At 65.6% G+C, this 56077-nt stretch carries 50 protein-coding genes and 1 pseudogene (1 of these 51 cut by a window edge); 16 read left to right on the forward strand and 35 right to left on the reverse strand.

Features of this window, described 5'->3' with window-relative positions:
- Positions 1-186 precede the first annotated feature (186 nt).
- The gene (plsB, locus tag ACF8C6_RS03935) at positions 187-2673 is read left to right on the forward strand and encodes a glycerol-3-phosphate 1-O-acyltransferase PlsB (protein WP_392498082.1); all 2487 of its coding nucleotides are present in this window, start codon (positions 187-189) and stop codon (positions 2671-2673) included.
- Between the two features lies 1 nt (position 2674).
- Here the strand turns inward: plsB and ACF8C6_RS03940 are convergent, their stop codons facing one another.
- From ACF8C6_RS03940 to ACF8C6_RS03980, 9 genes are all read right to left on the reverse strand, one after another.
- Entirely contained in the window at positions 2675-2824 is a 150-nt protein-coding gene (locus ACF8C6_RS03940; RefSeq protein WP_277688588.1) for a DUF2256 domain-containing protein, read from the reverse strand.
- Positions 2821-4359 carry a cryptochrome/photolyase family protein gene (locus ACF8C6_RS03945; RefSeq protein WP_392498083.1) on the reverse strand — a complete coding sequence of 513 codons (1539 nt, stop codon included), beginning with the start codon at positions 4357-4359 and terminating at the stop codon, positions 2821-2823. The genes ACF8C6_RS03940 and ACF8C6_RS03945 overlap by 4 nt, the downstream gene beginning before the upstream one ends.
- On the reverse strand, positions 4359-4664 hold the full coding sequence (locus ACF8C6_RS03950; RefSeq protein ID WP_392498084.1) for a DUF6482 family protein: 306 nt from the start codon (positions 4662-4664) through the stop codon (positions 4359-4361). Before ACF8C6_RS03950 ends, ACF8C6_RS03945 begins: the two co-directional genes overlap by 1 nt.
- A 10-nt stretch (positions 4665-4674) precedes the next feature.
- The gene (locus ACF8C6_RS03955) at positions 4675-5367 is read right to left on the reverse strand and encodes an SDR family NAD(P)-dependent oxidoreductase (protein ID WP_392498085.1); all 693 of its coding nucleotides are present in this window, start codon (positions 5365-5367) and stop codon (positions 4675-4677) included.
- A complete protein-coding gene (locus ACF8C6_RS03960; RefSeq protein WP_392498086.1) occupies positions 5367-5912 on the reverse strand; it encodes a DUF3833 domain-containing protein in 546 nt (181 codons plus the stop codon). Before ACF8C6_RS03960 ends, ACF8C6_RS03955 begins: the two co-directional genes overlap by 1 nt.
- Complete coding sequence (locus ACF8C6_RS03965; RefSeq protein WP_392498087.1) at positions 5909-6463, reverse strand: chalcone isomerase family protein; 555 nt, start codon at positions 6461-6463, stop codon at positions 5909-5911. The genes ACF8C6_RS03960 and ACF8C6_RS03965 overlap by 4 nt, the downstream gene beginning before the upstream one ends.
- Positions 6464-6594: 131 nt before the next feature.
- The gene (locus ACF8C6_RS03970) at positions 6595-8373 is read right to left on the reverse strand and encodes an acyl-CoA dehydrogenase C-terminal domain-containing protein (RefSeq protein WP_392498088.1); all 1779 of its coding nucleotides are present in this window, start codon (positions 8371-8373) and stop codon (positions 6595-6597) included.
- Positions 8374-8591: 218 nt separating this feature from the next.
- Positions 8592-10322, reverse strand: coding sequence for a single-stranded-DNA-specific exonuclease RecJ (recJ, locus tag ACF8C6_RS03975; protein ID WP_392498089.1), 1731 nt, complete (start codon positions 10320-10322; stop codon positions 8592-8594).
- A 152-nt stretch (positions 10323-10474) separates the two neighbouring features.
- Positions 10475-11014 (reverse strand): YaeQ family protein, encoded by a 540-nt coding sequence (locus tag ACF8C6_RS03980; RefSeq protein WP_392498090.1) that lies wholly within the window; start codon positions 11012-11014, stop codon positions 10475-10477.
- Between the two features lie 189 nt (positions 11015-11203).
- Between ACF8C6_RS03980 and ACF8C6_RS03985 the strand changes: the two genes are divergently transcribed.
- Entirely contained in the window at positions 11204-12919 is a 1716-nt protein-coding gene (locus ACF8C6_RS03985; protein WP_392498091.1) for a hypothetical protein, read from the forward strand.
- A 36-nt stretch (positions 12920-12955) separates the two neighbouring features.
- On the opposite strand, the gene gtfA is transcribed toward ACF8C6_RS03985, so the two are convergent.
- The 10 genes from gtfA to ACF8C6_RS04035 all read right to left on the reverse strand — a co-directional run bounded on the left by gtfA (position 12956) and on the right by ACF8C6_RS04035 (position 28237).
- Positions 12956-14398: a sucrose phosphorylase gene (gene gtfA, locus ACF8C6_RS03990; RefSeq protein WP_392498092.1), complete on the reverse strand. Its 1443-nt coding sequence runs from the start codon at positions 14396-14398 to the stop codon at positions 12956-12958.
- An 83-nt stretch (positions 14399-14481) separates the two neighbouring features.
- The gene (locus ACF8C6_RS03995; RefSeq protein ID WP_392498093.1) at positions 14482-17193 is read right to left on the reverse strand and encodes a DEAD/DEAH box helicase; all 2712 of its coding nucleotides are present in this window, start codon (positions 17191-17193) and stop codon (positions 14482-14484) included.
- A complete protein-coding gene (locus ACF8C6_RS04000; protein ID WP_392498094.1) occupies positions 17194-17883 on the reverse strand; it encodes a phospholipase D-like domain-containing protein in 690 nt (229 codons plus the stop codon).
- Positions 17884-18381 (reverse strand): rhomboid family intramembrane serine protease, encoded by a 498-nt coding sequence (locus ACF8C6_RS04005; RefSeq protein ID WP_392498177.1) that lies wholly within the window; start codon positions 18379-18381, stop codon positions 17884-17886.
- A gap of 50 nt (positions 18382-18431) precedes the next feature.
- Positions 18432-23678 carry a DNA repair ATPase gene (locus tag ACF8C6_RS04010; RefSeq protein WP_392498095.1) on the reverse strand — a complete coding sequence of 1749 codons (5247 nt, stop codon included), beginning with the start codon at positions 23676-23678 and terminating at the stop codon, positions 18432-18434.
- Between the two features lie 132 nt (positions 23679-23810).
- Positions 23811-24050, reverse strand: coding sequence for a hypothetical protein (locus ACF8C6_RS04015; RefSeq protein WP_392498096.1), 240 nt, complete (start codon positions 24048-24050; stop codon positions 23811-23813).
- 70 nt (positions 24051-24120) lie between these two features.
- A complete protein-coding gene (locus ACF8C6_RS04020; RefSeq protein WP_392498097.1) occupies positions 24121-26181 on the reverse strand; it encodes a hypothetical protein in 2061 nt (686 codons plus the stop codon).
- Positions 26182-26221: 40 nt separating this feature from the next.
- On the reverse strand, positions 26222-26860 hold the full coding sequence (locus ACF8C6_RS04025; RefSeq protein ID WP_392498098.1) for a hypothetical protein: 639 nt from the start codon (positions 26858-26860) through the stop codon (positions 26222-26224).
- Between the two features lie 56 nt (positions 26861-26916).
- Positions 26917-27612, reverse strand: a complete 696-nt coding sequence (locus ACF8C6_RS04030) for a PspA/IM30 family protein (RefSeq protein ID WP_392498099.1) — start codon at positions 27610-27612, stop codon at positions 26917-26919.
- 10 nt (positions 27613-27622) lie between these two features.
- Positions 27623-28237, reverse strand: coding sequence for a YjfI family protein (locus ACF8C6_RS04035; RefSeq protein WP_392498100.1), 615 nt, complete (start codon positions 28235-28237; stop codon positions 27623-27625).
- A 266-nt stretch (positions 28238-28503) separates the two neighbouring features.
- Here ACF8C6_RS04035 and ACF8C6_RS04040 point away from each other — a divergent pair, with 266 nt between their 5' ends.
- Together ACF8C6_RS04040 and ACF8C6_RS04045 are read left to right on the forward strand one after the other, a co-directional pair.
- Positions 28504-29700, forward strand: coding sequence for a CaiB/BaiF CoA transferase family protein (locus ACF8C6_RS04040; protein WP_392498102.1), 1197 nt, complete (start codon positions 28504-28506; stop codon positions 29698-29700).
- A 1-nt stretch (position 29701) separates the two neighbouring features.
- A complete protein-coding gene (locus ACF8C6_RS04045; RefSeq protein ID WP_392498103.1) occupies positions 29702-30127 on the forward strand; it encodes a hypothetical protein in 426 nt (141 codons plus the stop codon).
- On the opposite strand, the gene ACF8C6_RS04050 is transcribed toward ACF8C6_RS04045, so the two are convergent.
- On the reverse strand, positions 30124-31638 hold the full coding sequence (locus ACF8C6_RS04050; RefSeq protein ID WP_392498104.1) for a flavin-containing monooxygenase: 1515 nt from the start codon (positions 31636-31638) through the stop codon (positions 30124-30126). The genes ACF8C6_RS04045 and ACF8C6_RS04050 overlap by 4 nt on opposite strands.
- A gap of 206 nt (positions 31639-31844) precedes the next feature.
- Here ACF8C6_RS04050 and ACF8C6_RS04055 point away from each other — a divergent pair, with 206 nt between their 5' ends.
- Complete coding sequence (locus tag ACF8C6_RS04055; protein ID WP_392498106.1) at positions 31845-32018, forward strand: hypothetical protein; 174 nt, start codon at positions 31845-31847, stop codon at positions 32016-32018.
- A gap of 13 nt (positions 32019-32031) precedes the next feature.
- Here ACF8C6_RS04055 and moaE read toward each other — a convergent pair whose 3' ends face one another.
- The 4 genes from moaE to ACF8C6_RS04075 all read right to left on the reverse strand — a co-directional run bounded on the left by moaE (position 32032) and on the right by ACF8C6_RS04075 (position 34705).
- On the reverse strand, positions 32032-32484 hold the full coding sequence (gene moaE, locus ACF8C6_RS04060) for a molybdopterin synthase catalytic subunit MoaE (RefSeq protein WP_392498108.1): 453 nt from the start codon (positions 32482-32484) through the stop codon (positions 32032-32034).
- Position 32485: 1 nt separating this feature from the next.
- Positions 32486-32731, reverse strand: coding sequence for a MoaD/ThiS family protein (locus ACF8C6_RS04065; protein WP_277688564.1), 246 nt, complete (start codon positions 32729-32731; stop codon positions 32486-32488).
- Complete coding sequence (moaC, locus tag ACF8C6_RS04070; protein WP_392498109.1) at positions 32728-33204, reverse strand: cyclic pyranopterin monophosphate synthase MoaC; 477 nt, start codon at positions 33202-33204, stop codon at positions 32728-32730. The genes ACF8C6_RS04065 and moaC overlap by 4 nt, the downstream gene beginning before the upstream one ends.
- Before the next feature lie 109 nt (positions 33205-33313).
- Positions 33314-34705, reverse strand: coding sequence for a PhoH family protein (locus ACF8C6_RS04075; RefSeq protein WP_277688562.1), 1392 nt, complete (start codon positions 34703-34705; stop codon positions 33314-33316).
- A 475-nt stretch (positions 34706-35180) separates the two neighbouring features.
- On the opposite strand from ACF8C6_RS04075, the gene yaaA reads away from it, so the two are divergent.
- The 3 genes from yaaA to ACF8C6_RS04090 all read left to right on the forward strand — a co-directional run bounded on the left by yaaA (position 35181) and on the right by ACF8C6_RS04090 (position 37231).
- Entirely contained in the window at positions 35181-35960 is a 780-nt protein-coding gene (gene yaaA / locus ACF8C6_RS04080; protein WP_392498110.1) for a peroxide stress protein YaaA, read from the forward strand.
- A gap of 69 nt (positions 35961-36029) precedes the next feature.
- Positions 36030-36863 (forward strand): SDR family oxidoreductase, encoded by an 834-nt coding sequence (locus tag ACF8C6_RS04085; protein WP_392498112.1) that lies wholly within the window; start codon positions 36030-36032, stop codon positions 36861-36863.
- A gap of 5 nt (positions 36864-36868) precedes the next feature.
- On the forward strand, positions 36869-37231 hold the full coding sequence (locus tag ACF8C6_RS04090; protein WP_392498113.1) for a hypothetical protein: 363 nt from the start codon (positions 36869-36871) through the stop codon (positions 37229-37231).
- A gap of 1 nt (position 37232) precedes the next feature.
- Here the strand turns inward: ACF8C6_RS04090 and ACF8C6_RS04095 are convergent, their stop codons facing one another.
- Together ACF8C6_RS04095 and ACF8C6_RS04100 are read right to left on the reverse strand one after the other, a co-directional pair.
- Positions 37233-38186 (reverse strand): PA2778 family cysteine peptidase, encoded by a 954-nt coding sequence (locus ACF8C6_RS04095; RefSeq protein WP_392498178.1) that lies wholly within the window; start codon positions 38184-38186, stop codon positions 37233-37235.
- A complete protein-coding gene (locus tag ACF8C6_RS04100; RefSeq protein WP_392498114.1) occupies positions 38186-38584 on the reverse strand; it encodes a PA2779 family protein in 399 nt (132 codons plus the stop codon). Before ACF8C6_RS04100 ends, ACF8C6_RS04095 begins: the two co-directional genes overlap by 1 nt.
- Before the next feature lie 62 nt (positions 38585-38646).
- Here ACF8C6_RS04100 and ACF8C6_RS04105 point away from each other — a divergent pair, with 62 nt between their 5' ends.
- Positions 38647-39285 (forward strand): 2'-5' RNA ligase family protein, encoded by a 639-nt coding sequence (locus ACF8C6_RS04105; RefSeq protein WP_392498115.1) that lies wholly within the window; start codon positions 38647-38649, stop codon positions 39283-39285.
- Positions 39286-39311: 26 nt separating this feature from the next.
- Here the strand turns inward: ACF8C6_RS04105 and ACF8C6_RS04110 are convergent, their stop codons facing one another.
- Entirely contained in the window at positions 39312-39779 is a 468-nt protein-coding gene (locus ACF8C6_RS04110; RefSeq protein WP_392498116.1) for a phosphate-starvation-inducible protein PsiE, read from the reverse strand.
- A gap of 149 nt (positions 39780-39928) precedes the next feature.
- Between ACF8C6_RS04110 and ACF8C6_RS04115 the strand changes: the two genes are divergently transcribed.
- Entirely contained in the window at positions 39929-40192 is a 264-nt protein-coding gene (locus ACF8C6_RS04115) for a YebG family protein (protein WP_392498117.1), read from the forward strand.
- Positions 40193-40340: 148 nt separating this feature from the next.
- On the opposite strand, the gene ACF8C6_RS04120 is transcribed toward ACF8C6_RS04115, so the two are convergent.
- The 5 genes from ACF8C6_RS04120 to ACF8C6_RS04140 form a co-directional block, all read right to left on the reverse strand.
- The gene (locus tag ACF8C6_RS04120) at positions 40341-41444 is read right to left on the reverse strand and encodes a dihydrolipoamide acetyltransferase family protein (protein WP_392498118.1); all 1104 of its coding nucleotides are present in this window, start codon (positions 41442-41444) and stop codon (positions 40341-40343) included.
- A 25-nt stretch (positions 41445-41469) separates the two neighbouring features.
- Entirely contained in the window at positions 41470-42459 is a 990-nt protein-coding gene (locus ACF8C6_RS04125) for an alpha-ketoacid dehydrogenase subunit beta (RefSeq protein ID WP_392498119.1), read from the reverse strand.
- Positions 42452-43549 carry a pyruvate dehydrogenase (acetyl-transferring) E1 component subunit alpha gene (pdhA, locus tag ACF8C6_RS04130; RefSeq protein WP_392498120.1) on the reverse strand — a complete coding sequence of 366 codons (1098 nt, stop codon included), beginning with the start codon at positions 43547-43549 and terminating at the stop codon, positions 42452-42454. Before pdhA ends, ACF8C6_RS04125 begins: the two co-directional genes overlap by 8 nt.
- A gap of 94 nt (positions 43550-43643) precedes the next feature.
- Positions 43644-44666 (reverse strand): Leu/Phe/Val dehydrogenase, encoded by a 1023-nt coding sequence (locus tag ACF8C6_RS04135; RefSeq protein WP_392498121.1) that lies wholly within the window; start codon positions 44664-44666, stop codon positions 43644-43646.
- A 307-nt stretch (positions 44667-44973) separates the two neighbouring features.
- Positions 44974-45969 carry an NAD-dependent epimerase/dehydratase family protein gene (locus ACF8C6_RS04140; protein ID WP_392498122.1) on the reverse strand — a complete coding sequence of 332 codons (996 nt, stop codon included), beginning with the start codon at positions 45967-45969 and terminating at the stop codon, positions 44974-44976.
- A 1651-nt stretch (positions 45970-47620) separates the two neighbouring features.
- On the opposite strand from ACF8C6_RS04140, the pseudogene ACF8C6_RS04145 reads away from it, so the two are divergent.
- Positions 47621-48133 (forward strand): annotated as a pseudogene (locus tag ACF8C6_RS04145) (methyl-accepting chemotaxis protein); the annotation flags it as partial.
- A gap of 214 nt (positions 48134-48347) precedes the next feature.
- Here the strand turns inward: ACF8C6_RS04145 and ACF8C6_RS04150 are convergent.
- Complete coding sequence (locus ACF8C6_RS04150; protein ID WP_392498123.1) at positions 48348-49232, reverse strand: LysR family transcriptional regulator ArgP; 885 nt, start codon at positions 49230-49232, stop codon at positions 48348-48350.
- Positions 49233-49331: 99 nt separating this feature from the next.
- On the opposite strand from ACF8C6_RS04150, the gene ACF8C6_RS04155 reads away from it, so the two are divergent.
- The 4 genes from ACF8C6_RS04155 to sodB all read left to right on the forward strand — a co-directional run bounded on the left by ACF8C6_RS04155 (position 49332) and on the right by sodB (position 52052).
- Complete coding sequence (locus tag ACF8C6_RS04155) at positions 49332-49733, forward strand: ACT domain-containing protein (protein ID WP_392498124.1); 402 nt, start codon at positions 49332-49334, stop codon at positions 49731-49733.
- A 1-nt stretch (position 49734) separates the two neighbouring features.
- Positions 49735-50343: a LysE/ArgO family amino acid transporter gene (locus tag ACF8C6_RS04160; RefSeq protein ID WP_392498125.1), complete on the forward strand. Its 609-nt coding sequence runs from the start codon at positions 49735-49737 to the stop codon at positions 50341-50343.
- Between the two features lie 57 nt (positions 50344-50400).
- A complete protein-coding gene (locus tag ACF8C6_RS04165) occupies positions 50401-51243 on the forward strand; it encodes an EamA family transporter (RefSeq protein ID WP_392498126.1) in 843 nt (280 codons plus the stop codon).
- 227 nt (positions 51244-51470) lie between these two features.
- A complete protein-coding gene (gene sodB, locus ACF8C6_RS04170; protein ID WP_277688544.1) occupies positions 51471-52052 on the forward strand; it encodes a superoxide dismutase [Fe] in 582 nt (193 codons plus the stop codon).
- 76 nt (positions 52053-52128) lie between these two features.
- On the opposite strand, the gene ACF8C6_RS04175 is transcribed toward sodB, so the two are convergent.
- Together ACF8C6_RS04175 and ACF8C6_RS04180 are read right to left on the reverse strand one after the other, a co-directional pair.
- Positions 52129-52773: a hypothetical protein gene (locus ACF8C6_RS04175; RefSeq protein WP_392498127.1), complete on the reverse strand. Its 645-nt coding sequence runs from the start codon at positions 52771-52773 to the stop codon at positions 52129-52131.
- Between the two features lies 1 nt (position 52774).
- Positions 52775-54079: an ammonium transporter gene (locus tag ACF8C6_RS04180; protein WP_392498128.1), complete on the reverse strand. Its 1305-nt coding sequence runs from the start codon at positions 54077-54079 to the stop codon at positions 52775-52777.
- A gap of 307 nt (positions 54080-54386) precedes the next feature.
- On the opposite strand from ACF8C6_RS04180, the gene ACF8C6_RS04185 reads away from it, so the two are divergent.
- Positions 54387-56077, forward strand: partial view of a putative bifunctional diguanylate cyclase/phosphodiesterase gene (locus tag ACF8C6_RS04185; protein ID WP_392498179.1) — the 5' portion only. It continues 319 nt past the right edge of the window; the window shows 1691 of its 2010 coding nt (coding positions 1-1691); it begins with the start codon at positions 54387-54389; its stop codon lies off the right edge, out of view.

The following is a 56077-nucleotide window of genomic DNA, read 5'->3' on the forward strand; positions in this document are numbered from 1 at the left end:
ACCACTGCGGGCCCGACAAATGCCGGCCGGACTATAAGGAGTGGGTCGGCGGCTATGCAAGACCGCATGGGCAAGGGAAAGTTTCCATATGTCTCGTCCATCGTTTGGCTTTTGCCGCAGACCCGCGCTTGCGGCACACTAGCGCCCCCGAGCAAGTGCTCGCTTGAAATGCCGTCAAGAGCCCGTATGACCCGCTCCCCGTTCCGCCGCCTTGCGTTTGGCGCCCTGCGCCGCCTGTTGTTTCTCTGGGTGCGCTCGGAAACCATCAATCAGTCTTCCTTCAACCTGCGCCTGGATCGCTCCAAGCCGGTGTTCTATGTGCTGCAGCAGCCCTCGGCCGCCGACCTGGCCGTGGTCGACCGCGAATGCAGCAAGGCCGGCCTGCCGCGTCCGGTACTGCCGGTGGCCATCGGCGAGCAGCTGGAACCGGCCGGCTTCTTCTACCTGACCCGCGAACCCAGCTGGTTCGGCGGGCATGACAAGCGCGGCGCCCCGCCCGCCCTGCAGCGCATCCTCAGCAGCCTCGACAGCCAGGCAGTGGACGATGCGCAGATCATCCCGGTCAGCGTGTTCTGGGGCCAGTCGCCGGACCGCGAAACCAGCCCGTGGAAACTGCTGTTCGCCGATACCTGGGCCGTTACCGGGCGCCTGCGCAAGCTGGTCAGCATCCTGATCCTCGGACGCAAGACCCGCGTGCAATTCGCCGCGCCCATCCACCTGCGCGAACTGCTCGACCAGGGCAAGGGCCGCGAACGTACCCTGCGCATGGTGCAGCGCATCCTGCGGGTGCACTTCCGCAACCAGAAGGCCGCGGTGATCGGCCCGGACGTGTCGCACCGGCGCAACCTGGTCAAGGGCCTGGTCCACGACCCGCTGGTGCGCCAGGCCATCGCCGAAGACGCCGAGCGTGAAGGCATCAGCCTGCAGAAGTCCGAAGCCAAGGCGCTGCACTACGGCAACGAGATTGCCTCGGACTACACCTACACCGCCATCCGCTTCCTCGAAGTAGTGCTCAGCTGGTTCTGGAACAAGCTGTACGAAGGTATCCAGGTCAACCATCTGGAAGCCGTGCGCGACCTGGCCCACGACCACGAGATCATCTACGTGCCGTGCCACCGCAGCCACATCGACTACCTGCTGCTGTCCTACCTGCTGTTCCGCAACGGCCTGACCCCGCCGCACATCGCCGCCGGCATTAACCTCAACATGCCGGTGGTCGGCGGCCTGCTGCGCCGTGGCGGCGCCTTCTTCATGCGCCGCACCTTCAAGGGCAACCCGCTGTACACTGCGGTGTTCAACGAATACCTGCACACCCTGTTCAGCAAGGGCTTCCCGGTCGAGTACTTCGTCGAAGGCGGACGCTCGCGCACCGGCCGTACCCTGCAGCCGAAGACCGGCATGCTGGCCATCACCCTGCGCAGCTTCCTGCGTTCCAACCGCCTGCCGATTGCCTTCGTACCGGTGTACATCGGCTACGAGCGGGTACTGGAAGGCCGCACCTACCTGGGCGAGCTGCGCGGCGCGGCGAAGAAGAAGGAGTCGATCTTCGACATCTTCAAGGTCATCGGCGCCATCCGTAAGCAACGCTTCGGCAGCGTGCACGTCAATTTCGGCGAGGCGATCAAGCTGGCCGACTTCCTCGACCATGAGCAGCCCGGCTGGCGCACCCAGGACCACGGCGAGCAGTTCCGCCCGGCCTGGCTCAACACCACCACCAACCGCCTCGGCGAGAAGGTGGCCCAGCACCTGAACGAGGCAGCAGCCATCAACCCAGTCAATCTGGTGGCCCTGGCCCTGCTCTCCACCGCCAAGCTGGCGCTGGACGAAAAGGCCCTGGCCCGTGTGCTCGACCTGTACCTGGCATTGCTGCGCCAGGTGCCCTACTCGCCGCACGCCACCCTGCCCGAAGGCAACGGCCAGGACCTGATCCGCTACGTGCAGAGCATGGACCTGCTGGCCGAGCAGAAGGACGCGCTGGGCAAGATCCTCTACCTGGACGAGCAGAATGCCGTCCTGATGACCTACTACCGCAACAACGTGCTGCACGTGTTCGCACTGCCGGCGTTGCTGGCCAGCTTCTTCCTCAGCAGCTCGCGCATGAGCCGCGAGCAGATCCTGCGCTACGTCAGCGCGCAGTATCCCTACCTGCAGTCCGAGCTGTTCATCCGCTACTCGGCCGAGGAGCTGGAAGGTGCCGTCGACCAGTGGCTGAACGCCTTCGTCGAGCAGGGTCTGCTGCGCCGCGAGGACGACATGTTCATCCGCCCGGCACCCAGCTCGCGCCAGTACGTGCTGCTCAGCCTGCTGGCCCGCGCCATCGTGCAGACCCTGCAGCGCTTCTACATGGCCACCGCGCTGCTGCTCAACGCCGGCCAGTACGCCCTGAGCGCCGAGGAGCTGGAAAACCTTTGCGTGACCATGGCCCAACGCCTGTCGATCCTGCACGGCCTCAACGCCCCGGAGTTCTTCGACAAGAGTCTGTTCCGCCACTTCATCCAGACCCTGCTCGACCAGGGCGTGCTGCGGCAGAACGGCGAAGGCAAGCTTAGCCACCACCCGCAACTGGCTGAACTGGTCGAGGGCGTGGCCAAGCGCGTATTGCCGGCGGAAATCCGTCTGTCGATTCGTCAGGTCGCGCTGGAGCGCAGCGAAGACCCCGAAGAGGCCGCCTGAACTAGTGCTCCGAACGTCTGCCGCGTGACGTCCGCCGGCAGCGCTCGGAGCAATAGCGCACCTCCTCCCAGCAGCGCGCCCAGCGCCGCCGCCAACTGAAGGGCAAACCGCAGTGCACGCAGAGTTTGCTCGGCAGGTCGGCCTTTTTCACAGTGCCTGCCCCGCATCCAGGCGCGCCAACAGATCCTCGCCACGCTGCCACAGCGCCTCACGCCGGTCTTCGTCCATGCGATCGAGGTTGCGGTAGACCATGGCCAGGCGCGGATTGGTGCCCAGGCGGTCGCGATGGCGGCGTAGAAAATGCCAGTACAGGGCATTGAACGGGCAGGCCTGCTCGCCCACGGCCTGATCGACCCGGTAGGCGCAGTCGCCACAGTAATCGGACATGCGCTGGATATAGCGACCGCTGGCGCAGTAGGGCTTGGAACCCAGGTAGCCGCCGTCGGCATGCATGACCATGCCCAGGGTGTTGGGCAGTTCCACCCAGTCGAAGGCGTCCAGGTAGATCGCCAGGTACCACTCGCAGATCGCCTTGGGCGCGATGCCGGCGAGCAGGGCGAAGTTGCCGGTCACCATCAGCCGCTGGATATGGTGGGCATAGCCCAGCTCGAGGCTCTGGCCGATGGCCTGGGCCATGCAGCGCATCGAGGTGTCGCCAGTCCAGTAGAACTCGGGCAACGCGCGACTGTTGCCGAAGGCATTCAGCTCGGCGTACTCGGGCATGCGCAGCCAGTAGATGCCGCGCACGTATTCGCGCCAGCCAATAAGCTGGCGAATGAAGCCCTCGGCCGCATTCAGCGGCGCCCTGCCCTCGCGGTAGGCCTGTTCGACATCCGCGCACAGCTGGCGCACATCGAGCAGGCCGATGTTCAACGCGGCGCTGATGCGGGCATGGAACAGATAGGGCTCGCCCTGAGCCATGGCGTCCTGGTAGTCGCCGAACGCGGCCAGGCCGAAATCGAGAAAATGCTGCCACAGCGCCTGGGCCTCGGCATGGGTCACCGGGTAGTCGAAGCCTTCGAGGCTGCCGTAGTGCCCGGCAAAGCGCTGCTCGACCAGTTGCAGCACCTCGCGGGTGAGGTCGTCGGCCGTGAAACTGGCCGCGAAGGGGCCGCGCAGGCCTTTGGGCAGCGCCTTGCGATTGTCCTGATCGAGGTTCCAGGTGCCGCCGACCGGGCTGCCGTCGAACTCCATCAGCAGGCCGGTGCGCTTGCGCATGTCGCGGTAGAAGTTCTCCATGCGCAGCTGTCGGCGCCCGCTCGCCCAGGCCGCGAAGCGCTGCCGCGAGCAGAAAAAGCGTCGGTCTTCGTGCCACACCAGCGGCCGACCGCACTGGTTCAACGCCTCCTGCAAGCGCCATTCGCCGCACTCGGTCAGGTGCACCTGCTCCACGCCCAGGCGCTCGGCCCAACGCAGCAGCTCGCCCGGCAGGCTGCCGCTGTTGTCGGCATCGTCCAGGCGCACGTAGATCACCCGCCAGCCGCGCTCTTCCAGGGCCTGGGCGAAGTGGCGCATGGCGCTGAAGATCAGCACGATCTTCTGCGGGTGATGGGCGACGTAGGTGGCCTCGTCCATCACCTCGGCCAGCAGCAGCGCATCCTGCGCCGGGTCGAGCGCGTCGAACAGGCTGAGGTCGAACGAGAGCTGGTCGCCCAGCAACACGCCGAGTCGGCGCGCGGGCGTCACTACCAGGGCTCGCTCAGGCCGACCGGCACGCGCAGCGGCTCCACCGGGCCATCGCGCATACCGCACATCTCGTCATGCACCACCTGCTGCACCATGGTGCACGCCACCGGCGGGGTGAAGCGCAGCAGCTCACGCAGGTGGGTGATCGAGCGCACCTGCACGGTATCGCCCGAGGCGTCGAGCAGCGGCTTGGTGCCCTCGTCGGTACGGGCGAGCAACACATAGAAACCACCTTCCAGCGAGCACAGCTCCAACTCGTTGATGGCCCCTTGGGCGGCCATCTGGTTGAGTTCTTCGAGGGTCATGGCGCATCTCCTACCAGGGTAAAGGCTCGCCGTCATAGGCGAAGAAACCGCCACTGTCGGCGGGGTCCAGTCGGTCGATCAGGTTGAGCAGCTGCGCGGCCGCCTCACGAGGCGGGCGGCCTGCGGCAGCGCCGCGAAAGGGTTGCGAGAGCGCTGACCGCACGGTGCCCGGGTGCAGGCTGAACAGCCGGGCCTGCGGCTTGCTTCGGGCCAGTTCGATGGCCGCGGTCTTGACCAGCATGTTCAGCGCCGCCTTGGAGGCACGGTAGGCGTACCAGCCGCCGAGGCGGTTGTCGCCAATGCTGCCGACCTTCGCCGACAGCACGGCCATGACTCCACGGGGCGCCAGCAGCGGCAGGAACTGCTGCAGCACCAGCGCCGGCCCCAGCGCGTTGATCTGGAATACCGCCTGCAACGCTTCGGCCTGCAGCGCCGCCAGGCTCTTTTCCGGACTCACCCCAGGACGGTGCAGCACCCCGGTCGCCAGCAGGATCAACTGCAGCGGCCCCTGTCGGCCGATCTCGGCAGCGGCGAGGGCGATGCTCTGTGGGTTTTCCAGATCCAGCGCCGGCGTGGTCGAACGCCCGAGGGTGAGCACCTCGGCGCAACGCGGGTCCTCGCGCAGCAGCTGGCAAAAGGCAGCGCCCAGGGCGCCACCGGCGCCGATCACCAGCGCCCGATAGCCATCACCCAGGGAGTCCATCAGGGCCTGCGTTCGGCGGGAACGCGACGGAAGAACAGGGTGACCTGGCCCAGTTCGACACCGAACTTGCGCATGCTCGAACGGTTGATCAGGGTGTCCTCGTCCATCAGGTACATCCAGTCGTCGAACTCCACCACATAGGTGGTGTCGTCGACCGGCAGGTTCAGCTGATAACGCCAGCGCAGTGCATTGCCGGCGATCTCGCCCTGGGCTTCACCCAGCACGTCATCGGCACGCCCGCGCCAGCGGCCCTCGCCGTCCGGCGTCAGGGTCCAGACCCGGCGCTGGCGCGTACCATCGCTGTAGAGGAAACGCTCGTCGAGAATCAGCTGCTCACCCTCGCGGCGGCTGGTGATATCCACATGAAAGCGCTTGATCACCTCGCCGGAACGGTCCTCGAAAATGCCCCAGGCCTCGACCGGGCCGTCGAAGAAGGTCGGCAGATCCAGGCGCGGTTGTTGATCGGAATAGTGCTCGACCTCAACCCCGCTGCAGCCGCCGAGCAGCGCACCTGCAAGCAACAGCGCCAAAAACCTGCGTTTCATCGCGAACGCTCCGTATTGAGGCCGAGCAGCGCCCGGCGCAGCTCGGGACTGCGGGTATCGGTATCCAGCCAGATGGCGAAGAAAGCCTTGGCAAACTCGGGGTCGGCAATTTCCTGGCGCAACTGGCCATCCAGGTAAAACCGCCCGCCCTGCCCCGGCCGGTACTCGCCGGCGATGCGTTGGCCGGCTTTCACATCGGGGAAGGCCAGGCGCAGGTCGTCTTCCCAGCCGGCCAGTGTCGCCGGATCTACATCCGCGACCCGGCGCATCTCGTCCAGGCTGGCCTTCACCAGGGTGTCCCGGCTGATGTCACGACGGTAGGTCAGCTCCAGCACGAAAGGCTGGTTGAAATCGACCTGGGGGGCCGGGCTCCATAGCCGTGCGGTGTAGACCGTGAAACCGAACCAGGTGAACTCACCGGCGCCAACCAGCCGGGCATCGGGTAGCTGACTGCGCCATTGCCCCTGCGCAGGCAAGGCCGGGACGTTCAACGACAGCACCAGTGCGGCAAGGAAGGCCGCCCGGCGCAGCCAATGGATGTAGCCTGTCATCAGCGCACCTCCCATACCCTGTTAAGCCGGGGCCCCATGGCACCCGGGTGTTGAATAAAAAAATCCGGCAACCCAGAAAGGGCATGGGGAGGGAGGTTGCCGGATTGCGCAGCACGACAGTCGAGGTGCCATCAGGCAGCGAATTCGTCCTCGCTGAATGCCATCAAAGTTGCCTTGCCTGCGCGCACTTCGGCGAGCAGACCATCCGTCTCGGTCAGTACCCGTGCCACGAAGAAGTCGGCCGACTTCAGCTTGGCGCTGTAGAACGCGCTATCGCCGGCGCCAGACGCCAGTCTGGCAGCGGCCACCTGGGCCATGCGCGACCACAGCCAGGCCAGGCTGGTCAGGGCAAACAGGCGCAGGTACGGCACCGATGCGGCGCCGGCCTGCTCGGGATCCTGCATGCCCTCGCGGGCGAGCCACAGGGTGGCGTCCTGCAACTGCTTGAGCGCTTTCTCCACAGCGGCAGCGTGAGGTGCGTCGGGGTGCGCGGCCAGCCACTGCTGCACCAGGGTGAAGAAGCTGCGAACCGCCCGCCCACCACCCAGCGCCAGCTTGCGGCCCACCAGGTCGAGCGCCTGAATACCGTTGGTGCCCTCATAGATGCGGGTAATGCGGCAATCACGCACCAGCTGCTCGATACCCCAGTCCTCGGTGAAACCGGAACCGCCCAACACCTGCAGACCCTCGTTGGCACAGGCGAAACCTTCATCGGTGAGGAACGCCTTGACCACCGGGGTGAGCAGCTGCACCAGATCGTCCGCCTGCTGACGCACGTCGGCCTGCGGGTGGTCGTGGGCGATGTCCAGCTGCAAGCCGGTGAAGTACGCCAGCGCGCGGCAACCTTCGACCATCACCTTCTGCCGCAACAACATACGCCGCACATCCGGATGCACCAGGATCGGGTCTGCCGGCTTGTCGGCCGCCTTGGGGCCGGACAGCGAACGGCTCTGCAAGCGCTCGCGAGCGAAGCCGAGGCTGATCTGATAAGCGTGCTCGGCAATGCCCAGCCCCTGCAGCCCCACCATCAGGCGGGCGGAGTTCATCATGGTGAACATGCAGCTGAGGCCCTTGTTCGGCTCGCCGATCAACCAGCCCTTGGCACCCTCGAAGTTCATGACGCAGGTGGCGGAGCCCTTGATCCCCATCTTGTGCTCCAGGCCGCCGCAGAAGGCCGGGTTACGCGTACCGTCCGGCAGCCACTTGGGCACCAGGAACAGGGAAATACCCTTCACGCTGTCGGGCGCGTCCGGCAACTTGGCCAGTACCAGATGCACAATATTCTCGACCAGATCATGCTCGCCGCCGGTGATCCAGATCTTGGTGCCACTGAGGGCATAGCTGCCGTCAGCCTGAGGGGTGGCGCGAGTACGGATGAGGCCGAGATCGGTGCCGCACTGCGGCTCGGTCAGGCACATGGTGCCGGTCCAGTCACCGCTGATCAGGCGCGGCAGATAGGCCTCCTGCAGATCGCGGCTGCCATGGGCCGACAAGGCATTGATCGCACCATGGGTTAGGCCGGGATACATACCCAGTGACAGGTTGGAGGAGCACACCATCTCCTCGACCATCATATTCATCACATGCGCCAGGCCCTGGCCACCAAACTCGGTGGGGCAGGCCAGTGCCGTCCAGCCACCTTCGGCGAAGTGCTGATAAGCCTCCTTGAAACCTTGCGGCGTGGTGACCGAATGGGTGGCCGGATCGTACTGGCAGCCCTGTTTGTCGCCACTGCTGTTGACCGGTGCCAACACCTGCTCGGCCAGCTTGGCGGCCTCTTCGAGCACCGCACTGCCCAGGTCGGCGCTGAATTCGCTCTGGCTCGGCAGCCCTTGCAAAGCGGTGTAGCCGTCGAGGACTTCCTCGAAAACGAAGCGCATGTCACGAAGGGGGGCGCGGTAGTTCGACATCGGTGCAACTCCATCAAAGTTGTACAATATGATTTTTTGTACAACTAATTGGGAGGCCAGTGCAAGCACTTTGCGTATGTCTTGCCACACTCGAGACAGAAGCCACTGCCGAAACGCACCCGCAGGCAGGCCAAAACACCCGCAGCGACGACCGTCGGCGAGGAAATGGCGCAAGGAATGGGTGATGGCGCCAGGTTATGAATGAGCGTCAGCGCCGCTCAACGCGGCGCCAGGTGCGCCACCAGCAGCTGTACGCTTTCGCGTCCCTGGTACTCGTTGACGTCCAGCTTGTAGGCCAGCTCGACCCAGCGCACGTTGGGGTTGGGCCACAGCTCGCGGTCGACGTTGAAGGCGATGCCGTCCAGCGTCTGCCCACCGCACTCGGTCTTCAGCACCAGCTTGAGGTGCTTCTCGCCTACCACGCGCTGATTGACGATCTGGAACACACCGTGGAACAGCGGCTCGGGAAAGTGTTGCCCCCAGGGTCCGGCATGGCGCAGGGCCTTGGCCAGTTCCAGATGAAATTCCTCAACGCCGAGCTGGCCGTCGGATAGCAACCGGCCGGTGAGGTCATCCTCGCTCAGCTGACGGCGCACCTCGGCATCGAAGGCAGCGGCGAAGGCGCCATAGTTTTCCTGTGGCAGCGACAGACCAGCGGCCATGGCGTGGCCGCCGAATTTGCTGATCAGCCCGGGATGCTTGGCGGCTACCGCGTCCAGCGCATCACGGATGTGCAGGCCCGGCACCGAACGCGCGGAGCCCTTGAGCAGGCCGTCGCCGGCATCGGCGAAGGCAATCGCCGGGCGGTGATAGCGCTCCTTGAGACGCGAAGCAAGGATGCCGATCACGCCCTGGTGCCAGTCCGCCTCGAACAGGCACAGACCGAATGGCAGGCTGTCCAGCGGCAGGTCCTTGAGCTGGGCCAGGGCCTCGCGCTGCATGCCCTGTTCGATGGCCTTGCGGTCCTTGTTCAGGTCGTCGAGCTGCTGGGCCATGTCGCGGGCGAGGGCTTCGTCCTCGCAAAGCAGACACTCGATGCCCAGGCTCATGTCGTCCAGACGGCCCGCCGCATTCAGGCGCGGGCCGAGAATGAAACCGAGGTCGGTGGAGCTGATGCGCTCGTGGCGCTTGCCAGCCACCTCGAGAATGGCCTTGAGCCCGGGCCGTGCACGTCCGGCGCGGATGCGCGCCAGGCCCTGGTGCACCAGGATGCGGTTGTTGGCGTCCAGCGGTACCACATCGGCCACGCTACCCAGCGCCACCAGGTCGAGCAGCTCGCCCAGGTTAGGTTCGGCCGGACGCGGCTCGGTGACACCGGTGCTGGCGAACCAGCCCAGCTCACGCAGCCTGGCGCGCAGCGCCAGCAGCACATAGAACATCACCCCGACCCCGGCCATGGCCTTGCTCGGGAAGTCGCAGCCCGGCTGGTTGGGATTGACGATGGCGTCGGCCGCCGGCAGTTCGGGGCCGGGCAGGTGGTGATCGGTGACCAGCACGCGCAGGCCCGCGGCCTTGGCGGCGGCCACGCCGTCGACGCTGGAGATGCCGTTGTCCACGGTCAGCAGCAGGTCTGGCTGGCGCTCCAGCGCCACGGCGACGATCTCCGGGGTCAGGCCGTAGCCGTATTCGAAACGGTTGGGCACCAGGTAATCGACATGCGCCGCACCGAGCATGCGCAAGCCGAGTACACCGACCGAGCTGGCGGTGGCGCCGTCGGCATCGAAGTCACCGACGATCAGAATGCGCTGGCGCTGCTGCAGCGCCTGGACCAGCAGCTGCACCGCCGCTTCGATGCCCTTGAGCTGCTGATACGGCAACAGCCGCGCCAACCCCTTGTCCAGCTCGACGGCGGACTGCACGCCACGGGCGGCATACAAACGGGTCAGCAGCGGTGGCAGCTCGCCAAGGTCAGGCAGGGTTTCGGGCAAGGGGCGGAGATCGATGCGCATGGAAAGGCCGTATTGATTCAGGGAGTTACTCCCTCTCCCCCTGGGAGAGGGCTGGGGCGAACCGCGTAGGGTGAGGGTGTTTCGGGCAGCTCGGCGCGGCCGGCTAGTCCCTCACCCCTAGCCCCTCTCCCAGGGGGAGAGGGGAAAACGGCTCAACGCTCGCCGGCCAGCCACTCCAGCGGAATCTCGTGCTGGCCACGCTCGTCGGTCACGAACAGCTCGCCATCGCTGATCATCACGCTCCAGTTCACCGCACGCGGCAGGTCACGGGCCAGCGCTTCCAGCGCCTCCTGCCCCACCGCCACCACATTGATGTTCTTCAGGTTGCGCACGGTGTCGAGCACCTTGCTCTGCCACACGCGCAGGTTGCCGTAGGCGACCAGGCTGAACTTCTCGGTACGCCGCGAGCACCAGGTGATGCGTTCGGCATCCGGCTGGCCGACCTCGATCCAGTGCAGCACACGGTCGTCCAGGCTCTTCTCCCACAGGGCCGGCTCGTCGACATCCGACAGGCCGCGACCGAAGGCCAGCTGCTCGTGGTACCACAGCGCATAGGCGATCAACCGCACGCACAAGCGCTCTTCGGTCTCCGAAGGGTGCTTGGCCACGGTGAAGCGCAGGTTCTCGTAGACGCTGCGGTCGATGTCGGTCAGGTTCAGTTCGATCTTGTAAGGCGTGGCTTGCAGAGCCATAGGAGCGGTACCGGCAGGGAAGCGAAGGGGCGCAAGTCTAGCGCGAAACCTTCGGCAGGTGAGGCTCATGCGACCGGACGGGGTTGGCAAACGGCGCCACAGGCGGTTGCCGCGACCTATTAGCCGCCGTATAAGACCGGGCACCGAAAGCCCTCATGGTCGAGAGGCTTGCCCAGGGAAGGGAGCCCCATGGAAGTATTCACCATCGTTCTGCTCGTCATCATCGCCGTGGCCGTGTTCGTCGCTTTCAGCGGCGGCGAGCCGGTCGACCCACGCCTGGAAGTCAAAGGAAGTCCGGCACGCATAACGTTGGACGAAGCCAAGCAAATCAACCGCATCGCCAGCCTGCAATACATCCACCCGCAGCTGGCCCGCAGCCTGGCCGCCAAGCTGCAGGGCGATGCCTGGCAGATCGCCCAGAGCGGAATGTGCACCAGCCTGCTGGACGACGAGCAGACAGACGCGCTCCTGCAGCTGCTGGACCGGCTCGACCCGCACCATCGTGGCGTCGCCTTGGACAACCTGCTCAACCACCTGATCGCGACGGGGCACGCGCGCCGGGCCCTGGAGCTGCTGGCGAAAACCGGCGACGGCCTGCCCCGCTCACCTCTGCTGAAAGCCCCGCTGCTGCGCGCCGAGGGCCGCCTCGATGAAGCAAGAGCCGTGCTGGACGAGTTCGACGAGCACAGCGGTGACGCCGAAGTCCTGCCGCTGCTGCAGCTGGCCCGAGAGCAACGCGAGGTCGCTCAGCCGGACAAGGCCGCGCGCACCCTCGAGCGGGCCTGGCAGTCGATGCAGACCGACGCCGAACTGCAGCAGTACCTCGGCCTGGACACCCTGCTGCGGGAACTGGCCGAACTCGGCGACTTCGCGCGGCTGCAGGCCATCGCCGGGCTGCTGCCGCAGGAGCAGAGTCCGCTGGCGATCACCGAGCTGATTCGCGCCGGCCTGTTCGAGCAGGCGCGCTCGCTCATCTCCAAACTGCCCTCCCACGCAGGGCAGGACCTGCATGAGCAGATGCTCGCCGCCATGCTCGAGCGTGGCCAGCTGGCGCAAGCCGAGGAACTGCTGGCGACCCTGGACGATGTGCAGCGCATGCCCCCGCTGCTGCATCTGGCCCAGTGGCATATCGGCCGTGGCACCTTCGACGGCGCCGCCAGTGCACTGCAGGCGCTCGCCCGTGACGTGCAGCAGCGCATCGATCTGTACCTGTCGCTGTGGAGCCTCCATGCCGAGGAACGGCCCGAGCTGGCGGCCCGCTTGCTGGAGCAGGCCGAGCGCTGGCTGGCCGAACTGGCCGAGGATCAGCGGGATGAGCTGCCCTTCTTCGTGCTCGAGGCGCGCCTGCTGGCCCAGAGCCGGCTGCCCGCGCGGCAACGCACCAGCTACGAGCTGCGCAGGGGGCTGGAGGAAATGGAACGGCTACTGGGGTCGATGGACTGCTACGGCAGAATCGCCAACCTCACCCGCCTGGCGCGCCTGCTGCACAAGCTCGAGCGCGACGAGGATGCCCTCGCCAAGCTGGCGCAGGCTCATGAGCAGCTGCGCCGGAGCGCTCCTGACGACGAGCTGGAAGACTTCGACAAGGCCCTGCTGCTGGAAAACATCGCCCTCGCCTATCTGCAGCTGCAGCGCCTCGATCTCGCCCCGGCGGCTCGCGCGGATATTCCGCCGGGCGAATCCTTCGGCGAGGACCAGTGGGTGGCCGCGCTGGTCGAGCACGACCATCTGCAACTGGCCATCCAGCACCTGACCTTCTTCACCCTGCACGCCCTGGCCCAGCCACTGCGACAACTGACGGACAAGCTGGCCGACCTGGCCGACCAGGGCCAGGCACTGCGCGGTCAGCTGCTGAGCAAGCTGCAGAGCGATGCGTTCTGGGAACCCTCCGGCGCAGCCACCTGAAGACACTCGCACGGCAGAGTGCCTGGCGGCTCAGGCTCAGCAGTACAGCTGCCCGATCTGCCCATCCTGCGGGTCACTGTAATCAATGATTGCCTGCGCCGTACCCAGATCGACACACAGGCGGCAGTAATGCTCGCCGTGGCGCCAGGCCATGATCACGCTGGCATCGCCTGACTGGTTGAGCTCGAAGCGCCCGTCGAAGGCCGGGTGATGGTTGCGCAGGCGCATCAGCGCCAGCAGGCGCTGCACCAGCGGTTGCTGCAGGGCCTCTTCGGCTTCCGCCAGGCTGTAGTGGTGGCGGTTGACGTCACGCGCCTCGCCACTCGCCTCGCACAGCTCGAAGTCGTTGCAGCCAGCCAGCAGGCCGACGTAGTAGACCTGCGGAATGCCCGGGGTGAAGAACTGGAGGGCCCGCGCCGCGATGTAGGCGTTCTCGTTGCGCATCAGCGCCTCGAAGAAGGTGCAGGTCAGCTGGTAGATGGCCCCCACGCTGTGCACGTTGACCGCCGAGCGGCGCATGATCGGGTCGGCGCTGCGCGCCGAGACCTCGTCGATGAGAAAGCGGATCTCGGTCTCCGGCAGCATGCTTTCCACATCGGGAATGCAGATGCCGTCGTGGGTATCCAGCACGGTGATCTGGTTGCGCGGGCACATGCGCAGCCACTGCTTGAGGTAACGGCTGTTGCCGCTGAGAAAGGCGTGCAGCACCAGCGGCGGCAGGGCAAAGGCATAGGGCCGCATGTGCCGGCGCGAAATGGCGTACTGGTAGCTGATATGGTCGTGCACTTCCGGCAGCATCTCGGCGCCGTATTTCTCACCGGTCTCGCGGAACCAGTCGAGGATGCGGTAGACGTCCGGCTCGACCAGGAAGCAGCTACTGCCGATCTTCTTGGTGGTGTAGCCGAAGGCATCCAGGCGGAACAGTTTGACCCCGCGCGCGGCGAGAAACGCCAGGTAGCGCTCCATCAGCTGGTAGGTCTTGGGTGACTGGTAGTTGAGGTCGATCTGCCGCTCGGTGAAGGTACACCACACCCGGCAACGCTCGCCGTTGGCCAGTTGTACCTCGCGAAACGGCTCCTTCTCCTTGCGGATATGGATCTTGGCCAGGTCTTCCAGGGTGATCTCGCCCAGCTCGTCGACCTGTACGAACAGCTCGGCATGCGGCGAGGCGCGGCCCTTGGCGACGAAGTCGAGAAACTCCGGCGACTGGTCGGAGATATGGCTGATCACCAGATCGACGCACAGGTCGAAGCGCGCGGAGATGCGCTCGACATCGGCCCAGTCGCCGTAGCGCGGATCGACCTCCAGATGGGTCAGCGGCGAGAAGCCTCCATCGGCATTGGACGGATACAGCGGCAGGATATGCACGCCGCCGAGGGCATCGGCCAGATGCCGATCCAGCAGTTGGTAAAGTTCGCCCAGGTTGCGCCCCAGACGGTCGGGATAGGTGATCAACTGAACGGCGTTACGCAGCGTCATGGCTCCCCCCGGTACACAGTGCCTCTCAAAGACCTAGGCCACTAACGCCGCTATCGTCAAGCAAACCTGCGCAGCGGCGACCTTCAGAGACGCGCCAGCAGCGCCTCCAGCGCCTGCTTCGGTGCCTCGTGCCAAAGGCCGTAGCTCAGCGGGAGGGTCTCCAGGCCGGCACGCGCCAGCACCAGGTAACGCTCCAGTTCGAGAAAGCCCTCGCCCTCCCCCGGAAAACCGATCAGGTCGATGGCCAGGCACTTGTCGCCGCGGCGGCAGAACAGGTCCAGCACCTGCCCGGCCAGCGGGTAGTGGCTCCACACGCTGACGCCATGCTTTTCGAGCGCCTGGCACAGCGCCTGGCGGGCGTCATCAGTGGCTCCCGCCTGCCAGCTGGCGACGGGCTTGTGCAGGAACTCCAAGTAGCGGCGCAGCAGGTGCGTGGCGGGCAGCTGTCGCTCATCCGCGCTGAACAGCAGCACCTGGCGTTCGCGGGCGCGGGTGATGGCGACGTTGAACAGGTCGGCGCGGTTCAGGTAGCGGGCGGCCTGCACGGCCTCATCGTCGATGGCGAAGCTGAGGATCATCAGGTCGCGCTCCTCGCCCTGGAAGCCGTAGGGCGTGTCCACCAGCAAGCGGAACTCGCGCAGCAGCTCCAGCGGCAGCGTCTCGCCGATGCGCAGGCGAATGCGCTCGACCTGATCGCGAAACGGCGACAGCACGCCGACGCTGGGCTTGAGCGGGCTGTTTTGGTACTCGGCCATGTGCGCGGCGAGCAGTTCCAGCACCTGCTCCACCTCAGCCTCGTTGACGCCGTTGCGCCCGCGCCGGCCCGCCACCCGCCGCAGCTGCAGGCTGTTGCAGGCCTCGCAGCCGGGGCGCTCCTTCATCACCCGCAGGCGCTGGTCGTAGAACAGCTCGTTGCTGAAGCGGATCAGCGCCGGGCGGCTGCGGAAATGCTCGTCGAGAAACACCACCGCCTCCTGGCTGGCCAGTTGCAAGCCGACCAGGTCGAGCACGCTGTTGTCGCGGTAGCTCCAGGCCTCGCGCTCGTCGGCCTGCAGGCCGGCGCGCTGCAGCAGCTGCGTCTCGCGCACGCGGGAGAGGAAGGAGATATGCCGCAGCTGCCGTGCATCGCCGGTCACCACCGCGCGCCTGCAGCGCTGGAAGGCCGGCAGGGCCGAGGCGATATCGCACTGGGTGGCTTCGTCCATCACCATCAGGTCGAACAACTCGGCGCGCAGCGGCAGCAGGCGGTGCAGCTCGTCCAGCGTCACCACCCAGATCGGGAAAGCCGCCAGCAGGCGTGCCGGGTCGATGTCCTCGAACAGCGCCAGCTGGCGCTGCGAACTGCGCGCGCGAATGGCCTGGTTGTAGCGCACGAACAGGCCACGGTCGTTGAGCAGCAGGCGCTTGAGCGTGAGGCTGCGGTGGCTGTTGAGGTGCTCGCGGCTGAGGCGCTGACGGCGCTGCTGGCAGTCGCGTAGCTCGTCGAGCAATGCCCAGGGCCGCACGCCGCTGGCAATGCGCTTGCGCACCCAGGGCACCTGCAACCAGCGCTGCCAGAACGCCAGGCTGCCGCGCTCGGCGCGCAGCAGCAGGCGGCTCCAGCGCACAGCCTGCGCGCAGCGCCTGGCAAAGTCGGCCGACAGACGCCGCTCGGCCTGCTGCAGCACGTCCAGCTCGCTGCGCTGGCGCTGTTCGAGCTGCTCGCAGAGGCTGTCGAATTCGCCCTGCAGCAGCCGTTCCATGCGCTCGCGCAGGGCCTGACGCAGGCTCTGGCCGTCGCCTTCGAGCACGCCGTCGCGCAGGCCGAAATCCTCGCGCAGCTTGTGCGCGATGACCCTTACCGCCTGGGCGCTGCGGCTGACCAGCAGCACGCTTTCGCCCTGCAGATAGCGATCCAGCGCCAGGGCCGCCAGGCTGTAGCTCTTGCCGGTGCCGGGCGGGCCGGAAATCTGGCTCAGCGGATGGCGCGCGGCGTTCTCCAGCGCCCGGCACTGGGCCGCGCTGAGCTGAGCCGGCAGGCGCTGCGGCGTGCTGATCGAGCCCGGCGGACGGGCAGGCGGCGCCTCGCCGAGCAATTGCAGCAGGGCCGGTGACAGCTGCTCGGTGTCCAGCAGCATCTGCAGTTCGTGGGCGATGCCGCGACTGCCGGTGCCGCGCGGCACCAGGGCAACGAAGGCGCCCGCCTGCAGCGACAGGCTGCGCCGGCGCTGGGCCTTGGCCAGCGCCTCGGCATCGGCCAGCTGCGGAAAAGCGGCGGCCTCGCTGACCTGGCGAACCTGGGTATTGCGCTCGACCCAGACGAGCAGCTGGCCAAGGGCGACGGCATCGACCGGGCCCGCGGGCAACGGCAAGCCGTCGAGGCTGTCCGTGCCGTCCTCGACGAACAGGCGGCGCAGCAGGCGCCAGTTGCCGTGTGCCTGCTGCGGGTCGATGGCCAGCAACTGGGCCTGGCCGTCGGCGGTCGCTTGCAGGCTCGCCTCGTAGTAGAACAGTGGGCCGCAGATCGCCTGCGAGCCGCCGGTCTCCAGCGCCAGGCGACCGCAGACCGGCAGCACGCCGTAGATCAGCTGCAGTTCGCGCGGGTACAGCGCCTGCGCCTCGGCCAGGGCCGTGCCCAGCTCGGCCGACAGCGGCACCAGCGGCATGCTGCCGCTGGCCAGCTCCTCACGCCCGTCGAGCCAGGCCCAGCGCCCGGGGGGCTGCTTGCCGAGGTTGTCCAGGTCCATGTCGCGGCTGTCGGCCAGGTAGCAGCTGCGATAGAAACCGAGGAGCCGACGGGCGTGGGGATGGTTCATCTAGTGGCCTGCGAAGCGCGTCCAGAGGGCGTCGAACTCGCGCGCGTAGGCCGCCAGCAACTGCGGATGGTCGATCACCAGCAGGTTCTCCTCGTTGCTGGTGCTGGCGCTGCGGGTCCAGTTGAAGCTGCCGTTGAGCAACAGTCGGCCGTCGAACAGGGCGAACTTGTGGTGCATGTGGAAGGGGCTGTCGTCGATGCGCAGCGGCACGCCCTGGGCGATCAGGTACTGGATGTCACTGCCTTCGTCGAACTGCTTGTCGTTGTCGCTGATCACCCGCACCGCCACGCCGCGGCGATGGCAGGCGATGATTTCCTCACTGAGACGATCGTCGGAGATGGTGTAGACGCAGATATCCACCGTCTGTCTGGCCTGGCGGCACAGTTCGCGGATCTTGCGCAGACACTCCTCACCGGGGCTGAAGTGGGCACTGGCCACCGCCGGGCGCGCGGGCGAGCTGGCCAGGTCGAGGGTCTTGACCACCTGTTCCAGCCATTTCAGCGCGCCCAGGGCGCTGGCCGGGTCCTGCACCAGCTCGCGCACCAGGGCGAAGGCCCGGTTGCGCAGGTAACGCACCTGATCGGGACCGAGGTCGCTACCAAGCTGGCGCAGTTCGTCGCGCTCCTCGTTGCTCAGCTTGAGGTCGGCCAGGCTGTCGCGCAGCTGCTGGTCCAGGTGGGCGAAATCCATTCAGGTTCTCCTTCGGGTACGGGTCAGTGCGGCGTACAGCACGCCGCAGAAAGCGCCGGCCAGGTGGTATTCGAAGGACACGCCGCGCTGCGGCAGCAACCCCCACCACCAGCCGCCATATAGCAGCAACACCAGTACGGCGATCAGCAGGCTGCCCAGGCTGCGCTCGAACCAGGCACGGCCGAGCAGCAACCCCCACAGGCCAAACAGCCAGCCGCTGGCGCCCAGGTGCATGCCCGGCCGGGCGAATAGCCAAACCAGCAACCCGCTGCCGAGAATGATGAAGACGCTGGCGGCGAGAAAGCGCCGGGGCGAATCAAGCATGGCCAGCCAGGCCAGCAGCATCAGCCCCGATAGATTGCCGAGCAGATGCCACCAGCCGGCGTGCAGCCAGGGCGCAAACAGAATGCCCGGCAGGCTGCCGACATACCGCGGCAGCACGCCCCAGGCATTCAGCAGGTTGCCGCTGAGGCTGTTGAACAGCTGCAGCGCCAGCATCACCCCGGCGATGCCCAGCAGCAGCTGCAGACGCGGCGCCAGCCAGGCCTTCACGCCTGATCCGGTCCCGGCTCGACCGGCGCCTGCGGGGCACCGAGGAACTGGCCCAGCTCGCGCAGCCGGTTGGCCATCTCGCCCATACGGTTGTGGGTGCGCAGGTCGATCTCGATCTTCTTGTCCATGGCGTTCATCAACGGCAGGAAGCTGTTCTGCAGGGTCTCGGCCAGACGCTCCAGCAGCACCTGTACCCCCGGCTGCGGCGGTGCCTGCACGGCCACTTCGACCTGCGGGCGCAGCTGGCCGAGCTTGTTCAGGCCGGCGAGCAGCTCGTCCCAGGGAATATCCTGCTGCTTCTGCGGCTCGCGCTGCAGGTTGCCGCCGAGGGCGCGAATGCCTTCGACCAGATCATTCAGCTGAGCCACCACGCGCGCGCCGACATCCGTATCGCTACCGCCCATGGCCTTGTTGCGCAGGAAGTCGCGCTTGATCTGTGCCCAGCGCTCGCCTTGTTCGGCGGTCATGTTGCCGCGCAACTCGGCCAGCTTGAGCAGGTTCTCCTCGGCGCCGGTGGTGAGCAGCTGCGACTCGCCCTGATAGTGGTCGGCGATCAGCTGCAGCAGCTCGGCATCGTTCATCACCGAGCTGATCTTCTCCGCCATCTTGTTCATGTTGCGGTAGCTGCCCTGCAGCTTGAACGGCGGCTCGCTGCGGTAGTGATCGGCCTGGGCGGCGCTGGCGATGTACTGCTGGTTGACCTTGAGCACCACGTCGCGCACCTGCATCAGGCGCTGCAGGGTGCTGACGATCTCGTTGATCTCCGCGCCGCTGTAGCCGTGGCTCAGCTCGTTGGCGGAGAACGGCTTGCCCTCGGCCTTGGCGACGAAACGGTAGACGTCGTCCATGTCGCGGGTGGCCAGCGGCGCCAGCACCGGGTTGGAGGTCAGGCCGTTCTCGATGTAGGACAGCGCGAAGGCCTCCTGCATGCCACCCAGGGTGTCGCCGAGGTTATAGATGTCGGCGCGGTTGGCCAGCATATCCGGAATCTTGAAGACCTCGCCGGACTCGGTGTAGGGGTTGCCCGCCATCACCACGCAGAACTTCCTGCCGCGCATGTCGTAGGTCTTGGTCTTGCCCTTCCACACGCCTTCGATGCGCCGGGTGCCGTCACACAGCGAAATGAACTTCTGCAGGAACTCCGGGTGGGTGTGCTGGATGTCGTCGACATACAGCATCACGTTGTTGCCCATCTCCAGCGCCAGGTTGAGCTTCTCCAGCTCCTGGCGCGAAGTGGCGTCCGGCGCCTGCGCCGGGTCGATGGAGCGCACCTCGTGGCCGAGGGCCGGGCCGTTGATCTTCATGAAGATCAGGCCCAGGCGATGCGCCACGTACTCCATCAGCGTGGTCTTGCCGTAGCCGGGCGGCGAGATGAGCATCAGCAGGCCCATCAGGTCGGTGCGCTTGTTCTCGCCGGCGGTGCCCATCTGCTTGGCCAGGTTGTCGCCGATCACGCCCAGATACACGTCGTTGATCAGCTTGTTACGGACGAAGGAGCTGAGCGGCTTGGGCTTGAACTCGGCCAGGCGCAGCGCCGCGCGCTCGCGATTGATCACCTCCTGGCGCAGCGCCTGATAGCGCTGCAGCCCCGGCAGGAACTGCTCGCGGTGGCGGCGCAGGCGGGCAAAGAAATCATCCACTGCCAGCACCAGCTGCTGCTCCTGGACACGCGGGTGCTCGCCCATCAAACCGCTGACGGTGAAGCGCAGGTCCACTTCGCTGGAGCGACCGGGGAAGCCTTCACCAAGCAGCGCCAGGGCCGTGGCTTCGGCCACATAACCGCGCAGCGCGGCGAACTCGTCCTGGGCGCAGAGGCCCTGCAGCCAGTTGCCGGCCAGTGCCCATTGCGCCGCCGGGCGGCCGTCGAGCTTGGCCAGGGCCTGCTGGTAGTCGTCCCACATGCGCGCGCCCTGCAGGCGCAGCTTGAGGCCTTCCAGCAGTTGCTTGGCGTATTTGCTGAAGACGAATTCGATACGCTCGGCAGAAAGCTCCTGCACCAGGTACTCGGCCGCCTCGCCCGCTACCACCGTGTCCAGCCCCAGCGGCTGCTCGGCGAGGAAGGCCTGCAGCGCTTGCTCGATCTCGGCCTGCAGCTGGCGCAGGCCGGCATCCTGACCGAACAGCTGCTGGATATGCCGGCTGGTGCGCGCGCGCTGCGGCCATTGCGCGGCACCCTCATCCTCGCGTTGCCGATCCCAAAACAGGCAAGCCAGCGCACGCGCCTCGGCGCCGAAACGCAGCAGCCCGGCGCTGTCGCGCAGCGGCAGCAACGCGGCGAGGATGACTGCGGCATCGTGATCGTGAATGCCTTTCTCGTAACCTTCCTTGTAGCGCGGCGCGGCGAAGTCGCGGATCAGCTTGGCCAGCTCGTCCGGTTGCGCCAGCAACGGCTTGAGGCGCTCGATGCTCAGCCCCTCGCGCCCGGCATCGGCGGCGGCCAGCACTTCGCCGGCCAGGTATTCGGCGCGGTACAGGTGCTCGGATTCGGACTCCAGCGCCACCTGCCAGAACGGCTTGAGCGCCTCCAGCTCGGTATTGGCCAGGGGTTCGAGAAAGTCGGTGCCGGTCAGGTGCAGGAACAGTTGCTCGCCGCGCGGCAGCAGGGTCAGGTCCAGTTCCTGGGTGTTGACGCTGAAACGGTGACGCGGGCCGAGCTTGATGACGTTGCCGCCCTCTTCGAACAGCTCGCTCTTGTCGCGCAGGGCGCGTACCGCCTGGTCGCGGGCACCCTTGAGGCGCGCCTCAATATCGTCGGCCTTGACGCTGTCTTTCAGCGCGCGCAGGCGCTCGGTCATCTCGCGCAGCTTGAGGATCAGCGGGTCGGCGGCGAAGAAAGCGTTCAGCTCCTCGGCCTGGGTGAACTTGGCGGTGCGCCGGCCGAGGCTGTCGAGGATGCGCTTGGCCGCATCCAGCACGCTCTGCGCCTTGCGCTGGCGCTCGTCGAGCAATGCCTGCTTGTGCGCCTCGAAGGTTTCCAGCAACTCCTCGCGCTTGGCCAGAATGTCACCGAGGAACTGCTCCTGGTCGCCGAACTGGCTCTCCAGCTCCTCCAGCTGCACCAGCAGGCGCGCCAGCTGTTCGTCGCAGCGCTCCGGGTCCTGGGCCTGGCCGAGAGCATTGGTGATGCCCTGGCTGAACAGTTTGAACTGGGCGCCGAACTGCGCCACGGTCTCGGCCGAGCCCAGCCCCTTGCGCCGCTGCTCGGCGCGCGCCTTGGCCTGGTTGAGACGCGCATAGATCTCGGAAATCGACTCGACGATACGGGTGCGCTGGGTGGCGTCGTCGATCTTCAGCGAGGCCATCAGGCTGGACAGCATGTCCAGGTCGGCGGCCATGGACTGTAGTTCGCCCAGCGGCTCGTTGAGCTGCGCCACGCTCTCAGCCTTCTGCGCCTGCTCGTCGAGGGCCTGCAGGCGGGTGACGAAGGGCTGCAGCGCCGCCTCGCTGGCGAGGAAGCTGGCGGTGGCCGCGGCGGTGCGCTCCTGGGCGGCCAGCAGTTCGGCCTCCATCGCATCCAGGCGCGCGATATCGATGTAGCGGTACTCGCGAATGGTCAGCAACAGGCCGCGCTGGGCAGTGATGCCATTGAGGCCGTCGACGAAGCTCTGCACCTGGTCCCAGCTGTCCGGCAGCAGGCCGTCGAGCAGCGCCTTGTGGCGGTTCTCGGCATCGCTCATGGCATGCGCCGACTGCTTGCGGATGCTCTCGACCTTCTCGTATTCGTCTAGCACCAGCTCGGCGGTGGCGGCGATCTCGCGCAGCAGCGGCGCAAGACCGGCCAACTGCTCGCTGCTCAGCCAGTGATAGGCGTCGAACAGGCGGCGGGTGTTCTGGCACAGCAGGCCGTAGCGCTGTACCGACACCGACGGCGTGTCGATCTCGCGGCACAGGTCGTAGAGGTCGGACACCCCGCGCACCAGCTCGGCGTTGCCGATCTTGCCGAGGAAGCCGCTGCGCGCCGGCTGGCGGGCGGCGAACTCTTCGCTGCAGAACGGCGTCTGCCAGATCTGCATCGGATGGATACGGGTCGGCTCTTCGCCTTCGGCGGCGAAGATCACCGTGCGCCCGTCCTCCAGGCGTGCATAGCCATGGCCGAACAGCGGGTTCTGCAGCTGGCGGTTGATCATGTTGTAGGTGAGCAGCACCGCCCGGCCCTGCTCGGGGTGGTAGAAAATGTACTGCACGTCCTCGCCGTTGGGCGAACGCACGGCGCGCTTGAAGCGCATGCCGTCCATGGACTGCTCGAAGGTCTTGTGCTCGCCGCTCTGCAGGTAGTAGCCACCGGGGAAGATGATGCCGTGGTCTTCCGGCAGCTGGACGCAGGCCAGGCCGATGGCGTCGATGCGCTCGACCTTGCCGGTCAGGCCGTTGTACACCAGGTAGCGCCACTGCTCTTCGCGGTACGGCAGGATCTTCAGCAACAGCAGGCTGCCGACCCGGGCGAACTCGATCTGGCTGTCATCGAGGGACTGGGTCTTGTCCAGCACCTCCTCGCGGTAGATGCCCAGGCCATCCTCGGTGTTGTTCTCGACCTTGATGGTCAGGTCACCGTTGATGGTCTCGACGAACAGGGTGTCGAGGATGTTGACGTGCGGGTGGCGACCTTCGACCACCATCTCGCGGCTGGCCCTGGTCCACTCGAAATCGAAGGGCGCCGGCAGCGCGATATCGCGCTCGCCGCGGTTGTCGATGTAGCGAATCTCCTGGCCGTCGACCGAGATCGACCAGCGGAACACGCGGATGTCGCTGATCCGTTCGCCGATCTGAAAACTCGCCAGCAGCTTGCCGTCACGCACCATCAGCTGCAGCAGACGGGTGTTCTTGTAGTAGCTGTACAGCTCGTTGAAGTCGGCCACGAAACTGGCCTGGGCCAGGAAGCTGCCTGCCAGTGGCACCGGCTCGGCCTCGTAGCCCTCTTCCTGCTCGACCAGGCGGTAGAGGGAGAACACGTCCTCGACGCGGGTCTCCTTCTTCAGGCCGAGGAACACGTTGTAGCCAAACAGCAGGCAGTCGCCGACCTGCACGATGTCGCGGGCGATGCAGTTGTTCTCGGTGCGGATGCGCACTCGCCCGACCACCTCCATCTGGCTGCTGCCAAACTCCGCCAGGCGCTGCTGGTTGAGCTGCTCGGCGGTCTGGCGCAGGCGCTGGCCCTGGTCCTGCAGGCGCTTGTGCAGCACCTCGTAGGCGCCACCCTCGGCAACGGCCTTGTCCAATACGTCCTGGGTGTGTGCGTCCGACATCGTGATCTTCCTGGATCGGCCCGGCGGGCAGGCAACTGCGCCCAACCGAGCGAGACTGAACTAGCGAGTGGAGGTGGAGCTTGAACAAGCCCCTGTGGACCGCCGGCGAAAAGCTGGTGGCCCGGGCGGCACTCAGGCGCCGATCTTCTGCATGACCTGCGCCATCTTGTCCTGCATGGCCTGATCGATTTCCTCGGGCTTGATCCGCGCGACGATGTTCTTCAGTACACGAATCTCGTTGTCGTCGATCACCCCATCGCGCTCGGCGATGTCCAGCAGCGCGCCCAGCTCGTGCACATCCAGGCGGCCATCGTTGGCGAAGCACTGGATCGAGCGGAAGGACAGTTCCAGATAATCTCTTGATTCGGACATAAGCATTCCCTGTCTACAGCGTTGAGAAGTGACGCAGCGGGCCCCACACCCACTGCGTTGCACAGATGAATCAGGCGCCGGCAGCCGGAGTCTCACCGTCGAGCTTGTCGGCCAGCACCGAAGCAGCCGGAGCCTTGCCCGCCAGCAGGCGGGACAGCACGTCCTGCACTACCGGGCTCTTGCCAACCACGCCCTCGATGGCCTTGCCCACCGACAGCGACTTGGCGAAGGAGTTGAAGAAGTCGCCTTCGCCGCCGACGATCTCGATCTTCGCCTTGCCCAGCGCGGTGGCCAGCACCTCGGCCTGGTCTTTGGCGATGTCCTTGTTGGCGGCGATGGCGGCCATGGCCTCCTCGAAGCTCTTCTCCAGCTGCATGCGGAACTCTTCGTGCTGGCGAGCGCTGTCGCTGAGCGCGTCGAGGGCACCGAACTTCTTGCCCAGACCTTCCGCTTCGGCGTTCAGGCGCTGCAGCAGGATGTCCGCTTCGGCCGTACCCAGGTCCTTGGTCGCCTGGGCCTTGGCCACGCCGAGCTGCTGCTCGCCGCGCGCCTGGGCGCCGAGTTTCTCTTCCAGCACCTTGGCTTCGGCCAGGCCGTCTTTTTCCTTGGCGGCGGCTTGCGCTTCCAGCACGCGGGCCTCGGCCAGACCTTTCTCCTGCTCACCCTTGGCTTCGGCGATCAGCTGCTCGGCCTTGACCCGTGCCGCGGCCAGACCGTCCTTCTCTTTCGCCGCGGCGGTGACCTCCAGCACGCGGGCGTCAGCCAGACCCGGCGCCGCGCGCTCGGCTTCGATACCTTCGGCCATGCGCTTCTTCGCCTCGGCCTGCTTGGCCGCGGCTTCCAGCTCCGCCTGGGCCAGGTTGTTGATTTCCACGGCCTTGTGCTTGGAGCGGGTCTCGTCGGCTTCGGCCTGCTTGACCTGGCGCACCAGCTCCTGCTCGGCCTCGGCCTGCGCCTGCAGGACGATGACCTGCTTGGCGCGCTCGGCTTCGGAGACTTCGCGCACTTCCTTGATGCGCTCTTCTTCCTGGGCCACGGTCTTCTCCACGGCGACGCGCTCGCGGATCACGTTGGCGATGTTCTTGCGCTGCTCTTCCAGGGCCTTCTCGGCCTCAATGCGCTGCAGCTCGACCTCACGCTCGCGGGCCACCACTTCCAGATCCTTGGCACGGGTGACTTTCTCCACCTCGATGACCACGGCGCGCTGGCGGTTCTGCTGCGCCACTTCCACTTCGCGCTGGTGGTTTTCGGCGCGTACGTCGATCTCCTGCTGCGACTGGATGCGGGCCTGCTCGGCCTTGAGGCGCTCCTCTTCCTTGACCTTGATGGTCTCGGCTTCCTCGCGGGCACGGATGGTCTCGATCTCGCGCTTCTGCCGGGCCTCGGCATCGGCCTGCTGGCGTTCCAGGGCCAGGGTGGCCTCACGGGTCTCGACGTTCTTCTTCTTGATCGCCAGCTCTTCGTTACGCTCCAGCTCGTTGGTGATGACGTTCTGCGCGGCGGTCAGCTGGGTGATCTTGCGAATGCCCTCGGCGTCGAGAATGTTGCTCGGGTCCAGGGAATTCTTCGCGGTCTGCTCCAGGTAGTCGATGGCGACGTCTTCCAGCACATAGCCGTTGAGGTCGTTACCGATGGTCTCGACGATACGGTCGCGGAAGTCCTGACGGTTCTCGAACAGCTGGACGAAGTCGAACTGCTTGCCGACGGTCTTCAGCGCCTCGGAGAACTTGGCGTTGAACAGGTCATTGACCGCGCCACGATCGGAGGCGCGATCGACGCCGATGGCCTTGGCCACCTTGAGCACGTCTTCCTGGGTCTCGTTGACGCGCAGGTAGAAGGCCACGGTGATGTCGGCGCGCATGTTGTCCTTGCAGATCAGGCCGTCCTTGCCACGGCGATCGACTTCCAGGGTGATCAGGGAGATCTTCATGAACTCCTTGAGGTAGATCACCGGATAGACCAGGGCGCCGGTGAAGTGCACCTTGGGCGTCGAGGACATGTCGTTGACGATCAGCGCCGTGCCCTGCGGGACCTTGATGTAGAAGGCCTTGAACAGCACGAAGAAGCCGAAGATCACCAAGAAGAACAAACCGACGCCCATCAGGAAAGGCATCACCATTTCGAGGCTCATTGCAATCAATCTCCTTTGATTCTAAAAACGACCCAGCGGCTCAAAGGCCTTGGAACTCGTCCTCGGTAATGACCCGGTAGGCGTGTTCGCCCTCCAGATACTCCAGCAACACGACGCGATCGCCGCGTTTGAAACCACGTGCCTCGTCGGCACGCACGCGCAGGATCAGGCCCGCGCCACCGTCTTCCAGAATCGCTTCACCATGGCTGAGGGTGACCCGCCCGCTGCGCACCACGGCGGTCTGTCCCAGCACCGACTTGCTGGTCGTCGCCTCCAGCTTGCGGAACAGCGGCCGCAGCGGACGGCATAGCGTGGCGGTGATCGGCACGGCACAGCACAGCGCAGCGAACATCAGCACCAGGCCCAGCGGGTAACGCAGCAGGCCCAGCGGCAAATGGCGTAGCAGCAGGAGTTCGACGAAGTAGCAGGCGACCCAGGCGAAAAAGAACAGCAGGGTCAGCACCAGAGTCACCGGCACGCCATTGAGGCCCAGCTTGAGCAGCAGGCCTGCGAGGCCTTCGGGCTGTACCGAGTCGAGGGTGGAATCGGCTTCGATATCGAGCACGTCGACATCGAGAATGCCCAATGCGGCAACGCACCAGTACAGTACCGCCACGCACAGCAGGAAGCTGAAGATGACGGTGGGAAACGCAAAAGCGCTGTGCAGGAAATTTTCCATCGAGTTCCTATCCCTGAATCAAGCGGCGCAGCGAACTGCGCCTTAAAGCACAACGATCAGGACTTGGCCTTCTCCTTGAGGCGCGCCAGCACGCTTTCGGCGCTGGCGTTGTCGGCCTTGATACCCGCCGCGCGCAGCTTGGCCTCCAGCGAGTCGTCGATGTTGGCAGCTTCGGCCAGTTCCGCCGCGGCCTCCATCTTTGCCGCACGCTCGGCCTGCTGCTGCTTGATCCGCTCCAGCGACTCGACCGCGGTATGCAGCTTGGCCTGGGAGCCGCCGTAGCGCTGGGCCACGGCCATCTGCGCCTTCTGCACGCTCTCGGTGGCCTTGACCGTATCCACCTGCTGCTTGAGGCGCTTGATGTTGGCCTCGGCCTGGCTCACCGCCTTGCGCAGTTGCGCCACGCTCGCGGCATAGCCCTCGGCCTGCTCGCGTTCAGCAGCGACTTCGACTTCGAGGTTGGCGATCTTCACCGCCACTTCCTGTGCGAGCACCTCGTTGCCGGCCTCCAGGGCCTTGAGCGCATACTGTTCGTACTCGGCGACCTTGGCCGCGCTCTTTTCGGCACGATCAGCGGCCAACTTCTGCTTGGCCATGATCTCGGCCAGCGCCTCCTTGGACTTGCGCAGCTCCAGGTCGGCGTCGCGGATTTCCTGGTCAAGGATGCGCAGCGCCTGGCTATCCACCATGGCCTCGCCCACTTCATTGGCACCGCCGCGCAGGGCGGTCAGCAATTTGCTCCACACGTTCATGGCACTCTCCTTAGGCAGTCTTGAGGAAGCCTTCGTAGGCCTCGGTCGCTTTGATCACATTGTCCGCCAGCAGCTCGATTTCCAGCACCACGTCGGACAGGCTCGAAGAAGCGCTCAGTGCGCCAAACATGGTGTAGCAGGCCTGGCCATTCGGCAGAGTTTCAAGGCCGATAGACGACAGCGGGAACAGCTTGTGGCTGCGCAGCACTTCCTCGTTGAAGGCGGCGACATCACGCACCTCACTGGCCGGCCAGAGCAGCGCTTCGACGATGATCTGCTCGCCCACCACTGCCATAAACAGCGGCAGGTCACCGTATTCACGCATAGTGACGTGCAAACCGGCGTCAGCCCCCTGAATCAGCTCGATGGCGGCGCGCCCGTCCTTGAACAACTCCGCCGCAGACAGCGCATCGAACATACCTTGTGCAGTCCAAACCTGAGGCATGGCACCTCCCTCCTTCTCCGTAGAGGCCAGCTTCGGCTGAGGCTGGCGCAGTTTCCGCTCGAACGCCGCGAGCGTCTGAGCATGCTCGGGCAGTATCCACACCTCTTTCTTGACCAGCCCCTGCTCGCGCAGGCGCTGCCGAAAAAGGCGCTGGTAATGGGCTGATGATTTGCTTTCCATGAAGCGAGACTAGAAGCTCACATGTAATAGTGCAATTGCTCACATGTAATATTTTCAAACGGTCGTATGACGACCGCATACACGCGCCCAGCGCAGACCTGAAAATCGGCACGGGAATACAACTGCGAGAGGGAATGGAAAAGCGGGAGGGAGAAGCCTTCCGGGGCAGAGAGCGCGCGCATCCTTTCGCCCGGCGATTTAACCGCAGATACTCCACCGACGAAAGTTCATGGTGCGCCAACCAGGTCGCAGTTACAGGAGAACGCATGATCCCCAGCAAACCCCTCGCCGGCCTGAAAGTGATCGAGCTCGGCACCCTGATCGCCGGTCCCTTCGCCTCGCGCATCTGCGCCGAGTTCGGCGCCGAGGTGATCAAGGTGGAATCGCCGGACGGCGGCGATCCGCTGCGCAAGTGGCGCAAGCTGTACGAGGGCACCTCGCTGTGGTGGTTCGTGCAGGCGCGCAACAAGCGCTCGATCACCCTCAACCTCAAGCACGAGGACGGTCGCGAGGTGCTGAAGAAGCTGCTGGCCGAGGCCGACATTCTGATCGAGAACTTCCGCCCCGGCGTGCTGGAAAAGCTCGGCCTGGGCTGGGACGTGCTGCATGCACTGAACCCCAGGCTGGTGATGGTGCGCCTGTCGGGCTTCGGCCAGAGCGGGCCGATGAAGGACCAGCCCGGCTTCGGCGCAGTAGGTGAATCCATGGGCGGGCTGCGCTACATCACCGGCTTCGAGGATCGCCCGCCGGTGCGTACCGGCATCAGCATCGGCGACTCCATCGCCGCGTTGTGGGGCGTGATTGGCGCACTGATGGCGCTGCGCCAGCGCGAGGTCAACGGCGGTAGTGGCCAGGTGGTGGACGTGGCGCTCTATGAAGCGGTGTTCGCCATGATGGAGTCGATGGTGCCGGAGTTCGACGTGTTCGGCTTCATTCGCGAACGCAGCGGCAACATCATGCCCGGCATCACGCCCTCCTCCATCCACACCTGCGCCGATGGCAAGCACATCCAGATCGGCGCCAACGGCGATGCCATCTTCCAGCGCTTTATGCGCGCCATCGATAGAGAAGACCTGGCCAGCGACCCGGCGCTGGCCGACAACGCCGGCCGCGATACCCGTCGCGACGAACTCTATGGCGTGATCGACCGCTGGGCCGCCTCACTGCCCCTGGCCGAGGTGGAGGCCGTACTGGTGCGCGCCGAAGTGCCGGCCAGCCGTATCTACTCGGCCGAGGACATGTTCGCCGACCCGCAATTCCTCGCCCGTGAGATGTTCCTCTCGGCCAAGTTGCCGGACGGCAGGCCGTTCAGAATGCCCGGCATCGTGCCGAAGCTGTCCGAGACACCCGGCAGTGTGGAGTGGACAGGCCCGCAACTGGGTGAGCACAACGCTCAGGTGCTGGGCGAGCTGGGCTATAGCGCCGAGCGTATCGCCGAGCTGAAGGCCGGCGGCGCCATCTGAAATGCGCCGCTTTGCCAATTCGCTACTGGCAAGTCTGGCGATCGCACCCAGCGCAGCCCTGTTCATCGCGCTGCTGACCGGCAGCCTGCGCCAGCAGCGCCTGACGCTTGAGTGGCCGGAGTTGATAGAAGGTGGGACGGCAGCCATCGCACTGATTGCTGCCTTTCCCGGCATGCTGATCTTCCTGTCGCTGCACCGCTGGTTGCATAACAAGACCAGGTGCGTGAGCGTTTTTGCTGGCTGCACGCTGCTGGCCTGCTGCTTCTCCGCCTTCCTGCTCGCCCAAGCCTTCGGCACGACCTGGAGCAGCCGCGAAATCCTGCTGGAGCTGATGGCAGCACAACTCCCGCTGCTTGCACTGGCGCTATTGCCCGGCACGCTGCTGATCAGTCTGCTACCAGCCGCAGAACCTCGACGCCCAGCCTAGGCACGCTGAGCCGGAGCGACCTCTTGCGATTCACGAGCATCCTCCCCAGCCGCGCGAAAATCCTCGAAGCGCAGCACCCCATCCTCGATGGGCGCCTTGCGCAGCAGCCGTGCATCCGTCCGATAGTCATTGAGCACCTGCCAGGGCGCGCGATCGCCCTGGCGCGGCAGCAGATCGGCGCCGCGCTTTACATAACCGGAGTTGAGCGAGCTCATCACGCTGGCGTCCAGCGCGCAGCCCTGTTCGTCCCGCGCAACAACCACTTGCTGCCCGCGATCCTGCATATGATTGAGCAGGCGGCAGATGTACTCGGCGGCGATATCGGCCTTGAGCGTCCATGACGCATTGGTGTAGCCGAAGATCCACGCCGCGTTCGGCACGTCCTGCACCAGCACGCCCTTGTACACCAGCTTGCTGGAAGGGTCGGCGGGCTCACCATCGACGCTCAGGCGCATACCGCCAAGCAATTGCAGCTTGAGGCCGGTGGCGCTGACGACGATGTCCGCCGCCAGTTCGCGACCGGACTTCAAACGGATGCCCTCGGTGGTGAAGGTGTCGATATGATCGGTCACCACCTGCGCCTTGCCGCTGCGCAGGGCACGAAACAGATCGCCATCCGGCACGGCACACAGGCGCTCATCCCAAGGCTGATAACGGGGGGTGAAATCGCCCAGCTCGGCCTGCGCACCGAGTTGCCTGCGCACCCCGCGCAGCAATATCCAGCGTACGAAACGCGGCCAGCGCTTGGCGGCCTTGAACATCTGCCGCTGCATGGCAATGTTGCGCTGGCGCGCCAGGCGATAGACCCAGCGCTCCGGCAGAATCTTGATCAACAGGCCCGACAGCTTGTCGCACGACGGCACCGAGAAGATGTAGGTGGGCGAGCGCTGCAGCATGGTGACCTGCGCAGCCTGCTCGGCCATCGCCGGCACCAGGGTCACTGCAGTGGCGCCGCTGCCGATCACCACCACGCGCTTGTCCCGGTAGTCGAGATCTTCCGGCCACTTCTGCGGATGAACGAAGCGTCCGCGATAGTCCTGCAGGCCAGGGAAGTCAGGTTGATAGCCCTCGGCATAATCGTAATAACCGGTGCAGGAAACCAGGAAGTCGCAACTGTAGTGGCGCGCTTCACCACTCTGCATGTCGCGCCCGACCAGCAACCAGCGCCGCTGCGCGCTGGACCAGTTGGCCGAGAGCAGATCGACGCCATAGTGAATGTGCCGATCCACACCAAACTCACGGGCGGTATCGCCCAGGTACTGACGGATCGAGGCACCATCGGCAAGCACTTTCAGGCCATTCCAAGGGCGCAGGGCAAAACCGAAGCTGAACATGTCCGAATCGGAGCGCACACCGGGATAGCGAAACAGATCCCAGGTCCCACCCAATGCCTGGCGCCGCTCCAGAATGGCGAAGCGCCGCTGTGGGCAGTTCTGGCTGAGGTGGCAGGCCATGCCAATACCAGACAGCCCGGCACCGATGATCAGAACGTCGAAGTGTTGCGACTCCATGAGCACGATCTCTCCTGCGGCACGATTCGAGAAGCAAGCATGGACGCGAACAGGCTCGTGCGCCTAGCCATTCAAAGACTTAATTACTCAGCTGGTCCGGGCAAATGATGCGGCATAACGGCGAGCGATAAGCGCCCCAGACTTGCCCCGGATCAGTTCAACGCAGCGGCGCGCCGTCTACCCTGAGGAAAACAAGGGGGAGCACCATGGACAGCTTCAACATCATGCTGGCGCTGCTGGTGAGTGGTTTTCTGCTACTCGGTTTCGGTTTCAATTACCGCGAGCACGAATGGGGCGTGCGCCTGATCGGCGTGGGCGTGCTGGTCACCCTCATGCCCATCGCCTTTCGCCTGTACCTGGCCCTGCACGTGCCAAGTTGAATAGTGCCGCAGGTCAGTCGTGCCAGCGTTGCAGCGCGGCCTGGTCGCTGGCGCGCCCTTCGACCCAGCGCTCGCCTTCCGGCGTGTCTTCCTTTTTCCAGAACGGCGCACGGGTCTTCAGGTAATCCATGATGAAGTTGCAGGCGTCGAAGGCCGCCTGGCGATGGGCGCTGGCGGTGCCGACGAAAACGATCGGCTCGCCCGGCCGCAGGCGGCCAACCCGGTGTAATACCTCGACGCGCAGCAGCGGCCAGCGCTCGCCGGCCTCGGCTGCGATCTTCTCCAGGGCCTTCTCGGTCATGCCCGGGTAGTGCTCGAGGAACATGCCGCGCACGTCCTGGCCATCGTTGTAGTCGCGCACGTAGCCGATGAAGCTGGCCACCGCGCCAATGCCCAGGTTGGCGGCGTGCAGCGCATTGACCTCGACGCCCGGATCGAACGGCTCGGCCTGAACCCGAACACCCATCTCAGCCTCCGGTCACCGTGGGGAAGAAAGCCACTTCATCACCATCGGCCAGCTCGGTTTCCAGGCTGCACAGCTCCTGATTGCGTGCACACATCAGATTCTGCTCGGCCAGTACCTGCCACACGCCGCCGCGCTCCAGCAGGTGCTGGCGCAGCGCCTCCAGGCTGGTCAGCTCGCCGCCCTGCAATTGCTCGCCGTCGATGCCCAGCACCTCACGGTAACGGGCGAAATACTGCACGCGGATCATTCGGCCTCCTCCAGGCGGTACTCGCCACTCTTGCCACCGGCCTTGTGCAGCAGACGGACGTTCTCGAGGGTCATGCCGCGATCCACCGCCTTGCACATGTCGTAAATAGTCAGCGCGGCGACGCTGGCGGCGGTCAACGCCTCCATCTCCACACCGGTCTGCCCGGCCAGCTTGCAGCGCGCGACGATACGCACGCAGTCGTCACCCTCTGCGGCCAGCTCGACCTTGACGCCGGTCAGCAGCAGCGGATGGCACAGGGGGATCAGCTCATGGGTCTTCTTCGCCGCCTGGATACCGGCGATGCGCGCCACGGCAAATACGTCGCCCTTGGGATGATCGCCGTCAACGATCATGCGCAGGGTCTCAGGCAGCATGCGTACGCGCGCCTCGGCACTGGCCTCGCGCGAGGTCACCGCTTTGTCGGTGACGTCGACCATGTTGGCGCGGCCCTGGGAATCGAGATGGGTCAACACAACGAAACTCTCCTCGTCGGCACCGCGAGCGCGGCGCCTGCCCGAGCGATTGTATACAAGTTATCCCGCAATGGGTCAGCGGGCGGCCGCAGCCGCCCGCCCGGCGGTACTACATATGGCTTTCGGCGTACTCGGCCAGCACCGAGCGCGGCACACCCTGCAGGGTGATGTGCACGCCGTGTTCGAAGTCCTTGAAGCGTTCGGTGAGGTAAGTGAGGCCCGAGCTGGTGGCGGACAGGTAGGGCGTGTCGATCTGCGCCAGGTTGCCCAGGCAGATCACCTTCGACCCCGTACCGGCACGGGTGATGATGGTCTTCATCTGGTGCGGCGTGAGGTTCTGGCACTCGTCGATCAGGATCAGGCTGTGCTGGAAGCTGCGCCCGCGGATGTAGTTGAGCGACTTAAACTGCAGCGGCACCTTTTGCAGGATGTAGTCGACGCTGCCGTGGGTGCTCTCGTCGTCCGAATGCAGCGCCTCCAGGTTGTCGGTGATGGCGCCGAGCCAGGGCTCCATCTTCTCCGCCTCGGTGCCGGGCAAAAAGCCGATGTCCTCATCCAGCCCCTGCACGCTGCGGGTGGCGATGATCCTCCGGTAACGCTTGCTGACCATGGTCTGCTCGATGGCCGCAGCCAGCGCCAGGATGGTCTTGCCCGAGCCGGCGGCGCCGGACAGGTTGACCAGGTGAATGTCCGGATCGAGCAGCGCATAGAGCGCCAGCGACTGGTACACGTCACGCGGACGCAGACCCCAGGCTTCCTGATGCAGCAAGGGTTCCTGGTGCAGGTCGAGGATGGTCAGGGTGCTGCCTTCGATACCTTTTACCCAGCCGACGAAACCCTGCTCGTCGATGATGAACTCGTTGACGTGCACGGCCGGCAGGTTGTCGGTGAGCTGTACCTGATGCCAGGTGCGGCCATGGCCCTGGCGGGTCTCGACCTTGCTCACCCGGTCCCAGAACGAGCCGTCCATGTTGTGGTAGCCGCGCGACAGCAGGGACACGTCGTCCACCAGCTGGTCGGTGTGATAGTCCTCGGAAGCGATACCACAGGCACGCGCCTTCAGGCGCATGTTGATGTCCTTGGTCACCAGCACCACGGGCGAGCCGCTGCGGCGGCTCTGCAGCTCCACCAGCTGGTTGATGATCTTGTTGTCGTTGAGGTGCTCGGGCAGCCAGGTGATAGGCTCCGCGCGCTTGCTCATCAGGATCGACAAGGTGCCCTTGGGCTCGTTCTTGCCGCGTTGAATCGGTACGCCCTGTTCCACCTCCTCGGGCGTGGCTTCACCCAGCATCTGGTCGATCAGGCGGATGGCTTGGCGGCATTCGGCGGCGACGGTGTGTTTGCCGGTCTTGAGCTTGTCCAGCTCCTCCAGCACGGTCATGGGGATGGCGACGTGGTGTTCCTGGAAATTCAGCAGCGCGTTGGGATCGTGGATCAGGACGTTGGTGTCGAGGACATACAGGGTGGGCTGGGTAGAGCGGGTGCGTCCGTGATCATCCATACTCGGTCACCTTATCGAGAGGCCAGACGGCGACGGGGCGACAGCGCTCCGTCGCGGGAGAACCGCCGTCCTGCCGGGGCTGTCGACAGGGTGCCTGCAAGGTGATGGCCGAGGCCCGCCACCTGTGCTGCAGGGTTCGGCGGTCTGACTTCGTTAATACCCCAATCTTGATGACGGGAAAAAGACTTTTTTCGTCATCGCCAGGCTTTTTTATCGGCGCGACGAATAACCCTTGGCGGCCTTGGCACGCACCGTTAAAGTCGGAAGTCCTGCTGCTGCAACCCCCCGCGAAAAAACCACTCCCCATATCCTGAAATCGCCTGCAAAAGCCCTCTGCCTCGAGCTTTCAGGAGAAATGCCATCATCCTCGTGCACCCGACTCGCCGCGCCCGGCCTGTGCGCCAATCAACCTGATAGGTAGAGCTACGTGCGGCATCCGGCCTAGAATCGCGTCACGCTTTCTGGAGACGATCCGATGTTGATGGTGATTTCGCCTGCCAAGACGCTCGACTACGAGACCCCGCCCACCACCCCGCTGTTCACTCAGCCCCAGCACCTGGACCACGCCCAGGAGCTGATCGCCCAGCTGCGGCAGATGAGCCCGCAGCAGATCGGCGAGCTGATGCACCTGTCGGACAAACTGGCCGCACTCAACGTGGCGCGCTACGGCAGCTGGGAGCGGCCATTCAACCCGTCCAACGCCAAGCAGGCGCTGCTCGCCTTCAAGGGCGACGTCTATACCGGGCTAGCCGCCGAGGACTTTTCCGAAGCCGACTTCGACTTCGCCCAGCGCCACCTGCGCATGCTGTCCGGCCTGTATGGCGTGCTGCGCCCGCTCGACCTGATGCAGCCCTACCGCCTGGAGATGGGCACCAAGCTGGCCAACGCCCGCGGCAAGAACCTCTACGAGTTCTGGGGCGACGACATCAGCGGCTGGCTCAACCAGGCCCTGGCCGAACAGGGCGACGAGGTGCTGCTCAACCTGGCCTCCAACGAATACTTCGGCGCGGTCAAGCGCAAGGCGCTGAACGCCCGGGTGATCGACACCGAGTTCAAGGACCTGAAGAACGGCCAGTACAAGATCATCAGCTTCTACGCCAAGAAGGCCCGCGGCCTGATGGCGCGCTATGTGATCAAGGAGCGCCTGCGCGACCCGGCCGGACTCAAGGACTTCAACTACCAGGGTTATCGCTACAGCGCCGAGCAGTCCAAGCCGGACAGCCTGGTGTTCCTGCGCGATCATCCCGAGGACTGATCATCTGATATCGGGTGGCAACGGCACCGCCTTTTCCACCCGCCCTACCTCTGATTGCAAGGAATCGCCATGAGCCAACCCGTCGCCCTGATCACCGGCTGCTCCAGCGGCATCGGCCGTGCCCTGGCCAATGCCTTCCAGGCCGGCGGCTATCGGGTGTTCGCCGCCGCGCGCAAGGGCGCGGACCTGGAAGCGCTGAGCAGCGCCGGTTTCACCGCGATCAAGCTGGACGTCAATGACGCGGCCGACATCGCCCGCGCCTACGAGCGCCTGAACGCCGAAGCCGGACGCCTCGATGTGCTGGTCAACAACGCCGGTTACGGCGCCATGGGCCCGTTGCTCGATGGCGGCGCCGAGGCCATGCGCCAGCAGTTCGAAACCAACGTGTTCAGCCTGGTGGAACTGACCCGCGCCTGCTTCCCGCTGCTGCGCGCCAGCCGCGGCCTGGTGGTGAACATCGGCAGCGTATCGGGGGTGATGGTCACGCCGTTCGCCGGTGCCTACTGCGCGTCCAAGGCGGCGGTGCACGCCCTGACCGATGCCCTGCGCCTGGAACTGGCGCCCTTCGCCATCGACGTCATGGAAGTGCAGCCGGGTGCCATCGCCTCCAGCTTCGGCGCCAGTGCCAGCGCCCAGGCCGAACAGCTGATCCGCGAGGACTCGCCCTGGTGGCCGCTGCGCGAAGGCATCCGTGCCCGCGCCAGGGCCTCGCAGGACAAACCCACCCCGGCCGAGGACTTGGCCGCCACCCTGCTCGCCGCCGTACGCAAGCCCAAGCGCCCGGTGCTGCTGCGCATCGGCAACGGCAGCCGCGCCCTGCCCCTGCTCGCCCGCTGGATGCCGCGCAGCCTGCTGGACAAGGTGCTGAGCAAGCGCTTCGGCCTCGACCAGCGCCTAAGCTGAGCGCCATGACTCGCCGTTTCCCGCTCTACCAGTACGCCCTCGGCGGCGCGGCGGCGGTGTTCGCGCTCAACCTGCTGGCGCGCGTGCTGCTCAAGCTCGGCGGCTACCCGGCCACCCTGCTGGTGGCGGTGCTGGTCGCCCTCGGCCTGCGCTGGCTGTTTCGTCGCCTCGAAGGCCACCTGCCCGGCCATGCCGAGGCCTGGGGCCTCAACCTGCTCTATGCCGGCGTGCTCGGCCTGCTCTATCTCGGCCTCTGGGGGCTGATGTGGCTGAAGGACGAACCGGGCTATATGGGCCAGCTGATTTTCCTCCTGCACTACCTGACCTACCCGGCCGCCCTGGCGCTCTGCCTGCATACGAGCCGTTAGTTCAGGGCGTCGGGCAGCGCGGCAATGGCTGGCAGGCTCCTGACAAGGGGACGGCCGTGGACAGCGGCGCGAGCAGGCGTTCGTCCTGCGGCGCGAGGCGCTGCGCGCAGCTACGCGCCGCCTGCGCCTGAGCCACACAGCCACGCTCGTTGAGCAACTCGGACAGGTTGAACCAACCCGCCGCGAAATCGCCGCGCCGGTCCAAACTGCTGCGCAACGCCATCTCGGCCGCCACCCGGTCACCCTGGGCATAGTGCAGGTTGGCCAGGGCAAAGCCGGGCAACGCCTCGTCTGGCCAATGTGCGATAGCGGTGCGATAAGCCGTTGCGGCGGCCGCATGCTGGGCGGTCTGCTCCAGGTCGCTGGCCGCCTGCAGCCAGGCACCCAGCTGGGGCTCGGCCGGCAGGCGATCCGGCGGCAAGGTCAGTACCGCCCAACGCTCGGCGCGTGCCCAGGTGCGGTCGAACGCCGTGAAATCGGTAGTCCAGCGCTTGTGGGTCGCCGAGCGCAGTACCAGTTTCTGGCGTGAGCGGTCGTAGCCGACTACCACGGCGAAGTGCCACTGGGGATACCAGTCGAGCCCCAGGTTCTGCATGACCAGCACCGGGTTGCCCGCCGCGATCTGCGCCAGCACGGCCTCCAGCCGCGGGCGCAATGGATAGACCAGTTGCCCCTGCTGACGCGCCGCCGCGACCAGCTCGACCTTCAGGCTGCCCTTGCGCCCCGGCAGGTAAACGCTCGGCAACAGCGCCTCGGGCGTGGTGCGCACGCCACGCTGCACCAGCATGGTTGCCAGCGCCGCCGGGCCACACTGGTAATCCTCCTGGGGAAAGAATGGCGTTTCGACCAGTTCCGCACGCGGCGGCAACAACTCGCTGCTGGCCGGCAGCTGTACCTGCCGACCGGCACAGCCGGCCAGCAGGATTACCAGGGCAAGGCCAATAACCCGCCCGATCAACGCACACACTTCACGAAGGAGAAGATGTCCGTCGCGCAGAGCATGTCGGTGATGATGAAGATCACCAGGAACAGCACGATGATGCCCACCACGCCAGCGCCGGCAGGCTCTTCGGACAGCTGCTGATTGAACTGGGCCAGTTCAGCAGGCGTCAGGCTGTCGATGCGTTTCTCCACCTGGGCGCGGTCCACCCCCAGATCGGCCAATTTCTCCTGCACCTGCCGATCATCGAGCATGGCGCGCAGCTGTTGTCGGTCGACTTGTTGCTGTTGTTCCTGCAGCACCTCAGGCGTGCCGAGCATGGCGGCGCTGGCCATCGGCAGATGAGCAAACAGGGCAAGATGCAGAGCCGCCAGGGTGGCGGCAAGAAAACGCATGAAGGGATGTGCACGCATGATGGTATTACCTCTTGGTGTTGTTATCGTCTTGACCTCCAGGCACTCAATGCGGTTCCAACATGTTGCTCTCCGACCCGACCCATGCACCCGATCAATTGCTGCCTTGTGAACTGCTCGACCATCCACAGTGGCACCGTGGTCGACAGCGCTATGCGTTATGGTCGATCCCCGTGGAATGCCCGGCAGTGCTATCGCGCATGCAAGCTGCCCGCGAGCTGCTCGGCGACTGGCTACAGCCCGCTGGCGAGCGCCAGGCTCACATCACCCTGTTCGTTTGCGGCTTCCCCTGCGCCAACGCCCGACATGACGACGACATAACCCTGGCTCAGCTGGACGCCCAATACGAAGCGCTTGCCCGCCTGCAACTGGCGCCTTTCGAGCTGCTCATCGGCGGGCTCGACAGCTTCGCCAGCGCGGCATTTCTGCGCGTACATGTCGAGCCCCCTCTGCAGCAGCTACGTCTGGCACTGGCAGGCATCACCCCGGAAGTACGCCAGGCGCCCTATGTCCCGCACCTCACACTGGGCCTGTATCGCTGCGCCGCCAGCGCCAGTGACTGGCGCAGACGCACCCAGCCCATGCAGGACCTTCAGCGCCTGCGCCTGCCCGTGCGTGAAGTGCAGTTGCTCAGCTACGAGGCGGCAATACCACAGGGCCCGCTCAGGATTGAGCGGCAGCTGGTGTTACGCGGCGGCTGAGCCTGCCGCCAGGCGACGGGGCGCCGTCAGCTTTCTTCGGCACTGCGCCCCAGACGAACCGGCGCCTGCACCGAAGGAAAGCGCGAGGAGGCAAAACGCACCACCAGAATCGCCACCGCCAGCAGCAGAATCGCCCCCGAGACATACACCACCCCCATGTCCGGACGGTGGTGGTGGGATACATCGGAAATCAGCAGGCGGGTCAGCGCAGTGATCGCCACATAGATCAGGAAGCGTACCGGCATGTGGTTGGTCTTGAAGTAGATGCCGACCATGGCCCCCAGCTCCAGGTAGATGAACAGCAACAGGATGTCATCCACCGTGATATGCCCCTTCTCCAGCATGCCGAGAAAGGCCACCACCGAAGCCCAGGCCGTGATCCCGCCAATGGCGAAAAGCGCCAGATAGTGAAACGACTCCACCAGCAGATTGCCCAGCGACTGGGCCACTTCATGCATGCCGCCACGCAGCTCATCGACTCTGTTCAGATTCATCAGCACACTCCTTGGGTTACTGCTCAGACTGGCCACATTTGATGACAACGGCTATGCAGGATGAAGGCCAGGGGTTGCGTGAGCCTGAGACAATCAAATACTGTATATCCATACATATCAAGCAACTAGCTACAGGAATGAGGTGATGAATGGCCGTCGAAGTGGTGTATCGCAGCAGTCGAGATCCGGAGCGCCTGTTCATGGATAAGGCCGAAGCCGATCGTTACGACAAGATGCTGGAACTGGCCGAGGCGCTGTCCTCTGCGCTGCACAAGGCCGTGCCCTCGCTGAACGAGGAGCAGGTCGAAGAACTGGGCATCTTCATGGCCAAGAACCGCGACACCTTCGCCAAGGCCTTCAAGAACCAGCCGGATGCCCTGGCCGAGCTGCAGGCGGATTCCGCCGACGCCTAAGGTCGATGCAGGCTGCGTAACCGCGGCCTGCTGCAGGGTCCCCGGCGCCCCTTCCATAGACGATCTTGCCGTTAATGCCCTGTCTGGCCAGAGATCGGCAGCCGAGCTTCGCGGCACACCGAGGGAGCTGGCCTCGTGAAAAGCGGGCTCAGGCCGCTTCCAGGGCTTCGACCAGCGCCTTGAGAAAGCGCGCCGCCTCGCCACCGGTGGCCGCACGGTGATCGAAGGTCAGCGACAGTGGCAGCACCGGATGCACCGCCGGCTGCCCTTGCCAGGCCACCACCTCGTCGCGGATGCCACCGGCGCCGATGATCGCCACCTGCGGCGGCACCACGATGGGGTTGGCGTAGCGGCCGAACAGGTTGCCGAAGTTGGACAGGGTAATGGTCGCGCCCATCATCTCCTGCGGCGGGATGGAGCGCGCCTGCACGTCGGCGCGCAAGCGCGCCATGCCTTCTTTCAGATCCTCCGCGCTGCGCTCGCCGACATTGCGCAGCACCGGCACGAACAGGCCATCCGGAGTGTCCACAGCGATGCCCAGGTCGAGCCTGTCATGCTGACGAATCGAAGGCCCACGGCCGTCGAACCAGCTGTTGAGCACCGGTTCTACCGTGCAGGCATGGGCGATGGCCTTGGCCAGGCGGATCAACGGATCGCGCGCCTGGCCCCAGCGGTGCAGGTCGGCATCGCCATAGATGGTCACCGGCACCACCTCGGCATGCGACCTGGCCATGTTGATCGCCATGCTGCGCCTGACGCCACGTAGACGCTCGCCGCCGATGCGCGACGAGGCCACCTGCGCGGCACCTTCCACGTCGGCAGCCGTGATCAGGCCGTCGGCACCGCTACCAGCCAGCCCCGCCAGATCGACCCCCAGCTTGCGCGCCAGTTGGCGTACCGCTGGCGTGGCACGTGGCGCCAGGTGCTCGCGGGTCGAAGGCGCGGCGCCGACGAAAAAGCTGTCCTCCTGGGCCGAATGACCACCCTCCAGGCGGCCGACCACGGTGCCGGCATCCGCCTCACCCTCGTAAGCCAGCAGCGGTTCTCCCACATGCAGCAAGTCGCCCTCGCTGCCGAAGGTCTTGGCCACCACGCCGTCATAGGGCGCCGGGATATCGACGATGGCCTTGGCCGTTTCCACCGACACCAGCAGCTGGTCGGCCTTCACCGTGTCACCGGCCTTGACGTGCCACTGCACGATCTCGGCCTCCTGCAGGCCTTCACCCAGGTCGGGCAGCTTGAAGTATTTCATCGCGGGCCTCCTTGTTCTCGGGGCGTCAGGCGTAGTTCAGGGTGGTGTCGCAGGCGGCGAGGATGTCCTCGACGCCAGGCATGTACAGCTGCTCCAGGCGATACAGCGGCGGCGGAATATCCGGCGCGGTGACCCGCTGGATCGGCGCCTGCAGATCGAGCAGCGCGCGCTCGTACAGGCTGGCGGCGATCTCCGCGCCCACCGCACAGGACCTGGGGGCCTCGTGCACGATCACGCAGCGCCCGGTCTTGCGCACCGAGGCTTCCAGGGTGTCGAGGTCCAGCGGCTTGAGACAGGCCACGTCGATCACTTCGCAGCTGACGCCTTGCTCGGCCAGGCGCTCGGCGGCCTGTAGCGTTTCGTGGATGCTCGCGCCCCAGCTGACCAGGGTGAGGTCACCGCCCTCGCGCAGGGTGAAGCAGCTGTCCAGCGGCAGGCGTTTGCCATCGTCGAGCAGCGGCTGCGGGTTCATCCGGTACAGCCGCGTGGGTTCGAGAAACACCACCGGGTCGGGATCGTCGATGGCCGCCAGCAGCAGGCCGTAGGCCCGTGCCGGTGACGAGGGGATGACCACGCGCAACCCCGGGATATGGGCGAACAGCGCCTCGGTGCTCTCGCTGTGATGCTCCGGCGCACGGATGCCCGCGCCCATCGGGCTACGCAGCACCATCGGGCAGGTCAGCCGGCCACGGGTACGGTTGCGCATCCGCGCGGCATGGGCCAGCACTTGCTCCATGGCGGCGAAGACGAAACCGAGGAACTGGATCTCCATCACCGGCTTCAAGCCCTGCGCGGCCATGCCCACGGTCAGCCCGGCGATCATGGTTTCCGCCAGCGGCGTATCGAGCACGCGCTTGAAGCCAAAGCGCTCGCGCAGCCCCTGGGTGGCGCGGAACACGCCACCATTGACGCCGATGTCCTCGCCCAGCACCACCACATTCTGGTCTTCCTGCATGGCGCGGTGCAGGGCCAGGTTAACGGCTTCCAGCAGGGCGTACTTCTTCACCTCATTCATGCTCCTGCCCTCCCGCGCGGCGCGCCGCACGCTCGGCCAGCCACTCGCGCTGCTCGGCCAGGGCCGCCGGCCAGCGTGCATAGACATGCTCGATGGCCGCCTCGGGCGCGGGCACTTCGACTGCGTCGAAAGCGTCCACCGCCTGTTGTACCAGCGCCTGACACTCGCCGATCAAGGCCTGCTCGCGGCCCTCGTCCCACATGCCCTGCAGGAGCATGAAGCGCTGCAGGCGCTTGATCGGTTCCTCGTCCCAGGCCTGTTTCACTTCTTCGGCACTGCGGTAGCGGGTGGCATCGTCAGCGGTGGTGTGGTCGCCCAGGCGATAGCTGAGGCACTCCAGCAGGGTCGGTCCCTTGCCTTGCCGTGCCCGGTCGAGGGCGTGGCCAATCCGCTCATACACCGCCAGCACATCGTTGCCATCGACCTGCTCACCATGAAAGCCTGCACCGACCGCCTTCTGCGCCAGGGTCGGTGCGCCACTCTGGATGCGTCGCGGCGTGGAGATGGCCCACTGGTTGTTGTTGACCACGAAGACCACCGGCAGCTGCCAGGCGCCAGCCACATTGAGCGCTTCGAGGAAGTCGCCCTTGCTGGTCGCGCCGTCGCCGCAGGTGGTCACCGCCACCCGATGCTGACCACGGATCTTGAACGCACTGGCCACGCCGCAGGCATGCAGGGCCTGGGTGGCAATCGGCACGCACAGCGGAAAATCCTCGGCTACGGCCGGGTCGGCGTAGGCGCTACCGCGCTCGTCGCCGCCCCAGTAGAGCAGAATCTCCTCCATCTTCACCCCGCGCATCAGCTGCACGGCGGTGTCGCGGTAGTAAGGCACCAGCACGTCCTCGGCATGCATGCGGCAGCCGATGGCCACGCCAATGGCCTCCTGACCGAGGGTCGGTGCATAGGTGCCGATACGGCCGGTGCGCTGCAGGGCCACGGCCTTCTGGTCAAACAGGCGGGTCAGCTGCATCTGCCGGTACAGGCGCGCCAGCAGGTTGCAATCGTCGGCCCAGGCCGGCAACTCGCCGAGCAGACGACCATCGGGCGCCAGGTAACGGGTCAGGGGCAGGTCAAGCGAACACTGAGTCATCACACTCCTCCTCGCGGCACACCGGGTAGGCATGCGCTGTGGCCTCGCGCTTGTGGCGCCAGGCATGCGGGCAGCAAGGCTCCGGGCAGGGAGGCTAGCTGCCGTAGAGCAGGCGTTCGGCCAGGCTGTCGGCCACCCGCGCCGGCGAGCGCTTGTCGGCCTGGGCGTGGGCGTAGATCTCGGTCAGGCGCTCGGCGATCTTGGTCAGATGCGCGGTGATCAGTGGCAGCGCCTCGCCGCGATGCTTTAGGGCGACGTAGATCAGCCCGCCGGAATTGATCACGTAATCCGGCGCATAGAGGATGCCGCGCGCCTCCAGTTCATCGGCCATCTCGGCGCTGGCCAGCTGGTTGTTGGCCGCGCCGGCCACCGCCGCACAGTGCAGCTTGCCGACGGTCTGCGGGTTGAGCACGCCCCCCAGGCCGCAGGGCACCAGGATGTCGCAGGGTGTACTGAGCAGCGCCTCGTTGCTTACCGGATGGGCGTCGAGTTCCTCCACCGCCAGTTGCAGCCGGCCGGAATCGAGGTCACTGACATACAGCTCGACCCCAGCCGCCGCCAGTTGCTGGGCCAGGGCGTAGCCAACATTGCCCAGGCCCTGAATGGCCACCCGCAGGCCATGCAGGTCGTCGCCGCCGAGGCGCGCCCGGGCCGTGGCACGGATGCCGGCGAACACGCCCATGGCGGTGTGCGGTGAAGGGTCGCCGGCGGCCGTGGTGCTGGTGACGTGGCGGGTCTGCTGGGCGATGCAGTCCATATCGGCGCTGGAGGTGCCGCTGTCCACGGCGGTGATATAGCGACCGCCCAGCGATTCGATCATGCGCCCGAAGGCCTCGAACAGCGCGCCGCGGTTGTCCAGGTGCGGCGGACGGATGATCACCGCCTTGCCGCCACCCTGCGCCAGGCCGGCCAGGGCAGCCTTGTAGCTCATGCCCTGGGCCAGACGAATGGCATCGCGGATGGCGCTGTCGTCGTCGGGGTAGGCCAGGTAGCGGCAGCCGCCCAGAGCAGGGCCGAGTTTGCTGCTGTGAATGGCGATGATGGCTCGCAGGCCGGTGGCAGAGTCTTGGGCAAGATGCAGGGCTTCGAGCCGGGCGTTTTCCATCATGGCGAACATGCGGACGACCTCTCTGGCTTTACGGCCAGTATAGGTCGCCTGCAGCGTTCGCCTGGATCGGCCAGTTATAAGCAGGCAGGATTTATATGGTTCTTCGCAGCGTCAGGGAGAGCATGGGTTGCGGACGGGTAAATGTGCTGTGGCGAGCGTGTTGCAGAAGAGCCAAGGGCGGCTTTTGTGGGCGCGACTTCAGTCGCGATAAAGCCGGTGAAAACGCATCGCGGCCCAAGCCGCTCCCACGCAGGTTGCTTGCGGGTCTTCACGCTCCGCATGCCACTCGCCCCTTCGCATAACCCGCGAATCCCGCTCAGGCTCGATTGCCCTGCACCTTCCACCAGGTACAGAACTCCTCCAGCGCCGTCCAGATCGGCACCTGCGGCTCGTAGTCCAGGTACTGGCGGGCGCGGGAAATATCCAGGGAGAAATCCCGCGCCATCACCGCAACGCCGAGGCGGAACAGCGCTGGTTGCGGCCGCCCCGGCAGCAGCTTGCAGACCGTCTCGTTGAGCGTCGCCGCGGTGTAGGCCAGCGGATAGGGCATGTGCTTGCTCACCGGTGGCAGATTGAACTGCCGCAACACGAAGTTGACCACGTCCCACAACGGCAGCGGCGCGCCATTGCTGATGTTGTACACCTTGCCCAGCGCCGGCCCGGCGGCCAGCAGGCTGCTGAACAGGGCATCGTTGAGGTTCTGCACGCTGGTGAAGTCGACCTTGTTCAGACCGTCACCTATGACCATCAGCTTGCCCTTGCGGTGCATCTCGATCAGCCGCGGGAAGATGCTGGTGTCGCCGGCACCAGTGACGAAGCGTGGGCGCAAGGCGATTACCTCCAGGCCGAACTCCTGGGCCTCCATGACCTTCAGCTCGGCCAGGTACTTGGTGGCGCCATAGTGGTCGACGAAGGTTTTCGGCACCTGCTCTTCGCGCAGGCCGACGTGCGACTTGCCGTCGAAATACACCGAAGGCGAGGACAGATGCACCAGGCGCCGCACCTTCTGCCCCAGGCAAGCCTCGATGACGTTCTGGGTGACCATCACGTTGGCCTGGTGGAAGTGCTGGTAGGTGCCCCAGGTGCCTACGGCGCCGGCGCAATGCACCACCATTTCCACGTCACGGCAGAGCTTGTGCACCAGGTCGGCATCACTCAGATCGCCCTGAACGAACTCGGCACCACGCTTGATCAAATGCTGCACCGCTTCGGGGCGCCGCCCGTTGACCCGCACCGTCAGGCCCTGTTCCAGGGCAAAGCGGGCAAAGCGCCCACCAATGAAACCGCTCGCGCCGGTTACCAGAATCTTCATCTGCAGCTTCCCAATTCCGATCTTGTTATTGCCAGCGACTCTAGCAGCCACGGCGGCTTCTGCCTGTTGCCCTGTCGGCCAAAAAGACGGCTTTGCAACGCCTCGCTCGATTTTATTTACAGACGTAAAACTATTTGCACGCTTCTTGCAGAATCTTTGACACCCTAGCGCGTTGTCACCTATCTACCCGCGGAGCCGTATCATGCCGTTGCGTCTCAAGCTTGCCCTCAGCTTCCTGCTGCTGGGCCTTATCCCGGTACTGGCCATGGCCATCACCGTCTATCTGCAAGCCAGCCATTCGCTACGGGAGCAGGCCCTCAACAGCCTGGAAGCCGTAGCGAATATCAAACAGCAGCAACTGCAGGACAACTGGCAGGCACGCAACAACCAGCTGAGCACCCTGGCCAGCAACCTCGGCACCAGCTATGCCGGGCTGGATGACAACGCGCTGCTCAGCACTGCCAACTATGACCGGCCGATCTTCGAGAACTTCACCAAGACCTTCGGCTACCGCGAGCTGAAGCTGGTATCGCGCGATGGCCAGGTGCTGTTCAGCCTGCAGCGCGGCGCCGACTACCAGCAGAACCTGAGTGATGCCGCCTGGCGCAATACGCCGCTGGGGCAGGTGGTGCGCGCCACGCTGGACAGCGGCAAGGCACAGGTGGGTGACCTGGCGGTGAGCATGCCCGGTGCCGAACCCAGCCAGTTCCTCGCCGCGCCCGTCAGTGAAGAAGGCGAGCTGCAACTGCTGCTGGTCCTGGAGCTGCCGCTGTCCGAACTGAACCGGGTCATGCAGACCCGCCAGGGCCTGGGCGAATCCGGTGAGACCTATCTGGTCGGCCCCGACGCACAGCTGCGTTCGGATTCGGCGCGTTTCGAGGATCGCCGCGTGGCACGCCAGGACAGCGAACCTTCTGCGGCGCTACCGGGCAGCGCCATCGGCCGCGCCCTGAGTGGCGAGCAGGGCCGCCTGGCCGAGGCCGGGCTCAACGGTCAGCCGGTGCTCAAGGCCTTCGTACCCGTGCAGCTGGATGACCAGCGCTGGGCCCTGATCGCCGAGATGGACCAGGCCCAGGCCTATGCTCCGGTACGTACGCTGATGTGGCAGGTGGTGGTGCTGGTAGTGCTGACCATAGTCGGTGTAGCGCTGGCCACCTGGCTGGTCAGCCGCAGCGTGATGCGCCCGCTGGGTGGCGAACCGCGCAAAATGGCCGAGCTGGCCAGGCGCCTGGCCGCCGGTGAATTGCGCCTGCAGGGTGACGAGGGCCAACAGGACGGCCTGATGCTTGCGCTGCACGAGATGGCCCGGGCCTGGCGCGAGGTGGTCGAGCGTCTGCGCCAGGCCAGCCAGGCGGTTGGCAGCGCCAGCGGCGATATCCTCGGTGCCGCCGGGCAGACCAGTCATAGCCTGGACGCACAACAGGAAGCGCTGGAGCTGGTGGTCAGCGCCGTCGACCAGATGGCAGCCACCGTACAGGAGATCGCCAGCAGCGCCAGCCAGAGCGCCGATGGCAGCGCCGCCGCGCGTGATGCCTTCGTCACCGTGCAAGGCAGCCTGCAGCGCATGGTTGGCCAGCAGGATCAGCTGCTGGCCAACCTGCGCGAGGCCGATCAGGTGGTACAGACCCTGGCCAGTGACAGCCAGCAGATCGGCTCTGTGCTCGACGTGATCCGCGCCATCGCCGAGCAGACCAACCTCTTGGCGCTGAACGCCGCCATCGAAGCGGCCCGCGCCGGCGAGCAGGGCCGCGGCTTCGCCGTGGTGGCCGACGAGGTTCGCAACCTGGCCCTGCGCACGCGCAGCGCTACCGAGGAAATCGTCGGCATCGTGGCCGCCCTGGGCGAATCATCCAGCCGGGCCAGCGAGCGCATGGGTGCCTCCAGCCAGCAGGCACGGGATCTGGAGGTACAGACCCAGGCGCTGATCGGCTCGCTCGACCAGCTCGACGACTCGCTGCAGAGCGTGCACGCGCTGGCCTTCCAGATCGCCGCGGCGGCCGAGCAGCAGGCGGCCACCACCCAGGAAGTCAATCAGCACATGCACCGCCTCAATGACATGACCGGCGAGAACCGCCGCACCGCCGCGCACACCCGCGACTGCGGCGAACACCTGCGCAAGGTGGCCGGCAGCCAGGAACAGCTGGTGGCGCAGTTCCAGCTCTGACCCCGCGCGACTCCCATCGGTCGGGTAGAGCAATGCCCGTAGGCTGGGTAGAGCGAAGCGAAACCCGGCGCATTCCCGACTCCGCCGCTGGGTTACGGCCTTTGGCCTAACCCAGCCTACACAAACACATCGCCTCGCGACACGCAGCGCCCCGCTCCGCCCCGTAGGCTGGGTTAGCCGCCCAGCGGCGTAACCCAGCGAAACAGGCAGCAACCTAGACCAGCCAGCCCCCCACGCCCTTCTCCAGGTGACGGGTCAGGCTGCTCAGCAACTCCCCGCCATTACGCCAGTGATGCCAGTAGAGCGGCACATCCAGCGGCCGCTCGGGCAACAGTTCGACCAGCTCGCCGCTCGCCAGCTCGCGCTGTACCTGCAGCTCCGGCACCAGCCCCCAGCCCAACCCGGCACCGGCCAGGCGAATGAAGCCTTCCGAGGACGGGCACAGGTGATAGTTGAAGGCGCCATTGAGCCCCAGGCTGGCCATATAGCGGTGCTGCAGCAGGTCATCCGGACCGAAGACAATGGCCGGTGCCCGCGCCATGCTTTCGGCATTCACCCCGGCGGTGAAGTGGCGAGCGATAAAGCCCGGGCTGGCCAGCGCGCGATAGCGCATGGCGCCCAACGGCAGCGCCCGAGCGCCCGCCACCGGCCGCTCGGCGGCACACACGCAGGCCGCCACCTCGCCGGCACGCATGCGCTTGAGGCCAACGTCCTGGTCCTCCACCACCAGATCCAGCAACAGTTTGTGCTCGGCACAGAAGTCGCCCACCAGCGGTGCCCACCAGGTTGCCAGGCTGTCCGCATTGAGGGCGATGCGCAGGCGCTCCACCGGCTGGTCTTCCGCCAGGGCCGGCACCTGGCCCTGCAGGTCACGCTCCAGCAGGCGCACCTGCTGCACATGGTTGAGCAGGCGCCGGCCGACTTCGGTCGGTGCCGGCGGCGTGGCACGCAGCAGCACCGGTTGGCCGACCCGCGCCTCCAGCAGCTTGATCCGTTGCGACACTGCCGACTGCGACAAGCCGAGCAGCTGCGCCGCACGCTCGAAGCCACCCTGCTCCACCACGGCGGCCAGGGCGGCGAGCAGCTTGTAGTCGAACATAAGATTTCCTAATGAGAGATCAGCATGATTTGTTTTTCTTATACAGCGCCAACACCGAGACTGGCCAGCATCCACTCACCGCCACCTTAGGAAAACACCATGGCCGGAGAAACCGATCTGAACACACTGCTGGCCAGCCTCTCGCCCCGCCTCAACCCGGGCGAATTCGTGTTCTGCTGCGTCAGCGATGCAGCAGTGATCGCTAGCGCCAAGGCCCTCGGCAGCTTTCAGGAAAGCGAAGGCACGACGTTGATCCTCGCCCGCGCCGAGGCCGATCGCCTGGGCCTGAGTTATGACTATGTGGCCGCCTGGATCACCCTGGAGGTGTACTCGGCGCTGGCCGCCGTCGGCCTCACCGCCGCGTTTGCCACCGCCCTGGGCCGCGCCAACCTCAGCTGCAACGTGATCGCCGGCTACCACCACGATCACCTGTTCGTCGCCCATGGCGATGCGGACAAAGCCATGTCCGTGCTGCGCCAACTGGCCGTGGAGGGTTGCTGAAATGTGGCAGAGCTACCTCAACGGCCTGCTGGTCGCTGCAGGCCTGATCATCGCCATCGGTGCGCAGAACGCCTTCGTCCTGGCGCAGAGCCTGCGCCGCGAACATCACCTGCCCACCGCAGCCCTCTGCGTGCTGTGCGATGCCCTGCTGGTCAGCGCCGGGGTGTTCGGCCTGGCCGCCGTGCTGGCGCAAAATCCAACCCTGCTGGCCGTGGCCCGCTGGGGCGGCGCGGTCTTCCTGCTCTGGCTGGGCGTACAGGCCCTGCGCCGGGCACTCAACCCACAGGCCCTGCAGCAGCAGGACAGCGGCCCGCGCTCGCGCCGCGCCGTGCTGCTGGCCGCCCTGGCGGTGACCCTGCTCAACCCCCACGTGTACCTGGATACCGTGCTGCTGATTGGCTCGCTCGGCGCCCAGCAACCGGTGCCTGGCGCCTATGCCTTGGGCGCCGCCAGCGCCTCGGCCCTGTGGTTCTTCACCCTGGCCCTGGGTGCGGCCTGGCTCGCCCCCTGGCTGGCACGACCGGCCACCTGGCGCCTGCTCGACCTCACAGTGGCCGCCATGATGTTCGCCATTGCCGCACAACTGATCCTGCACGCGCCGGGAGCATGACCACAGCCGCGCCGCGGCGGTATGCTGCGGCGCTTGCAAGCATGACTGGGAGCGCACGTGGATACGACGGTATTTGCCGTGGTGCTGGCCGCCGCCGCGCTGCATGCGGGCTGGAATGCCCTGCTCAAGATTGGTCTGGACCGCTACCTGACCGCTTCGCTGATCCAGATCGGCGCCGCCTGCGCGGCCCTGCCGGCTCTGCCCTTCTTCGCTATCCCGGTGGCCAGCGCCTGGCCCTGCATCGCCCTCTCCGCCCTGCTGCACATCGGCTACAACCTCTTCCTCTCCCGCGCCTACCAGCATGGCGACCTGTCCCAGGTCTACCCGATCGCCCGCGGCAGCTCGCCGCTGCTGGTGGCGCTGCTCGCCCTGCTGGCCGGCGATGTACTGCAGGCGGGGCAATGGGCGGGGCTGCTGATGCTGGTCGGCGGGATCTGGCTGATGGCTTGGCGCGGCGGCCACCCAGGCAGCTCACTCAATGGCCCGTTGCTGTTCAACGCCCTGGCCACCGCCGTCTGCATCGCCGGCTACACGGTGGCCGATGCCCTCGGCGCGCGCAGCAATGGCGACGCCATCGGCTACGCGCTGTGGCTGTTCCTGGTCAACGGCCTAGTTGCGGCCTTGGTCATTGCCCTGCGCCGCGGGCCGCGCATCTTCCTTCAACTCGGTCCGCACTGGCGCGGCGGCCTGGGCGGGGGCGCCATGTCCATGCTGGCCTACAGCCTGGTGATCTGGGCCACCACTCAGGCACCGGTCGCCCTGGTTTCGGCACTGCGCGAGAGCAGCGTGCTGTTTGCCCTGCTGATCGGCTGGCTGTTTCTCAAGGAATCCATGCAGCCGCTGCGCCTGCTCGCCTGCCTGATCATCGCCGCGGGCGTAGCATTAATGAAACTGACCTGAAGCAAACTGCACTTTTGCCGCCCGTATCTGTCCACCCCCAGGATGGACAAAGCCCCTGGCACCGGCTTTTCCACACAGTTGCTGCGTGGTTAAGGCCAGGCTCGGGTGCTATGATCCCGGGCTCGCGGCACTCTAAAAGAGCTTTAGCTCTCGCCGCCCGCATTCCGGCCGCCCGTGAACGGCCCGCGCTAGTCGCACATATCCCGACCTGATGAAGGAGATAGACCATGGCTTTCGAATTGCCGCCGCTGCCATACGAGAAAAACGCCCTCGAGCCGCACCTGTCCGCCGAGACCCTGGAGTTTCACCACGGCAAGCACCACAACGCCTATGTGGTGAACCTGAACAACCTGGTGCCGGGCACCGAGTTCGAAGGCAAGAGCCTGGAAGAAATCATCAAGACTTCCTCCGGTGGCGTGTTCAACAACGCCGCGCAGATCTGGAACCACACCTTCTACTGGAACTGCCTGAGCCCGAACGGCGGCGGCGAGCCGACCGGCGCCCTGGCTGACGCCATCAACGCGGCCTTCGGCTCCTTCGACAAGTTCAAGGAAGAGTTCAGCAAGACCTCCATCGGCACCTTCGGCTCCGGCTGGGGCTGGCTGGTGAAGAAGGCCGACGGCTCCCTGGCCCTGGCCAGCACCATCGGCGCCGGCTGCCCGCTGACCAGCGGCGACACCCCGCTGCTGACCTGCGACGTATGGGAACACGCCTACTACATCGACTACCGCAACCTGCGTCCGAAGTATGTTGAAGCCTTCTGGAACCTGGTGAACTGGGACTTCGTGGCGAAGAACTTCGCGGCCTGAGTCCGGATGTAGTCGCCTCGGCGACTGCATAACAAACGCCCCGGCCATGCCGGGGCGTTTGCATTTATGGCTCTAACTAGAGCAGCCGTTGCGGCGGCATCTGCAGGTGGTAGCGCTCGGTCTTCTGCACCGCGCGGGTCAGTACCTGGTCGGCGGTGACCGGCCCAAGGAACTCGCACAGACCGATATAAAGCAGGTTGAGCAGCATGCGCAGCTGCTCCAGATTGAGCGCCGTCAGCCCCAGCGAACCGCCCTGCTCCAGCCAACCGCGCAAACGCAGACGCAGCTCGGTTTCAACCTGCATGCCACTCAGATTGCCAGCGGCGAAGCGGCGCAGGCGCGGCACCATGTCGGCATCGAGCAGGCCGAACAGCTCACGACTGAGCACTTCGAAGGTCTGCCGCGCCAATGCGTCCGGCCCGGACACCTCTTCGGCAGCGACACCCGCACCCTGGCGCCAGGCCTGTAGACGTGGCGCCGGGTCTGGCAGCAGATTGGCGGTCGGTCCGGTCAGCGCCCCCACCAGCTCACGATACAAGCGGGCGCGCTCGAACTTGCGCTCGGTACGCTGCACCACCTCGGCCAGAAACTCATTGAGGGCAAACGGCGGCTTGTCCGCGTACTTGGCTTCCCACAGCGACAGCAGGGGCAGCGCTTCATCTTCGGAAAAGTGACCGGCCAACCCGGTATAGATGGCGCGACGACGGGTAGTCAGACTCATCTCAGGTCCTCCGCGCCAATTCGCTGCCGTCGTAGGTCAGTGCCTGATTGAACTCCGGATAACCGGCTTCGGCATGCTCCGAGTAGTCCAGGCCACGTTGCTCGTGCTGGGTGGAAGTACGCAAGCCCACGGTCTTGGCCAGGATCAGGTACATCGCCAGCGCCAGCGGGAAGGCCCAGAGGAACGCCGCGCCGGCGCCGATCAACTGCACACTCACGCGCGCCCAACTGAACAGATCCCCGCTGTAGAACAGCCCGGCCGCGACCGTGCCCCAGACTCCGGCCAGACCATGTACCGGTACCGCACCGACCACATCGTCGAGGCGCAGACGATCCATCAGGCGCATGCCGAACACCACCACGAAACCGGCAATCAGTCCGGTCACCAGGGCATAGCCAGGCTGCATGGTGGCGCAGCCGGCAGTGATGCCGACCAGACCACCGAGCGAACCATTGACCGTGGTGCTGAGCAGCACCGGACTGGCCGTACTGCGCAGCGCCAGCACCGCGCCAAGCGCGCCGGCGGCCGCCGCCAGGTGAGTGTTGAGGGCGATCAGGCCAAGGCTCTCGTTCATCGCTAGAGTGCTGCCGGCATTGAAGCCGAACCAGCCGAGCCAGAGAATGAAGCCGCCCAGCGCCACCAGACTCATGTTGTGGCCCGGAATCACCCTGGGCGTACCGTCGGCGGCGAAGCGCCCGAGGCGCGGGCCCAGCACCAGGATGCCCGCCAGGGCGCACCAGGCGCCGACACCGTGAACCACGCTGGAGCCGGCAAAATCGATGAACCCCATCTTGGCCAACCAGCCCTGGCCGCCGTAGGCACCACTCCACACCCAACTGCCGAACACCGGATAGATAAAGCCACTGATGACAACGGCTCCGACCAGGTAAGCACTGTAGCGGGTACGCTCGGCCATGGCCCCGCTGGCGATGGTCGCGGCCGTGGCGGCGAACATCATCTGGAACAGCAGAAAGGTAAAGTCCCAGGGCTGGCCCTCGCTCGGTGCGAAATGGCTCATGCCGTACCAGCCGGTGGCGTTGGCGCCGAACATCAGGCCAAAGCCCACCAGCCAATAGACGATGCCGCCGACACAGCCGTCCATGTAGTTCTTCATCATCACGTTGACGGCATTCTTGGCTCGCGACATGCCACTTTCCAACAGGGCGAAGCCGGCCTGCATGAAGAACACCAGCGCACTGGCCAAGACGACCCAGCCGGTATTCATGGCCAGTTCGGTACTGCCATCGGCAGCGTGGGCAGAGGGTGAGAACAACAGGGCACACAGCGACAACAGGTAGAGCTTCATGGCGAATCTCCCAGCACGGTGATGCCGGGGCAACGCAACTCTTGTGCCAGACTATTCAGCAGTCAGCAGGCCCTCTCCTCACTCGCCTGCACCAACGCAACGCATACCGGCTCGCCGCCACCTGAAACATGCGCCAAGTCAGTACGCGCGCAAAAATAATCAGTGATGGCGTAATGGCCCTTTGACGGCAATGGCGCATTTGCCAATACTCTCCACGGTTACATGCCTCCGGCGGCGAACAAGGAATCCCCATTTGAAGCTGGAACTGAAAAACAGCCTGTCGCTGAAACTGCTGCGTGTTGTCCTGATGTCGGCGCTGGCGGTCGGTGTCGTGTTGAGCTGTGGGCAGATCGTCTTCGACATCCACAAGACTCGCCAGGCGGTGGCCAATGATGCGCAACGCATCCTCGGCATGTTCCGCGACCCGTCCACCCAAGCCGTCTACAGCCTCGACCGCGAGATGGGCATGCAGGTCGTCGAAGGCCTGTTCCAGCATGAGGCCGTGCGCCACGCGGCCATCGGTCACCCCAACGAACCCATGCTCGCCGAGCGCTCCCGGCCATTGACCGAATCCACCCGCCGCTGGATCACCGACCCGATTCTCGGCAAGGAGCAGACCTTCGCCACCCAGCTGGTCGGCAAGGGCCCCTACAGCGAGTACTACGGCGACCTGACCATCACCCTGGATACCGCCAGCTACGGGGAGAACTTCATCACCACCTCGGTGATCATCTTCATCTCCGGCGTACTGCGCGCCCTGGCCATGGGCCTGGTGCTGTACATGGTCTATCACTGGCTGCTGACCAAGCCGCTGTCGAAGATCATCGAGTACCTGACCAACATCAACCCGGACCGCCCCAGCGAGCACAAGCTGCCCATGCTCAAGGGCAACGAGAACAATGAGCTGGGGCTGTGGATCAACACCGCCAACCAGCTGCTGGAATCCATCGAGCGCAACACCCACCTGCGCCGCGAAGCAGAAAACAGCCTGCTGCGCATCTCGCAGTACGATTTCCTCACCGGCCTGCCCAACCGCCAGCAACTGCAGCAGCAGCTCGACCAGATTCTTGAGGATGCCGGTCGCCTGCAGCGCCGCGTAGCCGTGCTGTGCGTCGGCCTGGATGACTTCAAGGGGATCAACGAACAGTTCAGCTACCAGACCGGTGACCAGCTGCTGCTGGCGCTCTCCGACCGTCTGCGTAGCCACAGCGGCCGCCTCGGTGCGCTGGCACGCCTGGGCGGTGACCAGTTCGCCCTGGTCCAGGCCGATATCGAGCAGCCCTACGAAGCCGCCGAACTGGCGCAGAGCATCCTCGACAGCCTGGAAACGCCCTTCACCCTGGAGCAGCAGGAAGTCCGCCTGCGTGCCACGATCGGCATCACCCTGTTCCCGGAAGACGGCGACAGCACCGAAAAGCTGCTGCAGAAAGCCGAACAGACCATGACCCTGGCCAAGAGCCGCTCGCGCAACCGTTACCAGTTCTACATCGCCAGCGTCGACAGCGAGATGCGCCGCCGCCGCGAACTGGAGAAGGAGCTGCGCGAAGCGCTCAGCCGCAACGAGATGCACCTGGTCTACCAACCCCAGGTCGACTACCGCGACCACCGCGTGGTCGGCGTCGAGGCGCTGATCCGCTGGCAGCACCCGCAACACGGCTTCGTCCCGCCAGACCTGTTCATCCCGCTGGCCGAGCAGAACGGCACCATCATCGCCATCGGCGAATGGGTGCTGGATCAGGCCTGCCGTCAGCTGCGCGAATGGCATGACCAGGGCTTCAGCGAGCTGCGCATGGCGGTCAACCTGTCCACCGTGCAGCTGCACCACAACGAGCTGCCGCGCATGGTCAGCAACCTGTTGCAGGTCTATCGCCTGCCGCTGCGCAGCCTGGAACTGGAAGTCACCGAAACCGGCTTGATGGAAGACATCAGCACCGCCGCGCAGAACCTGCTCAGCCTGCGCCGTGCCGGCGCACTGATCGCCATCGACGACTTCGGTAC

It is taken from the genome of Pseudomonas sp. zbq_18 (assembly GCF_043102245.1).
In the GTDB taxonomy this organism is placed as follows: Bacteria; Pseudomonadota; Gammaproteobacteria; order Pseudomonadales; family Pseudomonadaceae; genus Aquipseudomonas.

Bases quoted from the DNA above. Each gene is read 5' to 3' on its own strand.
- ACF8C6_RS04100 (WP_392498114.1), bottom strand. From the start codon at position 38,584: ATGCGTGCACATCCCTTCATGCGTTTTCTTGCCGCCACCCTGGCGGCT.
- ACF8C6_RS04040 (WP_392498102.1), top strand. From the start codon at position 28,504: ATGATCCCCAGCAAACCCCTCGCCGGCCTGAAAGTGATCGAGCTCGGC.
- pdhA (WP_392498120.1), bottom strand. From the start codon at position 43,549: ATGACTCAGTGTTCGCTTGACCTGCCCCTGACCCGTTACCTGGCGCCC.
- ACF8C6_RS04140 (WP_392498122.1), bottom strand. From the start codon at position 45,969: ATGAAGATTCTGGTAACCGGCGCGAGCGGTTTCATTGGTGGGCGCTTT.
- ACF8C6_RS03960 (WP_392498086.1), bottom strand. From the start codon at position 5,912: ATGAAACGCAGGTTTTTGGCGCTGTTGCTTGCAGGTGCGCTGCTCGGC.
- ACF8C6_RS04050 (WP_392498104.1), bottom strand. From the start codon at position 31,638: ATGGAGTCGCAACACTTCGACGTTCTGATCATCGGTGCCGGGCTGTCT.
- ACF8C6_RS03985 (WP_392498091.1), top strand. From the start codon at position 11,204: ATGGAAGTATTCACCATCGTTCTGCTCGTCATCATCGCCGTGGCCGTG.
- ACF8C6_RS03950 (WP_392498084.1), bottom strand. From the start codon at position 4,664: ATGACCCTCGAAGAACTCAACCAGATGGCCGCCCAAGGGGCCATCAAC.
- ACF8C6_RS04135 (WP_392498121.1), bottom strand. From the start codon at position 44,666: ATGTTCGCCATGATGGAAAACGCCCGGCTCGAAGCCCTGCATCTTGCC.
- recJ (WP_392498089.1), bottom strand. From the start codon at position 10,322: ATGCGCATCGATCTCCGCCCCTTGCCCGAAACCCTGCCTGACCTTGGC.
- ACF8C6_RS04065 (WP_277688564.1), bottom strand. From the start codon at position 32,731: ATGATCCGCGTGCAGTATTTCGCCCGTTACCGTGAGGTGCTGGGCATC.
- ACF8C6_RS04020 (WP_392498097.1), bottom strand. From the start codon at position 26,181: ATGAGCCTCGAAATGGTGATGCCTTTCCTGATGGGCGTCGGTTTGTTC.
- ACF8C6_RS04045 (WP_392498103.1), top strand. From the start codon at position 29,702: ATGCGCCGCTTTGCCAATTCGCTACTGGCAAGTCTGGCGATCGCACCC.
- ACF8C6_RS04120 (WP_392498118.1), bottom strand. From the start codon at position 41,444: ATGAAATACTTCAAGCTGCCCGACCTGGGTGAAGGCCTGCAGGAGGCC.
- ACF8C6_RS03965 (WP_392498087.1), bottom strand. From the start codon at position 6,463: ATGACAGGCTACATCCATTGGCTGCGCCGGGCGGCCTTCCTTGCCGCA.
- ACF8C6_RS04090 (WP_392498113.1), top strand. From the start codon at position 36,869: ATGACTCGCCGTTTCCCGCTCTACCAGTACGCCCTCGGCGGCGCGGCG.
- ACF8C6_RS04155 (WP_392498124.1), top strand. From the start codon at position 49,332: ATGGCCGGAGAAACCGATCTGAACACACTGCTGGCCAGCCTCTCGCCC.
- ACF8C6_RS04175 (WP_392498127.1), bottom strand. From the start codon at position 52,773: ATGAGTCTGACTACCCGTCGTCGCGCCATCTATACCGGGTTGGCCGGT.
- ACF8C6_RS04085 (WP_392498112.1), top strand. From the start codon at position 36,030: ATGAGCCAACCCGTCGCCCTGATCACCGGCTGCTCCAGCGGCATCGGC.
- ACF8C6_RS04055 (WP_392498106.1), top strand. From the start codon at position 31,845: ATGGACAGCTTCAACATCATGCTGGCGCTGCTGGTGAGTGGTTTTCTG.
- ACF8C6_RS04110 (WP_392498116.1), bottom strand. From the start codon at position 39,779: ATGAATCTGAACAGAGTCGATGAGCTGCGTGGCGGCATGCATGAAGTG.
- ACF8C6_RS03995 (WP_392498093.1), bottom strand. From the start codon at position 17,193: ATGAACCATCCCCACGCCCGTCGGCTCCTCGGTTTCTATCGCAGCTGC.
- ACF8C6_RS04125 (WP_392498119.1), bottom strand. From the start codon at position 42,459: ATGAATGAGGTGAAGAAGTACGCCCTGCTGGAAGCCGTTAACCTGGCC.
- ACF8C6_RS04035 (WP_392498100.1), bottom strand. From the start codon at position 28,237: ATGGAAAGCAAATCATCAGCCCATTACCAGCGCCTTTTTCGGCAGCGC.
- ACF8C6_RS04180 (WP_392498128.1), bottom strand. From the start codon at position 54,079: ATGAAGCTCTACCTGTTGTCGCTGTGTGCCCTGTTGTTCTCACCCTCT.
- ACF8C6_RS04000 (WP_392498094.1), bottom strand. From the start codon at position 17,883: ATGGATTTCGCCCACCTGGACCAGCAGCTGCGCGACAGCCTGGCCGAC.
- ACF8C6_RS04005 (WP_392498177.1), bottom strand. From the start codon at position 18,381: ATGCTGGCGCTGCAGCTGTTCAACAGCCTCAGCGGCAACCTGCTGAAT.
- moaE (WP_392498108.1), bottom strand. From the start codon at position 32,484: ATGGGTGTTCGGGTTCAGGCCGAGCCGTTCGATCCGGGCGTCGAGGTC.
- ACF8C6_RS04010 (WP_392498095.1), bottom strand. From the start codon at position 23,678: ATGTCGGACGCACACACCCAGGACGTATTGGACAAGGCCGTTGCCGAG.
- ACF8C6_RS03970 (WP_392498088.1), bottom strand. From the start codon at position 8,373: ATGTCGAACTACCGCGCCCCCCTTCGTGACATGCGCTTCGTTTTCGAG.
- ACF8C6_RS04015 (WP_392498096.1), bottom strand. From the start codon at position 24,050: ATGTCCGAATCAAGAGATTATCTGGAACTGTCCTTCCGCTCGATCCAG.
- ACF8C6_RS04115 (WP_392498117.1), top strand. From the start codon at position 39,929: ATGGCCGTCGAAGTGGTGTATCGCAGCAGTCGAGATCCGGAGCGCCTG.
- ACF8C6_RS03955 (WP_392498085.1), bottom strand. From the start codon at position 5,367: ATGGACTCCCTGGGTGATGGCTATCGGGCGCTGGTGATCGGCGCCGGT.
- ACF8C6_RS04160 (WP_392498125.1), top strand. From the start codon at position 49,735: ATGTGGCAGAGCTACCTCAACGGCCTGCTGGTCGCTGCAGGCCTGATC.
- yaaA (WP_392498110.1), top strand. From the start codon at position 35,181: ATGTTGATGGTGATTTCGCCTGCCAAGACGCTCGACTACGAGACCCCG.
- plsB (WP_392498082.1), top strand. From the start codon at position 187: ATGACCCGCTCCCCGTTCCGCCGCCTTGCGTTTGGCGCCCTGCGCCGC.
- ACF8C6_RS04030 (WP_392498099.1), bottom strand. From the start codon at position 27,612: ATGAACGTGTGGAGCAAATTGCTGACCGCCCTGCGCGGCGGTGCCAAT.
- ACF8C6_RS04025 (WP_392498098.1), bottom strand. From the start codon at position 26,860: ATGGAAAATTTCCTGCACAGCGCTTTTGCGTTTCCCACCGTCATCTTC.
- ACF8C6_RS04075 (WP_277688562.1), bottom strand. From the start codon at position 34,705: ATGGATGATCACGGACGCACCCGCTCTACCCAGCCCACCCTGTATGTC.
- gtfA (WP_392498092.1), bottom strand. From the start codon at position 14,398: ATGACGCTGCGTAACGCCGTTCAGTTGATCACCTATCCCGACCGTCTG.
- sodB (WP_277688544.1), top strand. From the start codon at position 51,471: ATGGCTTTCGAATTGCCGCCGCTGCCATACGAGAAAAACGCCCTCGAG.
- ACF8C6_RS04150 (WP_392498123.1), bottom strand. From the start codon at position 49,232: ATGTTCGACTACAAGCTGCTCGCCGCCCTGGCCGCCGTGGTGGAGCAG.
- ACF8C6_RS03980 (WP_392498090.1), bottom strand. From the start codon at position 11,014: ATGGCTCTGCAAGCCACGCCTTACAAGATCGAACTGAACCTGACCGAC.
- ACF8C6_RS04105 (WP_392498115.1), top strand. From the start codon at position 38,647: ATGTTGCTCTCCGACCCGACCCATGCACCCGATCAATTGCTGCCTTGT.